Source organism: Pseudomonas sp. LBUM1645, assembly GCF_059716185.1.
In genome coordinates, this window is sequence record NZ_CP166811.1 from 5,577,246 (window position 1) to 5,634,082 (window position 56,837).

The 56,837-nt window shown below is 59.9% G+C and carries 53 protein-coding genes (2 of these 53 cut by a window edge); 19 read left to right on the forward strand and 34 right to left on the reverse strand.

Annotated features, from left to right (window positions below; all coding sequences use genetic code 11):
• Positions 1–461, reverse strand: partial view of a helix-turn-helix domain-containing protein gene (locus ACA079_RS25260; protein WP_497701352.1) — the 5' portion only. The gene continues 82 nt to the left of window position 1, outside the view; the window shows 461 of its 543 coding nt (coding positions 1–461); its start codon is at positions 459–461; the stop codon falls past the left edge of the window.
• Positions 462–620: 159 nt separating this feature from the next.
• On the opposite strand from ACA079_RS25260, the gene ACA079_RS25265 reads away from it, so the two are divergent.
• Together ACA079_RS25265 and ACA079_RS25270 are read left to right on the forward strand one after the other, a co-directional pair.
• Positions 621–1,403: an aldolase gene (locus ACA079_RS25265; RefSeq protein ID WP_095127978.1), complete on the forward strand. Its 783-nt coding sequence runs from the start codon at positions 621–623 to the stop codon at positions 1,401–1,403.
• Between the two features lie 29 nt (positions 1,404–1,432).
• Positions 1,433–2,320 carry a dihydrodipicolinate synthase family protein gene (locus tag ACA079_RS25270; protein WP_497701353.1) on the forward strand — a complete coding sequence of 296 codons (888 nt, stop codon included), beginning with the start codon at positions 1,433–1,435 and terminating at the stop codon, positions 2,318–2,320.
• Positions 2,321–2,427: 107 nt separating this feature from the next.
• Here the strand turns inward: ACA079_RS25270 and ACA079_RS25275 are convergent, their stop codons facing one another.
• The 3 genes from ACA079_RS25275 to ACA079_RS25285 are packed head-to-tail and all read right to left on the reverse strand — an operon-like array spanning position 2,428 to position 3,731.
• On the reverse strand, positions 2,428–2,772 hold the full coding sequence (locus tag ACA079_RS25275; protein ID WP_497701354.1) for a YegP family protein: 345 nt from the start codon (positions 2,770–2,772) through the stop codon (positions 2,428–2,430).
• A gap of 57 nt (positions 2,773–2,829) precedes the next feature.
• The gene (locus ACA079_RS25280; protein WP_497701355.1) at positions 2,830–3,135 is read right to left on the reverse strand and encodes a ribbon-helix-helix domain-containing protein; all 306 of its coding nucleotides are present in this window, start codon (positions 3,133–3,135) and stop codon (positions 2,830–2,832) included.
• A 14-nt stretch (positions 3,136–3,149) separates the two neighbouring features.
• On the reverse strand, positions 3,150–3,731 hold the full coding sequence (locus tag ACA079_RS25285; RefSeq protein WP_008152949.1) for a DJ-1/PfpI family protein: 582 nt from the start codon (positions 3,729–3,731) through the stop codon (positions 3,150–3,152).
• A gap of 321 nt (positions 3,732–4,052) precedes the next feature.
• Here ACA079_RS25285 and ACA079_RS25290 point away from each other — a divergent pair, with 321 nt between their 5' ends.
• Positions 4,053–4,967 (forward strand): DMT family transporter, encoded by a 915-nt coding sequence (locus ACA079_RS25290; RefSeq protein WP_497701356.1) that lies wholly within the window; start codon positions 4,053–4,055, stop codon positions 4,965–4,967.
• Here ACA079_RS25290 and ACA079_RS25295 read toward each other — a convergent pair.
• From ACA079_RS25295 to ACA079_RS25310, 4 genes are all read right to left on the reverse strand, one after another.
• Positions 4,957–6,183, reverse strand: a complete 1,227-nt coding sequence (locus ACA079_RS25295; RefSeq protein WP_415770925.1) for a class I SAM-dependent methyltransferase — start codon at positions 6,181–6,183, stop codon at positions 4,957–4,959. The genes ACA079_RS25290 and ACA079_RS25295 overlap by 11 nt on opposite strands.
• A gap of 252 nt (positions 6,184–6,435) precedes the next feature.
• The gene (locus ACA079_RS25300; protein WP_008152943.1) at positions 6,436–7,053 is read right to left on the reverse strand and encodes a TPM domain-containing protein; all 618 of its coding nucleotides are present in this window, start codon (positions 7,051–7,053) and stop codon (positions 6,436–6,438) included.
• A 33-nt stretch (positions 7,054–7,086) separates the two neighbouring features.
• The gene (locus ACA079_RS25305; RefSeq protein WP_497701357.1) at positions 7,087–7,842 is read right to left on the reverse strand and encodes a TPM domain-containing protein; all 756 of its coding nucleotides are present in this window, start codon (positions 7,840–7,842) and stop codon (positions 7,087–7,089) included.
• Positions 7,843–7,885: 43 nt separating this feature from the next.
• The gene (locus tag ACA079_RS25310; RefSeq protein WP_497701358.1) at positions 7,886–8,497 is read right to left on the reverse strand and encodes a LemA family protein; all 612 of its coding nucleotides are present in this window, start codon (positions 8,495–8,497) and stop codon (positions 7,886–7,888) included.
• Positions 8,498–8,733: 236 nt separating this feature from the next.
• Here ACA079_RS25310 and bglX point away from each other — a divergent pair, with 236 nt between their 5' ends.
• Positions 8,734–11,025, forward strand: a complete 2,292-nt coding sequence (bglX, locus tag ACA079_RS25315; protein WP_497701359.1) for a beta-glucosidase BglX — start codon at positions 8,734–8,736, stop codon at positions 11,023–11,025.
• A gap of 104 nt (positions 11,026–11,129) precedes the next feature.
• On the opposite strand, the gene ACA079_RS25320 is transcribed toward bglX, so the two are convergent.
• The 9 genes from ACA079_RS25320 to ACA079_RS25360 all read right to left on the reverse strand — a co-directional run bounded on the left by ACA079_RS25320 (position 11,130) and on the right by ACA079_RS25360 (position 20,687).
• Positions 11,130–12,287 carry a phospholipase D-like domain-containing protein gene (locus ACA079_RS25320; RefSeq protein ID WP_497701360.1) on the reverse strand — a complete coding sequence of 386 codons (1,158 nt, stop codon included), beginning with the start codon at positions 12,285–12,287 and terminating at the stop codon, positions 11,130–11,132.
• Position 12,288: 1 nt separating this feature from the next.
• Positions 12,289–12,879, reverse strand: coding sequence for a YceI family protein (locus ACA079_RS25325; RefSeq protein WP_497701361.1), 591 nt, complete (start codon positions 12,877–12,879; stop codon positions 12,289–12,291).
• Positions 12,880–13,031: 152 nt separating this feature from the next.
• A complete protein-coding gene (locus ACA079_RS25330; RefSeq protein ID WP_497701362.1) occupies positions 13,032–13,802 on the reverse strand; it encodes an IclR family transcriptional regulator in 771 nt (256 codons plus the stop codon).
• 69 nt (positions 13,803–13,871) lie between these two features.
• Entirely contained in the window at positions 13,872–15,320 is a 1,449-nt protein-coding gene (locus tag ACA079_RS25335; protein ID WP_497701363.1) for an amidase, read from the reverse strand.
• On the reverse strand, positions 15,317–16,627 hold the full coding sequence (locus ACA079_RS25340; RefSeq protein ID WP_497701364.1) for a citrate-proton symporter: 1,311 nt from the start codon (positions 16,625–16,627) through the stop codon (positions 15,317–15,319). Before ACA079_RS25340 ends, ACA079_RS25335 begins: the two co-directional genes overlap by 4 nt.
• Before the next feature lie 81 nt (positions 16,628–16,708).
• Positions 16,709–17,884 carry a M20 aminoacylase family protein gene (locus tag ACA079_RS25345; protein WP_497701365.1) on the reverse strand — a complete coding sequence of 392 codons (1,176 nt, stop codon included), beginning with the start codon at positions 17,882–17,884 and terminating at the stop codon, positions 16,709–16,711.
• A gap of 334 nt (positions 17,885–18,218) precedes the next feature.
• A complete protein-coding gene (locus ACA079_RS25350; RefSeq protein ID WP_497701366.1) occupies positions 18,219–18,548 on the reverse strand; it encodes an amidase in 330 nt (109 codons plus the stop codon).
• Positions 18,545–19,639, reverse strand: a complete 1,095-nt coding sequence (locus ACA079_RS25355; protein WP_497701367.1) for a serine hydrolase domain-containing protein — start codon at positions 19,637–19,639, stop codon at positions 18,545–18,547. The genes ACA079_RS25350 and ACA079_RS25355 overlap by 4 nt, the downstream gene beginning before the upstream one ends.
• Positions 19,640–19,799: 160 nt before the next feature.
• Positions 19,800–20,687: an acyl-CoA dehydrogenase middle domain-containing protein gene (locus ACA079_RS25360; RefSeq protein WP_497701368.1), complete on the reverse strand. Its 888-nt coding sequence runs from the start codon at positions 20,685–20,687 to the stop codon at positions 19,800–19,802.
• A gap of 154 nt (positions 20,688–20,841) precedes the next feature.
• Between ACA079_RS25360 and olsB the strand changes: the two genes are divergently transcribed.
• Complete coding sequence (gene olsB, locus ACA079_RS25365; RefSeq protein ID WP_007903792.1) at positions 20,842–21,597, forward strand: L-ornithine N(alpha)-acyltransferase; 756 nt, start codon at positions 20,842–20,844, stop codon at positions 21,595–21,597.
• Positions 21,597–22,391: a lysophospholipid acyltransferase family protein gene (locus tag ACA079_RS25370; protein WP_497701369.1), complete on the forward strand. Its 795-nt coding sequence runs from the start codon at positions 21,597–21,599 to the stop codon at positions 22,389–22,391. The genes olsB and ACA079_RS25370 overlap by 1 nt, the downstream gene beginning before the upstream one ends.
• A 110-nt stretch (positions 22,392–22,501) precedes the next feature.
• Here ACA079_RS25370 and ACA079_RS25375 read toward each other — a convergent pair whose 3' ends face one another.
• Positions 22,502–23,071, reverse strand: a complete 570-nt coding sequence (locus ACA079_RS25375; RefSeq protein WP_497701370.1) for an acyl carrier protein phosphodiesterase — start codon at positions 23,069–23,071, stop codon at positions 22,502–22,504.
• Between the two features lie 155 nt (positions 23,072–23,226).
• Between ACA079_RS25375 and ACA079_RS25380 the strand changes: the two genes are divergently transcribed.
• The 4 genes from ACA079_RS25380 (at position 23,227) to ACA079_RS25395 (ending at position 26,662) form a co-directional block, all read left to right on the forward strand.
• Positions 23,227–23,547 carry an ArsR/SmtB family transcription factor gene (locus ACA079_RS25380; RefSeq protein ID WP_129441841.1) on the forward strand — a complete coding sequence of 107 codons (321 nt, stop codon included), beginning with the start codon at positions 23,227–23,229 and terminating at the stop codon, positions 23,545–23,547.
• 3 nt (positions 23,548–23,550) lie between these two features.
• Positions 23,551–24,717, forward strand: coding sequence for an MFS transporter (locus ACA079_RS25385; RefSeq protein ID WP_008152916.1), 1,167 nt, complete (start codon positions 23,551–23,553; stop codon positions 24,715–24,717).
• A 23-nt stretch (positions 24,718–24,740) separates the two neighbouring features.
• Complete coding sequence (locus ACA079_RS25390; RefSeq protein ID WP_497701371.1) at positions 24,741–25,790, forward strand: alkene reductase; 1,050 nt, start codon at positions 24,741–24,743, stop codon at positions 25,788–25,790.
• A gap of 242 nt (positions 25,791–26,032) precedes the next feature.
• On the forward strand, positions 26,033–26,662 hold the full coding sequence (locus ACA079_RS25395) for a hypothetical protein (protein WP_497701372.1): 630 nt from the start codon (positions 26,033–26,035) through the stop codon (positions 26,660–26,662).
• Between the two features lie 281 nt (positions 26,663–26,943).
• Here ACA079_RS25395 and emhR read toward each other — a convergent pair whose 3' ends face one another.
• A complete protein-coding gene (emhR, locus tag ACA079_RS25400; RefSeq protein WP_497701373.1) occupies positions 26,944–27,576 on the reverse strand; it encodes an efflux system transcriptional repressor EmhR in 633 nt (210 codons plus the stop codon).
• 265 nt (positions 27,577–27,841) lie between these two features.
• On the opposite strand from emhR, the gene ACA079_RS25405 reads away from it, so the two are divergent.
• From ACA079_RS25405 to ACA079_RS25420, 4 genes are all read left to right on the forward strand, one after another.
• Positions 27,842–28,999, forward strand: a complete 1,158-nt coding sequence (locus ACA079_RS25405; RefSeq protein WP_497701374.1) for an efflux RND transporter periplasmic adaptor subunit — start codon at positions 27,842–27,844, stop codon at positions 28,997–28,999.
• A 3-nt stretch (positions 29,000–29,002) separates the two neighbouring features.
• Positions 29,003–32,164 (forward strand): efflux RND transporter permease subunit EmhB, encoded by a 3,162-nt coding sequence (gene emhB, locus ACA079_RS25410; RefSeq protein WP_497701375.1) that lies wholly within the window; start codon positions 29,003–29,005, stop codon positions 32,162–32,164.
• Positions 32,164–33,624, forward strand: a complete 1,461-nt coding sequence (gene emhC / locus ACA079_RS25415) for an efflux RND transporter outer membrane subunit EmhC (protein WP_497701376.1) — start codon at positions 32,164–32,166, stop codon at positions 33,622–33,624. The genes emhB and emhC overlap by 1 nt, the downstream gene beginning before the upstream one ends.
• Positions 33,625–34,064: 440 nt before the next feature.
• Positions 34,065–35,324, forward strand: coding sequence for an OprD family porin (locus tag ACA079_RS25420; protein ID WP_497701377.1), 1,260 nt, complete (start codon positions 34,065–34,067; stop codon positions 35,322–35,324).
• A 152-nt stretch (positions 35,325–35,476) separates the two neighbouring features.
• On the opposite strand, the gene pcaC is transcribed toward ACA079_RS25420, so the two are convergent.
• The 11 genes from pcaC to pcaR all read right to left on the reverse strand — a co-directional run bounded on the left by pcaC (position 35,477) and on the right by pcaR (position 46,339).
• Positions 35,477–35,869, reverse strand: a complete 393-nt coding sequence (pcaC, locus tag ACA079_RS25425) for a 4-carboxymuconolactone decarboxylase (RefSeq protein WP_008147336.1) — start codon at positions 35,867–35,869, stop codon at positions 35,477–35,479.
• Between the two features lie 10 nt (positions 35,870–35,879).
• Positions 35,880–36,671 (reverse strand): 3-oxoadipate enol-lactonase, encoded by a 792-nt coding sequence (pcaD, locus tag ACA079_RS25430; protein WP_497701378.1) that lies wholly within the window; start codon positions 36,669–36,671, stop codon positions 35,880–35,882.
• Positions 36,672–36,682: 11 nt separating this feature from the next.
• Positions 36,683–38,047: a 3-carboxy-cis,cis-muconate cycloisomerase gene (locus tag ACA079_RS25435; protein WP_497701379.1), complete on the reverse strand. Its 1,365-nt coding sequence runs from the start codon at positions 38,045–38,047 to the stop codon at positions 36,683–36,685.
• A 45-nt stretch (positions 38,048–38,092) separates the two neighbouring features.
• Positions 38,093–39,397, reverse strand: coding sequence for an MFS family transporter (locus ACA079_RS25440; protein ID WP_497701380.1), 1,305 nt, complete (start codon positions 39,395–39,397; stop codon positions 38,093–38,095).
• Between the two features lie 192 nt (positions 39,398–39,589).
• Positions 39,590–40,156 carry a protocatechuate 3,4-dioxygenase subunit alpha gene (gene pcaG / locus ACA079_RS25445; protein WP_497701381.1) on the reverse strand — a complete coding sequence of 189 codons (567 nt, stop codon included), beginning with the start codon at positions 40,154–40,156 and terminating at the stop codon, positions 39,590–39,592.
• A gap of 1 nt (position 40,157) precedes the next feature.
• Entirely contained in the window at positions 40,158–40,862 is a 705-nt protein-coding gene (gene pcaH / locus ACA079_RS25450) for a protocatechuate 3,4-dioxygenase subunit beta (RefSeq protein ID WP_095128008.1), read from the reverse strand.
• Positions 40,863–40,898: 36 nt separating this feature from the next.
• On the reverse strand, positions 40,899–42,104 hold the full coding sequence (gene pcaF, locus ACA079_RS25455) for a 3-oxoadipyl-CoA thiolase (protein WP_497701382.1): 1,206 nt from the start codon (positions 42,102–42,104) through the stop codon (positions 40,899–40,901).
• On the reverse strand, positions 42,101–42,880 hold the full coding sequence (locus ACA079_RS25460; protein ID WP_497701383.1) for a CoA-transferase subunit beta: 780 nt from the start codon (positions 42,878–42,880) through the stop codon (positions 42,101–42,103). Before ACA079_RS25460 ends, pcaF begins: the two co-directional genes overlap by 4 nt.
• Entirely contained in the window at positions 42,880–43,737 is an 858-nt protein-coding gene (locus ACA079_RS25465) for a CoA transferase subunit A (protein ID WP_007947285.1), read from the reverse strand. The genes ACA079_RS25460 and ACA079_RS25465 overlap by 1 nt, the downstream gene beginning before the upstream one ends.
• A gap of 272 nt (positions 43,738–44,009) precedes the next feature.
• A complete protein-coding gene (gene pcaK / locus ACA079_RS25470; protein WP_497701384.1) occupies positions 44,010–45,356 on the reverse strand; it encodes a 4-hydroxybenzoate transporter PcaK in 1,347 nt (448 codons plus the stop codon).
• Positions 45,357–45,496: 140 nt separating this feature from the next.
• Positions 45,497–46,339 carry a pca regulon transcriptional regulator PcaR gene (gene pcaR, locus ACA079_RS25475; protein WP_008147316.1) on the reverse strand — a complete coding sequence of 281 codons (843 nt, stop codon included), beginning with the start codon at positions 46,337–46,339 and terminating at the stop codon, positions 45,497–45,499.
• A 503-nt stretch (positions 46,340–46,842) separates the two neighbouring features.
• On the opposite strand from pcaR, the gene ACA079_RS25480 reads away from it, so the two are divergent.
• The 3 genes from ACA079_RS25480 (at position 46,843) to ACA079_RS25490 (ending at position 49,071) form a co-directional block, all read left to right on the forward strand.
• Entirely contained in the window at positions 46,843–46,971 is a 129-nt protein-coding gene (locus tag ACA079_RS25480; RefSeq protein WP_415770969.1) for a hypothetical protein, read from the forward strand.
• Between the two features lie 47 nt (positions 46,972–47,018).
• Positions 47,019–47,219, forward strand: coding sequence for a hypothetical protein (locus ACA079_RS25485; RefSeq protein ID WP_007935837.1), 201 nt, complete (start codon positions 47,019–47,021; stop codon positions 47,217–47,219).
• Between the two features lie 376 nt (positions 47,220–47,595).
• Positions 47,596–49,071, forward strand: a complete 1,476-nt coding sequence (locus ACA079_RS25490; RefSeq protein ID WP_497701385.1) for an inorganic phosphate transporter — start codon at positions 47,596–47,598, stop codon at positions 49,069–49,071.
• 270 nt (positions 49,072–49,341) lie between these two features.
• Here the strand turns inward: ACA079_RS25490 and ccoM are convergent, their stop codons facing one another.
• The 3 genes from ccoM to ACA079_RS25505 form a co-directional block, all read right to left on the reverse strand.
• Positions 49,342–49,455, reverse strand: coding sequence for a cytochrome c oxidase subunit CcoM (gene ccoM, locus ACA079_RS25495; protein ID WP_318183103.1), 114 nt, complete (start codon positions 49,453–49,455; stop codon positions 49,342–49,344).
• A 144-nt stretch (positions 49,456–49,599) separates the two neighbouring features.
• Positions 49,600–49,761, reverse strand: coding sequence for a hypothetical protein (locus ACA079_RS25500; RefSeq protein WP_095128014.1), 162 nt, complete (start codon positions 49,759–49,761; stop codon positions 49,600–49,602).
• A gap of 72 nt (positions 49,762–49,833) precedes the next feature.
• Complete coding sequence (locus ACA079_RS25505; protein ID WP_095128015.1) at positions 49,834–50,175, reverse strand: aspartate-semialdehyde dehydrogenase; 342 nt, start codon at positions 50,173–50,175, stop codon at positions 49,834–49,836.
• A 252-nt stretch (positions 50,176–50,427) separates the two neighbouring features.
• Here ACA079_RS25505 and rapA point away from each other — a divergent pair, with 252 nt between their 5' ends.
• Positions 50,428–53,274, forward strand: coding sequence for an RNA polymerase-associated protein RapA (gene rapA, locus ACA079_RS25510; RefSeq protein ID WP_497701386.1), 2,847 nt, complete (start codon positions 50,428–50,430; stop codon positions 53,272–53,274).
• A 174-nt stretch (positions 53,275–53,448) separates the two neighbouring features.
• Here rapA and ACA079_RS25515 read toward each other — a convergent pair whose 3' ends face one another.
• Positions 53,449–54,798 (reverse strand): spinster family MFS transporter, encoded by a 1,350-nt coding sequence (locus ACA079_RS25515; RefSeq protein WP_497701387.1) that lies wholly within the window; start codon positions 54,796–54,798, stop codon positions 53,449–53,451.
• Positions 54,799–55,083: 285 nt separating this feature from the next.
• Between ACA079_RS25515 and ACA079_RS25520 the strand changes: the two genes are divergently transcribed.
• Positions 55,084–56,837, forward strand: the 5' portion of a protein-coding gene (locus ACA079_RS25520) for a putative bifunctional diguanylate cyclase/phosphodiesterase (RefSeq protein ID WP_497701388.1). Its footprint extends 529 nt past the window's final position; 1,754 of the gene's 2,283 nt are visible here — the first part of the coding sequence; it begins with the start codon at positions 55,084–55,086; the stop codon falls past the right edge of the window.

Here is a 56,837-nt window from a genome sequence, read left to right on the forward strand (position 1 = left end):
TTGAAATGCAGCGCATCCCCTCGATTGAGCAGCACCCGCTCGTTCATGAAGTCCACTTCCACCTGCCCCTCATGCACGAACAGAAACTCCTCGCCCAAATGTTCCTTGAAGGTTTTGTCGGCAAACTCGGTCGGCGGGTAAATCATGAACGGCAACAGGCTGCGCTCGCTGACCTGATGGGCCAGCACCGCGTAACCCGGGCTGTCATCATTGGCCGCCAGGGACTGGCGCTCATCGCTGCGCACTAGGCTGTAACTGTCGAGGCTGACGTTGTCTTCGGAGAACAACTCCTCGACCTTCACGTTCAGTGCCTTGGCCAGTTTCAACGCGGCAGCAATCGACGGGGTGTTCAACCCGCGTTCGACTTTCGACAGATAGCTCTTGGTCATGCCGGATTTTTCGGCCAAGGCCTCCAGCGTCACGCCGAGTTTTTTTCTCAGTAATTTCAAACGGATAGACATGTAGAGCGATTAATCCATCAAGGAAGCAACGATTTTTCCTTGCCTGTGACACAAAGTGTCATATAGCATCACTTGTGTCATTTGCATTCACCCATGACCTTGCGAGCAACGAGTGAACGGCAAATCCGACGTCCATTGAACCACCCAAAGGACACCGATATGGCCAAGACCTTAGCACTACCCAAAGAGCAACTGGTCAAGCAAGCGCTGACCCAGATGCAAAATACACTGGCGGATAATACGTGGACCGACCGGCAAAAGCTGGCCCTGACCTGCCGGATTCTGTTCGAGAATGGCCACGACTCCGGCCTGGCCGGGCAGATTACCGCCCGCGGCCCGCAACCTGGCACCTACTACACTCAACAACTGGGCCTGGGTTTCGACGAAATCACCGCCAGCAATCTGCTGCTGGTCAACGAAGACCTAGACGTGCTTGAAGGCCACGGCATGCCCAACCCGGCCAACCGTTTCCACAGCTGGGTGTACCGCGCGCGGCCGGACGTGAACTGCATCATTCACACGCACCCGACCCACGTTGCCGCGCTGTCGATGCTCGAAGTGCCGCTGCAGATTTCCCACATGGACCTCTGCCCGCTCTACGACGATTGCGCGTTTCTCGAAGGCTGGCCGGGCGTGCCGGTGGGCAACGAGGAAGGTGAACTGATTGCCGCGGCCCTGGGCGACAAACGGGCGATCCTGCTTTCGCACCACGGCCAATTGTCCACAGGCGCGACCATCGAAGAAGCCTGTGTCATTGCGCAACTGATTGAACGAGCGGCCAAGCTGCAATTGCTGGCCATGAGCGCCGGGACCATCAAGCCAATCCTGCCGGAGCTGGGCCGCGAAGCCCATGACTGGATCGCCAGGCCGAAACGTCACGCCGCCGCTTTCAACTACTACGCTCGGCAGAACCTGCGTCAACACGCCGATTGCCTGAACTGAAACCACTCATTTTCAAGAGGAGAGTCGCCATGTCGACCCCAAACATTCACGGCATCATCGGCTACACCATCACTCCGTTCACCGCCAACGGCGAGGGCGTTGATCTCGACGCGCTCGGGCGTTCCATCGATCGCCTGATCGACGACGGCGTCCATGCCATCGCACCGCTGGGCAGCACCGGCGAAGGCGCTTACCTGAGCGACGCGGAATGGGATCAGGTCAGCGAATTCAGCATCAAACACGTGGCCAAACGCGTGCCGACCATCGTCAGCGTGTCCGACCTGACCACCGCCAAAGCGGTGCGCCGCGCACGTTTCGCCGAAGCCCACGGCGCCGACGTGGTGATGGTGCTGCCGACGTCCTACTGGAAACTCAGCGAAGCGGAAATCCTCGCCCACTACCGCGCCATCGGCGAGAACATCGGCGTACCGATCATGCTCTACAACAACCCGGCCACCAGTGGCACCGACATGTCGGTGGACCTGATCCTGCGGATTTTCAATGCCGTGGACAACGTGACAATGGTCAAGGAAAGCACCGGCGACATCCAGCGCATGCACCAGCTGCAACGGCTGGGCGAAGGTCGGGTGCCGTTCTACAACGGCTGTAATCCATTGGCGCTGGAAGCCTTTGCGGCAGGCGCGAAAGGCTGGTGCACGGCAGCACCGAACCTGATCCCGCAGCTCAATCTTGATTTGTATGAAGCGATATTGGCCAACGACCTGGGCAAGGCGCGCGAACTGTTCTATCGCCAGTTGCCGCTGCTGGATTTCATTCTGAAAGGTGGTTTGCCGGCGACGATCAAGGCCGGTTTGCGCGCCACCGGGCTGGAAGCGGGCGATCCACGGTTGCCGGTGTTTCCACTCGGCGAGGCGGGTTGCAGCCAGCTGCAAGACCTGTTGAAAGCATTGCGTTAACGCAATCGCACCTTCTGTAGGAGCACAGCTTGCTGGCGATGGCGTACTGCAGATCGCCATCGCCGGCAAGCCGTGCTCCTACAGGAGCGCTGCGATCTTATGACTTTTTAAAGCACCGGCAAGGTCTTGTCCTTGATCACCGTGGTCGGCCCGTTGACCTTCACGCTGGCGATGCCTTTCTCCAGCGCGGCAGCAGAGGTGTAAGCCTCGCTGCTACCGATGATCTCGTGGTTACCAGCCTTGAGATTGAAGTAAGGATGGCCATCCTTGGTGGTTTTCTTCTCGTAGCGCTCATCCTTCGGGCTGCTGCTCTGAACCGACGCGATGCCTTTGTCAGCGGCAGCGCGGGTGGTGTACAGCTCGCTGGTCAGAATGGTTTCCGCGTTGGCGGCCTTCAGTACAAATTTGAACTGACCATTGCTGCTTTTGCTCACTTCATACCATCCAGACATGCTGTTTCTCCTTGGCAATTGAGAGGTTTCGCGCTTCAGAGTAAAGACCAACCTGCCCTACTTCACCACCGCACGCACCACTGATAACTCCGGTGTCTGCACCCGCCGCTGAGTCAAATACCGCGTACAGCTGACCCGCAAAAACGAGGCGAAATTCACCACCTCGCCGCGGTAGTCCATCACCTCTTCATACAGCTTGGCGATCAACTGGTTGGTGGTCATGCCGTCGACCTCGGCGATTTCGCTGAGGATGTCCCAGAACTGATTCTCCAGCCGCAGGGTGGTGACCACCCCGCAGATGCGCAGCGAGCGGGAGCGAGACTCGTAGAGAATCGGGTCGGCTTTGACGTAGAGCTCGCACATGGAAAGGTCCCTCGTTACAGCGTGATTTTGGTGCCCAGCAACCCGAGGAAACCGGCGAGCCAGCTCGGGTGCGCCGGCCAGGCTGGCGCAGTGGCCAGATTGCCTTGTACGTGACCTTCCGTCACCGGGATATCGATGAACGTACCACCGGCCAGGCGCACCTCCGGGGCACAGGCCGGGTAGGCGCTGCACTCGCGACCTTCGAGAATCCCCGCAGCCGCCAGCAATTGTGCGCCGTGACACACGGCGGCAATCGGTTTGCCGGCCTTGTCGAACGCTCGCACCAGTTCCAGGACTTTTTCGTTCAGGCGCAGGTACTCCGGCGCACGACCGCCCGGCACCAGCAGGGCGTCATAGTCCTCGGACTTGACCTTGGCGAAGTCGAAGTTCAGGGCAAACAGGTGACCGGGTTTTTCGCTGTAGGTCTGGTCGCCTTCGAAGTCATGGATCGCCGTGCGCACAGTCTGACCAGCGGTTTTGTCCGGGCAAACGGCGTGCACCGTGTGGCCAACCATCAGCAGCGCCTGAAACGGCACCATCACTTCGTAGTCTTCGACGTAATCGCCGACCAGCATCAGAATTTTTTTAGCCGCCATGGGGAGGACTCCTCTGGGAAATACGTGGGCCTGCAGGAGTATTCAAGGTAGTCCTTAATCAGCATGGCAGGTAATACCCGACTACTACGCAGATCACCTGTAGGAGCTGCCGAAGGCTGCGATCTTTTGATCTTGTTCTTGGAATGGACGAATCAGACTTGCGGCGAGACTGATGAAAAGATCGCAGCCTTCGGCAGCTCCTACGTTGCGAGCATTACTCGCAACTGTACGGATAACTCTGCGCCTAGCTGTAACAGAGCAACGCCCGCGGTTTATGGCTAGATGAAAGCATTCCCGCCACCCTTGATTCTGGTTGCCATCATGTCCTCGCGCGAAAACACCGGCATGGCCCTCGGCCTGCTCGGCGTTGTGATCTTCAGCCTCACCCTGCCCTTCACACGGATCGTCGTGCAGGAACTCCATCCGCTGCTCAACGGCCTGGGTCGTGCGCTGTTCGCGGCGGTTCCTGCGGCGATGTTGTTGCTGTGGCGCCGGGAGAAGTGGCCGACCTGGAAACAGGTCAAAGGCCTGACCCTGGTGATTGCCGGGGTGATCCTCGGCTTCCCGGTATTGTCGGCCTGGGCCATGCAAACCTTGCCGGCGTCCCACGGCGCACTGGTCAACGGCTTACAGCCGTTGTGCGTGGCGCTGTACGCCGCGTGGTTGTCCCACGAACGACCGTCGAAAGCCTTCTGGGCTTGCGCCGCGCTGGGCAGCGCGCTGGTGCTGGGTTATGCGTTGATCAGCGGGGCCGGCAGCATTCAGGCCGGTGATTTGCTGATGCTCGGGGCGATTGCCGTGGGCGGTTTGGGATACGCCGAGGGCGGCCGATTGGCCAAGGAGATGGGCGGTTGGCAGGTGATCTGCTGGGCGTTGGTGTTGTCGACGCCGTTGCTGATCGGGCCGGTGATGTACCTGGCGCTGCAACATCAGGGCGAGATTTCGGCCAAGACCTGGTGGGCCTTCGGTTACGTCTCGCTGTTCTCGCAGTTCATCGGCTTCTTCGCCTGGTACGCCGGGCTGGCGATGGGAGGCATTGCCCGGGTCAGTCAGATCCAGCTGTTGCAGATCTTCTTCACCATCGCCTTTTCGGCGTTGTTCTTCGGTGAACACATCGAGCCGATCACCTGGCTGTTTGCCGCCGGGGTGATCGTGACCGTGATGCTGGGACGCAAGACTGCCGTGCGCCCGGCGCAACCGGGCACGTTACCGGCAGGGATTCAGGTCAAGCCTTAGCAACCAGCAACCCATCAGCCCGCAGCAGGGTTTCGAGGCAATGTTCGCTGATGTGGTAGAAATCCTTCAGTTCCTGAATCTTCACCAACAGCTGGGCCGGATCAACCGGCTCGGCACGTTTGACCGCCAGGATCATCTTGTTCTTGTTGGTGTGGTCCAGTGAGATGAACTCAAAGACCTTGGTCTCGTAACCACAGGCTTCCAGGAACAACGCACGCAAACTATCGGTGACCATTTCTGCCTGCTGGCCCAAGTGCAGACCGTATTGCAACATCGGCTTGAGCAGCGCCGGGCTCTGGATTTGCAGGCGGATCTGCTTGTGGCAGCACGGCGAGCACATGATGATCGAGGCGCCGGAACGAATGCCGGTGTGAATCGCATAGTCAGTGGCGATGTCGCAGGCATGCAGCGCGATCATCACGTCCAGCTCGCTCGGCGCCACGCTGCGCACATCACCGCACTTGAACACCAGCCCCGGATGCTCAAGCTTTGCGGCCGCGGCGTTGCACAAATCCACCATCTCTTCGCGCAACTCGACGCCGGTCACCACGCCTTCGGCCTTCAAGGTGTTGCGCAGGTAGTCATGGATCGCGAACGTCAGGTAACCCTTGCCCGAACCGAAGTCCGCCACCTGAACCGGCTTGTCCAGCGCCAGCGGTGAGGTGGTCAGCGCATGGCTGAAGACCTCGATGAACTTGTTGATCTGCTTCCACTTGCGCGACATCGCCGGGATCAGCTCGTGCTTGCTGTTCGTCACACCAAGGTCGGCGAGGAACGGCCGGTTCAGGTCGAGAAAGCGGTTCTTCTCGCGGTTGTGCTCAGCGGACGGCACCTCACGCAATTGCTGAGGTTTGCTCTTGAACAGCGAAGACTTGCCCTTTTTGCTGTATTCCAGCTGAGCTTCATCCGTCAGCGACAGCAAATGCGCATTTTTGAACGATGCCGGCAAGAGTGCGGCGATGGTCGCTACGCCCTCGGCAATCGGCAAATTCTTGGTGATGTCGCGGGTTTTGTAGCGGTAGACGAAGGACAGGCAGGGCTGATCCTTGACCGTCAGCTGCTTGATGATCAGCCGCTGCAAATCCACTTCAGTGCCGACGTACTTGGCCAGCACCAGTTTGATGAAGGCGTTATCGTCGAGGCTGGTTTGCAGCAGGTCGATGAACTGGGCGTGGTGATCCGGCGCGAGGCTGGCGGGAGTGGCGGTGACAGACATGGGAAAAACGGCCTCGGGCGGTGCGGATCGGGGAATGGCGGGTATTTTAGGGGGGATGGGGGTTGAGGGCACGGGTAATTTCCCGAACGGTGCGACCTGTAGCAGCTGGCGAAGCCTGCGTTCGGCTGCGCAGCAGTCGTAAAACCAGCACACGCGGTGCATCAGGAAGACCGTGAATACCGGATTCACGACTGCTTCGCAGCCGAACGCAGGCTGCGCCAGCTGCTACAAGGAATGTGTCGCTGCCTAGACTCAGCCCAACACCACCAACCGATTCGGCAACTCATTCCTCACATGCGTCACCGGCACATGCACCTTGAGCAACTCGCCACACGCCTCCACACACGTCACAAACCCCTGCAACGTCTGCCCCTGCTTCACCTGCTGAGTAAACGCCGCAACAATTCCATCCCAATTCTTGTTGTCCAGCCGTTTCGAAATCCCTTCATCCACCAGAATTTCCACATAGCGTTCAGCCTCACAGACAAAAATCAGCATCCCGGTGCTGCCCACTGTGTGGTGCAGGTTCTGCTCCAGAAACTGCCGGCGCGCCAGGTTCGAGGCACGCCAGTGACGTACCGAGCGCGGGATCAGGTGCGTGGTGATTTTCGGAATACGGAACACCAGGCACAACACGATGAACGTGATCCATTGCACCAGCAGCAAGCTGTGCATGGTCAACCAGCCGGTCAGGTAATGCACGACACCCGGCACGACCAGCGCCAGCAGGCTGGCCCAGAGCAGCGGGATGTACGCGTAGTCGTCGGCGCGGGCCGCGAGCACGGTCACCAGTTCGGCGTCGGTGTCGCGCTCGACCCGGGCAATCGCCTCGGCAACTTTGCGTTGTTCGTGTTCGGTCAGTAATGCCATGTTTAAGAATGCCCACTCGCTATTGTTGTGTGATCACCAGCCGCCCGAGGAACCGCCTCCCCCGAAACTGCCCCCGCCGCCGCTGAAGCCCCCGCCGCCACCGCCGCCACCAAAACCTCCACCGCCGAACCCGCCGCTCGAACCGCCTCGGCCACCGCCGCCACTGGGCATGATCCCGAGCATCTGGCAGACGAAAATCGTCAGGATGAACAGCATCACCAGAAACACGAAGATCCCCGGATGCCGCGAGATGAAGTCGCTTTCCTGATTGCCGCCGGAGTCATACACCGTGGAAGGCTCATCCAGCGGATTGCCGCCCAATACAACGAGCATCGCCGCGACCCCGTCGCTGATGCCCTTGCTGAAGTTGCCGGTCTTGAACGCCGGGGTGATCACCTGATTGATGATCACCGAGCTCTGCGCATCGGTCAGCCGATCTTCCAGGCCATAACCGACTTCAATCCGCAGCTTGCGATCGTCACGCGCAACGATCAGCAGCGCGCCGTTGTTCTTGTCCTTCTGGCCGATGCCCCAGTAGCGCCCCAATTGATAACCGAAGTCCGCAATGTCGGTGCCCTGCAAATCCGGCAACGTGACCACCACCAACTGCTCACCGGTGGCTTTTTCATGGGCCTGAAGCTGTTGCGTCAGCTGCTCACGCACCGCAGGCTCGATCATCTGGGCGTTATCGACCACCCGCCCGGTCAGTTCCGGAAACTTCAATGCAGCCTGGGCCGTCAGGGCAAACACCCAGAGCAACAGCACCAGGCCAACTTTCAACACGCGCATTGGCAACCTCTTCCTTGGTGATGCTTCAAGCCCCTCGCGGCGCTTATTGGAACTTCACTTGAGGCGCTTTTTCCGCATCGGGGCTGGTCGCCTCGAAGGTTTCGCGGATCGGCAAATCGCTGTACATCACGCTATGCCACAGGCGACCGGGGAACGTACGCAGTTCCGTGTTGTATTTCTGCACGGCGAGAATGAAGTCCCGACGCGCTACGGCGATGCGGTTCTCGGTGCCTTCAAGTTGCGATTGCAACGCCAGGAAGTTCTGGTTGGCCTTGAGGTCCGGGTAACGCTCGGACACCACCATCAAACGGCTCAAGGCGCCGGTCAGCTGATCCTGGGCCTGCTGGAATTGCTTGAGCTTTTCTGGATTGTCCAGCGTGCTGGCGTCCACCTGTATGGACGTAGCCTTGGCCCGGGCTTCGATCACCGCGGTCAGGGTTTCCTGCTCATGCTGGGCGTAGCCCTTGACGGTTTCCACCAGGTTGGGAATCAGGTCGGCACGGCGCTGGTACTGGTTCTGCACCTGGCCCCAGGCGGCCTTGGCCTGTTCGTCGAGGGTCGGGATCGTGTTGATCCCGCAGCCAGCCAGCAATGTGGTCAGCAACATCAAGGCTGCAATCTGCAGGCTCGACCGATAGTGGTGTCGTACATTCATCTGGTTGACGCTCCCTTGCACATTCCGTTGAAAAACAACCTTCGAACTTTGAACCCGGCTCTTGGGGCATAATCTGCGGCCACCACTGGATTGCATCGAGCCAATGGGCTAAAAGATGCCCCAGCGCGAAAACACGCAGAAGTGTGCTGCATTTACCTGAACAACAATAGTCGCTCCCTAAATTTTGGCTGACCGGCGCGTATTCACTGCCGTTTAGGCTTTTGAGAAAACTATTCATGAAGAAGCTGTGTTTGCTGGGCCTGTTCGTCAGCCTGGCCAGTCATAACGTATTGGCCGCCACGACACCCGCACCTCTGGAAAACAAGGATGCGTTCATCAGCAACCTGATGAAGCAAATGACCCTCGATGAAAAAATCGGCCAGTTGCGCCTGATCAGCATCGGCCCGGAAATGCCGCGGGAGACGATCCGTAAGGAAATCGCCGCCGGCAACATCGGTGGCACGTTCAACTCGATCACCCGCCCGGAAAACCGTCCGATGCAGGACGCGGCCATGCGCAGCCGGCTGAAGATCCCGATGTTCTTCGCCTATGACGTGATCCACGGCCACCGCACCATTTTCCCGATTCCGCTGGCCCTGGCCTCGAGCTGGGACATGGACGCCATCGGCCTGTCCGGGCGCATCGCCGCCAAGGAAGCCGCGGCGGACAGCCTCGACATCACTTTCGCACCGATGGTCGACATCTCCCGCGACCCGCGCTGGGGCCGGACTTCCGAAGGCTTCGGCGAAGACACGTATCTGGTTTCGCGCATCGCTGGCGTCATGGTCAAAGCCTTCCAGGGCACAGGCGCGAACGCGGCCGACAGCATCATGTCCAGCGTCAAGCACTTTGCCCTGTACGGCGCGATCGAGGGCGGTCGCGACTACAACGTCGTCGACATGAGCCCGGTCAAGATGTTCCAGGACTACCTGCCACCGTACCGCGCCGCCATCGACGCCGGTGCTGGCGGGGTGATGGTCGCGCTGAACTCGATCAACGGCGTGCCCGCCACCGCCAACACCTGGCTGATGAACGACCTGTTGCGCAAGCAATGGGGCTTCAAAGGCCTGGCCGTCAGCGACCACGGGGCGATTTTCGAGCTAATTAAACACGGCGTCGCCCGTGACGGTCGCGAAGCCGCGAAGCTGGCGATCAAGGCCGGCATCGACATGAGCATGAACGACACCCTCTACGGCAAAGAGCTGCCGGGACTGTTGAAGGCGGGTGAGATCCAGCAAAGCGACATCGACAACGCGGTGCGTGAAGTGCTCGCCGCCAAGTACGACATGGGCCTGTTCAAGGACCCGTACCTGCGCATCGGCAAGGCTGAGGATGACCCGGCCGACACTTATGCCGAAAGCCGTCTGCACCGCACCGAGGCCCGTGACGTCGCGCGCCGCAGCATGGTGTTGCTGAAGAACCAGGGCGAAACCCTGCCGCTGAAGAAGACTGCAAAAATCGCCCTGGTCGGTCCGCTGGCCAAGGCGCCGATCGACATGATGGGCAGCTGGGCAGCCGCGGGTAAACCCACGCAATCGGTGACCCTGTTCGACGGTATGACCACTGCACTGGGCGCGCAATCGACGCTGATCTACGCTCGCGGCGCCAACATCACCAGCGACAAGAAGATCCTGGATTACCTGAACTTCCTCAACTTCGACGCACCGGAAGTGGTGGATGATCCGCGCTCGGCCCAAGTGCTGATCGACGAAGCGGTGAAAGCCGCCAAGGATGCCGATGTGGTGGTGGCAGCAGTGGGCGAATCCCGTGGCATGTCCCACGAATCGTCGAGCCGCACCGACCTGAACATCCCGGCCAACCAGCGCGATTTGATCAAGGCCCTGAAGGCCACCGGCAAACCGCTGGTGCTGGTGTTGATGAACGGCCGTCCGCTGTCGATTCTCGAAGAGAAGGAACAGGCCGACGCGATTCTGGAAACCTGGTTCAGCGGCACCGAAGGCGGCAACGCCATCGCCGACGTACTGTTCGGCGACTACAACCCGTCGGGCAAATTGCCGATCACCTTCCCGCGTTCGGTAGGCCAGATTCCGACCTACTACAACCACCTGAGCATTGGCCGGCCGTTCACGCCGGGCAAACCGGGCAACTACACCTCGCAGTATTTCGATGACACCACAGGTCCCCTGTTCCCATTCGGTTTCGGCCTGAGCTACACCAATTTCAGTCTGAGCGACATGGCGCTGTCGTCGACCACGCTGAACAAAACCGGCAAGCTCGACGCCAGCGTCATGGTGAAAAACACCGGCAAGCGTGACGGCGAAACCGTGGTGCAGTTGTACATCCAGGACGTGACCGGCTCGATGATCCGTCCGATCAAGGAACTGAAGAACTTCCAGAAAATCACGCTGAAGGCCGGCGAACAGAAAGTCGTGCACTTCACCATCACCGAGGATGACCTGAAGTTCTTCAATACACAGCTCAAGTACGCGGCAGAACCGGGCAAGTTCAATGTGGAGATCGGCCTGGATTCCCAGGACGTGACGCAGCAGAGCTTTGAACTGCTCTAACCTTTGAAAGCAAAAGATCGCAGCCTTCGGCAGCTCCTACAGGGTGTACACCATCCCAATGTAGGAGCTGCCGCAGGCTGCGATCTTTTGATCTTGCTCTGCCCCTATCCCCTTCGATCCAGCAGATTCACCACCAGCCGATCCACCCATCCCCAAATCCTTTGCTTCACTCGCCGCCACAGCGGCCGGCGTTGCCATGCTTCCAGGCTGACTTCCTGGCTCTGCGCAAAGTCCCTCTCGAAACTCGCCGCCACCGCCCGCGTCAGCCCTGGGTCCAGTGCCTCAAGGTTGGCTTCCAGGTTGAAGCGCAAATTCCAGTGATCGAAATTGCACGAGCCGATGCTCACCCAGTCGTCGATCAGGACCATTTTCAAATGCAGGAAACACGGCTGGTACTCGAAGATCGCCACCCCGGCCTTGAGCAATCGCGGGTAGTAGCGATGCCCGGCGTAGCGCACCGACGGGTGATCGGTGCGTGGCCCGGTCAGCAGCAGGCGCACATCGACACCTCGGGCGGCTGCCCGGCGCAGTGAGCGGCGGACTTTCCAGGTCGGCAGGAAATACGGCGTCGCCAGCCAGATCCGCCGCTGGCCGCTGTTCAGCGCGCGAATCAATGATTGCAGGATGTCCCGGTGCTGGCGGGCGTCGGCGTACGCCACCCGGCCCATGCCCTCGCCCGTGGACGGCACGCGCGGTAGACGCGGCAAGCCAAAATGCGAGGCGGGTTTCCAGGCGCGCCGATGCCGGTTGGCGATCCATTGGCGGTCGAACAGCAACTGCCAGTCGATAACCAAGGGACCGGTGATTTCCACCATCACCTCGTGCCATTCGCTGGTGTCTTCGCCCGGCGTCCAGAATTCATCGGTCACCCCGGTGCCACCCACCACGGCCATGCTCTGATCGACCAGCAACAGCTTGCGGTGATCGCGGTAGAAGTTGCCCACCCAACGCCGCCAGCTCAGGCGATTGTAGAAACGCAGCTCCACGCCCGCAGCCATCAAACGCTGACGCAAAGTCAGGGTGAACGCGAGGCTGCCGTAATCATCGAACAGGCAGCGCACGCGCACGCCACGTTCGGCAGCCTGGACCAACGCCTGAACCATCGCTTCGGCACAGGCACCCGCCTCCACCAGGTACAGCTCCAGCTCGACCTGCTCTTCGGCGCGGGCAATCGCCACCAACATCCGTGGGAAAAACTGCGGACCGTCGATCAACAGTTCAAAACGGTTGCCTTCACGCCAGGGGAAAATTGCGCCGGCCATGTCAGCGCGCCGTGAAAATCAGTACCGCACCCACCGGCACCGACAGACTGATGGCCGACAAACCGGCGACCTTGCGCAAACTTTCCAGGCCGGGGGCCAGGTCGAAATCCGCGGCATTGATGATCAGCGGTTCGAGGGTCACCACCTGGAAGCGTCGGTCATCGAGACGGGTTGCCAGCAGTTCGGCGTTGTATTCGTGTTGTTTGCCATGGAGGTTGACGGTCAGCGGCAGGCGCAATTCAAGTTGCGCACCGGGCGCGAGGTCGTTGATCGGCCGCAGATCGATCTGCGCGGTGATCAGTGCTTCGGGGAAAGTCTGGATTTCAAACAGGTCCTTGCGCATGCGTTCATCGCGCAGCGGGATGCCACTGTTGACCGAGTCCATCTCGACTTCCACCTCGGCCTGGCCTTTGGGATCGACCTTGCCGTGCAGCACCAGAAAGCGCTGCACTTCGGAAATGTTGGCGTTTTTGGTGCTGATGAACGACAGCCGCGAGGACTCGCCGTCCAGATACCAATCGGCGTGGGCCGACAGCGTGGCGCCGGCCAACAGCAGGAAGGCGAGGGTTTTGCAGAGGAAGCGGTTGAACATAGAGACTCGTGGGGCAGATAAACCTGCACGAACCTTAACCGCCCGTGAGCGCATTGCAAACCGCGAAGATCAAAAGATCGCAGCCTGCGGCAGCTCCTACAGGGGAATGCGTTCACATGTAGGAGCTGCCGCAGGCTGCGATCTTTTAAGAGTCAGGCCAACGCGTGCTGCACATCGCCGATGGTAGCGGCCAGGCTGTTCAGGTGCAGGCTCAACACCCGTTCCACCGGCGCCTGATCCATCGGCCAGTGCAGCGCCATGCTGCCGACCAAGCGGCCGTCGGCATGAAGCGGCAAGGCCACTGCCCGAATCAGGAACGGCAACCGCACCGGGTATTCCCAGTAACCTTCGGTGCGCTGGCCGAAACCCTGATGCAACGCCTGTTCGTTGGCGCTGAAGAGGCTCTCATCCGTCAGTCGTTCACGACCGGCCAGCCGCTCCACTTCTTGAGTATCCAGTTCGCCCAGGCATGCCCGGCCCATGGCCGAATGAAACAGACTGGCGTGCTGGCCGACGATCTGGCAGTTGTTCGGGTAACGCTTGCGCAGCACAGTGGGGATCGCGCTTTCCATGACTTCGACCCGCTCGCCGTCGAAACTCGACAGGTCCGCCACCAGCCCGGTGCGCTCGCTCAACTCCAGCAACATCGGCGCGGCGCTTTCCACCAGTCGCCGTTTGAAACGCTGCTGACTGTCGCCGAACAGACGCTTGGCGCACAGCCGATAACGCCGGTCGCTCAAACCGCGATAAATCCAGCCTTGCTCCTGCAAGGTCAGCAACATCCGCGACACCGTGGCCTTGGGCAGGGTCGTCAGATAGTGCAACTCTTCCAGCCCCAACGCCTGATGCTCACCCAGCAGTTCGACGATGGCCAGCGCCCGTTCGACGGAACGCACGCTGCCGGTATCTGCCTTGCTGTCCATGGATTCGATCTCCCTTAGCCCGGATGGATGATCGCTTTTTGCAGCAAGATGCGGGCCCGCTCGGTGAACTCAGGCGTCTTGCAGACAACCCGGTGGCCGACGTTTGACCCATTGCGTCAGTTGCTCATGAGCGTAAGCCAGTTGCAGCACCGCCCGATCGGCCTGGGCCGGGCCGATGATTTGCAGGCCCATCGGCAACCCGGCCGGGCTGAACCCCACCGGCACATTCATGCTCGGCAAACCGGCCAGGGTCGGCCCGATCACCACTTCCATCCAGCGGTGATAGGTGTCCATGCTCTGCCCGCCGACGACGCGCGGCCAAGGGGTTTGTGCATCAAAAGGGAACACTTGCGCGGTGGGCAACAGCAGAAAATCGTAACATTCGAACAACTCGCTCAAGGCCCGATACCAATCACTGCGACTGACCGACGCCTGGTAAACATCCGCCGCCGTCAGGCGCAGGCCACCTTCGATTTCCCATTGAGCCTCGGGTTTGAGCAGGTCACGTTTCTGCGGGTCGGCATATAGCGCGCCGAGGCTGCCCTGCACCAACCAGTGTCGGTGCACCAGCCAGGTTTGCCACAGGCGCTCCATAGAAAAGTCCGGCTGGCAGGCCTGGACCCGGCAACCCAGCGCCTCGAAATCCCCGAGTGCCGATTCGCACAGGCTCAACACGCCGTCGTCCATCGGCAGATAGCCGTTGTAGTCCCCCAGCCAACCCAGCCTCACATCACTGAAATCCTGTATCAGCGTGTCGGCAAAAATATCCAGACTCTGCGTGAGCGACAGCGGCGCGCGCGGGTCATATCCGGCCTGAGTGCCGAGTAAGCGAGCGACATCGGTCACGCTGCGGCCCATCGGTCCTTCGGTGGCCAGTTGCTGAACGAACACCTCCGGCGCCGGGCCGTGAGGCACGCGGCCTTGCGAGGGACGAAAGCCAAATACGTTGTTGAACGCCGCCGGGTTACGCAGCGAGCCCATCATGTCGCTGCCGTCGGCCACCGGCAACATGCGCAACGCCAGCGCCACCGCCGCCCCGCCGCTGCTGCCGCCAGCGACCAACGTCGGGTCGTAGGCATTGGTGGTGGTGCCGAACACGCTGTTATAGGTCTGCGAGCCGAGTCCGAATTCCGGGACGTTGGTCTTGCCGATGATGATCGCCCCACAATCGCGAACCCGCGCCACGCTGATCGCGTCGTGTTGCGGGATCTGCTCGGCGAACAGCGGCGAGCCCATGGTCGTGCGCAAACCGGCAGTCGCCGCGAGATCCTTGATGGCTTGCGGCATGCCGTGCATCCAGCCGCGGGACTGGCCCTGATCCAACTGCCGGTCGCAGGCGTCGGCCTCCGCCAACAACTCATCGGCCGAGCGCAGCGAGACCAGCGCGTTAACCTGCGGATTGAAGCGTTCGATCTGCGCCAGATAGGCCTGCATCACTTCACGGCAGGAAACCTGGCGAGCATGAATCGCTCGGGACAACGCATCGGCGTCCATTTCAACAATCGGATTGATGCTCAAGGCTTCACCTCAAGATTAAGTGCTTCGGATTTTTTAGCGCGTGGCGCTTCGTGCATGCAGTAGGTGCCCATCAGCGTCAGCACGCAAGCGAACAGGACATAGAAGGCCGGCGCCACGGGTGTCGCCAGCGCCTTGCTGAGCCAAGTGACGATCAGCGGTGCGAAACCGCCGAAGACCATGACCGCAACGTTGTACGCCACCGACACCCCGGTGGAGCGCACTTCGATCGGAAACTGTTCGGCCAGCGCAGTCGGGGCCGGGCCGAAGAACCCACCAATAGCGCTACATAACAACAGTTGCATCACCAACAGACGCTCCACCGATGGCGCCGCCGCGACCCACACGTACAGCGGATACACCATCAGGAAAAACGCCAAAGTGAACGCCATCAAAACCGGGCGCCGCCCGAGCCGGTCCGACAGCGCGCCGGACAGCGGAATGATCACGGTCATCACGGCGACGGCGAGCATCTGCACCAGCAAGACCTTGTCCAGCGGCAGGCCGAGGTTCTTGTGGGCGAAGGTCGGCATGTTCACCAGCACCACGTAAAACGATACCGTCGCGCCGCACGCCAGGCCCATCGACACCAGAATGCTGCGCCGATGTTCGCGGATCACTTGCAGCAGGCTCGGGCTCGCGCCTTTAGCCTGTTTGCGTGCCTCGAGAAATTCTTCCGGTTCCTCCATGTGTTTGCGAATCCACAGCCCGACCGGGCCGATCAACAAACCGATCATGAACGGAATCCGCCAGCCCCAGCTATCCAGCGCCTCGGGGGAAAGCAGATGAGTGAACAACGCCACCATCCCGGCCCCGGAGAACACCGCCAGGCATTGCCCGACCAATTGCCAGGAACCGTACAAACCCTTTTTGTGCGCGGGTGCACTTTCCACCAGAAACGCCGTGGCGCTGGCGTATTCGCCGCCCGTGGCGAAGCCCTGGAGCATCCGCGCGACCACGATCAACAACGGCGCGCCCATGCCGATGGCGGCGTAGTTCGGCGCGAACGCGATCAGCGCGATGGACACCGTCATCAGGCGGATGATCATCTGCATCGCGGCCTTGCGCCCTTTGCGGTCGGAGTACATGCCCAACAGAATGCCGCCCACCGGGCGCATGAAAAACCCGACGCCAAAGGTCGCCAGCGCCATCAGCAGTGACGCGTATTCGTCCTCGGACGGAAAGAATTGCCGGGCGATGATGCTCGCCAGAAAGCCGTAAACAATGAAGTCATACCATTCCAGCGCATTGCCGATAACGGCGGCGACCACCTGCCGGGTGCGCGAAACGCCTGTGCTTGAAGTCTGCATGGGGAACTCTCCAGAAACCTGTTGGGCGATAACGGACGCGACGAAGCGCGCCCGATCCAGCGGCAGTAGAAAGTGAGGTCGTCAGGCGGGCTTCAGCCAGCTCTCGGTCAGCGCACCCCAATACGCCGCGCCGGTCAGCAGGATGTCGTCGTTGAAGTCGTAAGCAGGGTTGTGGACCATCGGCCGCGAAACGCCATTGCCGATAAACAGGTAGGCGCCGGGGCAGCGTTGCAGCATCCAGGCGAAGTCTTCGCTGCCCATGAGCTTGGGCGTGTTGCCGTCCACCGCGTCGGCACCGAGCAGCTCGACGCCGACCTGCCGGGCGAATTCGGTTTCGGCGGCGTGGTTGACCAGCACCGGGTAAGCCGGGCGATGTTCGATTTTCGAACTGCAACCGAAGCTGCGGGCTTGGGACTCGATGATCGCGCGCACGCGGTCGAGGGTTTTCTCCCGGACTTCGGCGTTCAGCGCACGCAGGCTCAGGCGCAAGATGGCTTGTTGCGGAATGACGTTGGCGGCCTCGCCGGCCTGCAAGGCACCAACGGTCACCACGGCGGCCTGCTGCGCGTCGATGTTGCGCGCAACCACGGTTTGCAGGGCCATGACCACACTGGCCGCCGCCACCAGCGGATCCACCGCCAAATGCGGCATCGAGCCGTGTCCACCCACGCCTTCGATGACCACCGTGAGCAAATCCTGGGACGCCATCATCGGCCCTTCACGGAAGCCCAGATGCCCCGCCGGCAAGCCCGGCATGTTGTGCATGCCGAACAGCGCGTCACAGGGAAACCGTTCCAGCAGGCCATCGGCGAGCATCGCTTCGGCACCGCCCTGCCCCTCTTCGGCGGGCTGGAAAATCAGGGTCAGGGTGCCATCGAACTGACGGGTCGCGGCGAGGTAGCGCGCGGCGCCTAACAACATCGTGGTGTGGCCGTCATGACCACAGGCGTGCATGCAGCCCTGATGCCGACTGCTGTAAGCCGCGCCGGTATTCTCGAGGATCGGCAAGGCGTCCATATCCGCCCGCAGCCCAAGTTTGCGTGAACTGCTGCCGTTGCGCAGGACGCCGACCACGCCGGTCTTGCCGATCCCGGTGTGAACTTCATAACCCCACTCTTCGAGGGATTTGGCCACCAGCGCCGAGGTACGGTTTTCCTCGAAGCCAAGTTCCGGGTGGGCGTGGATGTCCTGGCGTGTGGCGTGCAGGTCGCTGGCCACGTCGTTGAGCCAGGCAAGAATGTGCTGATGTCGGGTCATGACGATTGTCCTCGGGCCGGGTGAATTCCCGTTCTTTTTGTTCGCAGTGATTTCGCGACACATCAAGGCAGGTCGCGCTCATCGCCAGATAACCGCGAGTTCGGCGCGAGGACAATCGAATGTGGTTCCACCACGTGGAACCTGAGAATTACGGGTCGATGCAAATCCCTGTGGTGAGGGGCTTTTGTGGCGAGGGAGCTTGCTCCCGCTGGAGGGCGAAGCACTCCCAAAACCGGCAAATGGATTTCTTCAGGTAGAACTCATACGCAGTGTTTACGACTGCTGCGCAGCCGAGCGGGAGCAAGCTCCCTCGCCACAAAAAGCATCTACGCCGTCATGGTGATAGGCGGCAGCCTTGGCGTTCGCCGACCCATTGCGCGCTGTTGCTGCGGCCCATGCCGCTGACGGTGACGCGCTTGCTGGCGGGTTCATCGGTAAAGCCACTGGTAGGCAACCACTGCTTCACATAGCTGTGGCAATACTCGGCCGGGTTGTTCATCACGTAACGGCACGAACAATATTCCTTGGCGGTGTAGGCACTGATGATGTCCGGGAATGCCCACAGCGCTACGCGCTCCTGCCAGATCCAGCCGAGCAAGGCGACCAGCAGGATCAACAACAGCGCGCTGAACGGTCGGCGACGAACAAAGCTGCGACGGTTCATGGCTGCACCTTCGCGGCAAATGCCTTGAGCGCGAGCTTGAGCAAATCGTTGTGCCGGTAGCTGCCGTCGCGGTCATCGCCATAGCGCACGATCACCAGGTTTTCGCTGGGAATCACGTACATCGCCTGACCCCAATGACCCAGCGCGGCGAAGGTATCGTCGGGTGCATCGGGCCAGGGTTTTGCCGCGCCACCCGCTGCTCGATTGAGCCACCAATGGCCGCCGGGCACGGCGTCGTCCTGATTGGCTTGATAGTGGGCGAAAGGTTGGCGGTTGAAGGCGACCCAGTCTTTGGGCAGCAATTGTCGCTCGCCCCAACGACCGTCGCGGGCCATCAACAGACCGACTCGCGCGAGGTCCCGGGCGGTGAGATAGACGTAGGACGAAGCGACGAAGGTTCCCGTTGCATCGCTCTCCCAGACGGCGTGGCGAATGCCCAAAGGCTCGAACAGCGCAGTCCATGGATAGTCCGGATACCGGTTCGGGCCGACGATGTTTTTCAACGCGGCGGACAACAGATTGCTGTCACCGCTGGAGTAACGGAATGCCTCACCGGGTTTGGCGTATTCAGCGTGATCGGCGGTGAACGCGGCCATGTCCTGGTGACCGCGGGTGTAGAGCAGCGCGACCACCGAGGATTTCAACGGCGCGTATTCATAGTCTTCCTGCCAGTCCAGGCCCGAGGCCCAATGCAGCAGGTCGGCCATGGTCATCGTCGGGTGCTTTTCCAGCGGTGGATAAAACTTCAGCACTGAATCCGTGAGCTTGAACAGACCTTCGCCATAGGCCACGCCGAGGACCGTGGCCATCAGGCTTTTGCTGATGGACCAGGTCAGGTGTGGGGTGTCGGCGGTGGTCGGGCCGGCGTAGCGTTCGTAGATCAGTTGACCGTCGCGGATCACCAGCAAGGCGTCGGTGCGGATGCCTTTTCGGGTGGCCTCATCACGGGGTGGAAAGGCGTAAGTCTCCAGCGCTTGAAGCGCCGGCCCGGTGACTGTCGGGCCGGTCGACCATTGCTCGGCAGGCCAGTATTCGGCGTGGGCCGTGAGGCTGAGCAACAGCCCGAAAATCAGGGACAAGCCTTTGAACATGGTGGGGGCTCGGAGGGATGAACCTGCTGAGCCTAGTCGAGATAAATGACAGTTCGAAAACTACGTCGTCATTGAGGCCGCCATCGCGAGCAAGCTCGCTCCCACAGGGTGTGTACAACGCAGATCCAATGTGGGAGCGAGCTTGCTCGCGATGAGGCCCTCAACCCACTGAAGATCCCGCGAGTGCCTTGGCCAACCGCTTCCCCCGCGCACCCGCCGCCAAATCCATCACACCCTGATCGCGTTGCCACATCGCCGCCCAATGCTGCGGGCCATCGGCCAGTGCCTGAGCCACCTCGGTCTTGAGCCCATCGAACTGCGCAAACAAGCCTGCGAGTAACACATGCCCGGACGGATTATTCGGCGCCTGCCGGCTGACTTCCGCACACCCGGCCAGCAGCGCCAGCAAACGCAGTTGCAAGGCTTGCGGCCAGTCGCTGTCCTGACCGATGCCGTACAGCCAGGCGGTCATGGCGCTCAGCACATAGATGTCTTCAAGGGTGCGAAACGGTTTGATGTAAGCATCCCAGCCATCCCCCGCCAACAGTTCGCATTGAGCGTTATCCAGAATAAGTCGGCCATGGCTGATGTCTGGCATCAACGGGATCGCCGGTAGTTTCTCCAGACGCACGCCCGGTTCATCGGGATAAACCACCGCCAGACTCAGACGCGGTTTTTCGTCAGGGGCTTCACTGCGAGCAGCGATCAGCAGCCAATCGGCGGCATCGCCTGCGGTGACAAAATCCTTGCGCCCGCTCAGACGCAAATCGTGCAGACGGGTCTGCATGTCCGCCACCCGCAGGCTGCGCTGTTCGGTCGCGCACAAGGCGCCGAGGCTCAGCGGTGCGCTCGGCCAGAGCATGCGCAATGCCGCCTGATACCCCACTAGAAACGCCAGCCCCGGCGTCGACATCAAACGTCCGCCGGCCACCGCCAATTCGAACGGCGTGACGTTGCCCAACTGGTGCAACAAGGTCGCGAACCCCTCGCCCAGGTCCGGGTTGGCGGGCAGACGATCGCGGCGGCGCAGCAGGTTTTGCCAGGGCATAAGAGGCTCCTCGTGGGCTGTCATATAAGCATCACCAAAGCTTCATGGCGATGACACCGGGGCTACATAGCCTGACTTTGCACAACACGGCTGCATAAAGAAAGTCGATCGGCTGTAACCCAAGACGGGTGACCGGCCCGTATGGAGATTCGCAATGACTCAGATCGCCCGCATCAGCGACACCGGCAATGAACGCCGCCTGCAAGCCGAACGCCTGGTGGGCGCCGAGGCCTTGCAGGAAGCCCAGGCCCTGCGCTTCAACGTGTTCAGCGGCGAATTCAACGCCAAACTGAAAGGCGCGGAGCTGGGTCTGGACATGGATGACTATGATGTTCACTGCGCCCACATCGGCGTGCGTGACTTGAACACCGGGCGTCTGGTGGCGACCACCCGTTTGCTCGACCACACGGCCGCCAGCAGCCTGGGCAAGTTTTACAGCGAAGAAGAATTCAGCCTGCATGGCCTGGTCCACCTCAAAGGCCCGATCCTGGAAATCGGCCGCACTTGCGTCGACCCGGCCTACCGCAACGGCGGCACCATCGCCGTACTCTGGGGCGAACTGGCCGAAGTGCTGAACCAGGGCGGCTACAGCTATTTGATGGGTTGCGCGAGCATCCCGATGCAGGACGGCGGCATTCAGGCCCACGCGATCATGCAGCGACTGCGCGAACGCTACCTGTGCACTGAACACCTGCGGGCCGAGCCGAAAAAACCGCTGCCAACGCTGGATATTCCATCTAACGTGATCGCCGAAATGCCTCCGCTGCTCAAGGCCTACATGCGTCTTGGCGCGAAGATCTGCGGCGAGCCGTGCTGGGACGAAGACTTCCAGGTCGCCGACGTGTTCATCCTGCTCAAGCGCGACGAACTCTGCCCGCGTTATGCCAAGCACTTCAAGGCGGCCGTATGATGAGTCGGTTACGGGTGTACGCGCGGATTGCGCGAGTGTTGGTGGTGGTGGCGCTGGGTTTGAGCATGGCTGGAGTGTTTGGGCTATTCGAGCGTTTGGGGATTGCTCATTCGATGGTTCGTCGCCAACGCTGGTCGCGATTTTTCATGGCGCGCCTGAGCAATGCCCTGCCCTTTCGCGTGACCATGCACGGTGAACTGCCAAAGGCGCCGATGCTCTGGGTCAGCAACCATGTGTCCTGGACCGACATTCCGCTGCTGGGCATGCTCACGCCGCTGTCGTTCCTGTCCAAGGCCGAAGTGCGCACCTGGCCGGTGGCGGGCTGGCTGGCGGCCAAGGCCGGCAGTTTGTTCATTCGCCGGGGGTCGGGCGACAGCCAGTTGATTCGCAAACAGATGACCCGTCATCTGGAGCAGGAACATCCGCTGCTGATGTTCCCGGAAGGCACCACCACCGATGGCCGTTCGTTGCGCACTTTCCACGGTCGATTGCTGTCTGCGGCGATCGACTCCGAAGTGAAATTGCAGCCGGTGGCGATTCGTTATCTGCGCGACGGTGAGCTCGATTCGCTGGCGCCGTTCATTGGCGATGATGATTTGCTCTCGCACTTGATGCGCTTGTTTGCCCATGATCGGGGTGAGGTGGAGATTCATCTGCTCAAACCGATTGCTTGTGAAGGTCGGGAGCGTGCGGCACTGGCGTTCGAGGCACAGCAGGCGGTGCAGAAGGCGTTGTTTGGGGAAGTGGCGAAACCTGCAGAACCGCGACGTGCTGGCGAACTCATCGCCGCATAACCCCGCTTTTCTGTAGGAGCAAAGCTTGCTCGCGATAGGATCACCGCGGTTTAACGGATGACCGCGTTATCGTTTATCGCGAGCGAGCTTTGCTCCTACAGGGATGGGTGTCAGCGGTTTTTGGCGAAATCCTGAAGCTGCGGATAGAACAACCGAAAGTCATCGCTCAACGGTTCATACAACACCCGCAATTCCTGCATCGCTGCGGCCAGCTCCTCCGGTCGCGTCAGCCGCCGTGAAATCCCGCGCAGCACCTGCTCAAGCACCGCAAATTCCCGATAGGAACCCAACCAGTCATTGGCCACCATGTGCGGCGCGATCTGCGCCAGCCGTTCCGGCAATTGCGCTTCGGCGGACAGCACCCGGTACACACCCGAAGTGAACTGCTCCAGTGGCAGATCCGAGTACAGCGTCCAGTCACGCGCCAGGCAATGGTCAAAAAACACGTCGAGCACTATCCCGGCGTAACGTCGGCGGGTCAGGGAAAACCGTGACAACGAAACGTCCACCAACGGATGGCGGTCGGTAAAGACATCGATGCTGCGATGCAACTGGATGGCCGCTTCGATCTCCGGATCGAACTGCCCTTGCAGCCGCCCTTTGACGAAATCGCCATACAGACTGCCGAGCAATTGACCGGGGCGCTGGCCACCGAGGTGAAGATGTGCGAGATAGTTCATGCCGCGCAGCTTAGCACTGCGCCATACATATCGTTATAACTCGATATACCGATTTGCACGGTCGTCAGACCAAAATCATATTGGTATATCGCGAAGTACCGATTTAAAGTTCGCCTCATCGCGATATAGCGTTTTACTCATCACGAGCCCAAACCATGACCATCGACCTCGACGAAATAATAAAAGCCCTGGCACACCCAGTACGCCGAGACATCCTCATCTGGCTGAAAGATCCCAAAGCCCAGTTCCCGGAACAGATCCACAACCACGAGTACGGCATTTGCGCCGGACAGATCGATCAACGCTGCGGCCTGTCGCAGTCGACCGTGTCCGCCCATTTGGCGAACTTGCAACGTGCGGGACTGATCAGCAGCCAGAAAGCCGGTCAATGGCACTTCTTCAAACGCAACGAGGACGTGATTCAGGCGTTCCTCGACGCCATCGTCAAGGAGCTCAGCGCTCCGACCAGGAATTAAACAATGCCCCTCTCGCTACTCATTCTGGCCTTGAGCGCCTTCGCCATCGGCACCACCGAGTTCGTCATCATGGGCTTGCTGCCCGATGTGGCGGCAGACCTCGGTGTGTCGATCCCCGGCGCCGGTTGGCTGGTGACCGGTTACGCCCTCGGCGTGGCCATCGGTGCGCCGTTCATGGCACTGGCCACCTCTCGATTGCCGCGCAAGGCCGCACTGGTAGCGTTGATGGGCATCTTCATCGTCGGCAACCTGCTCTGCGCAATGGCCACCGACTACAACGTGCTGATGTTTGCCCGTGTGGTTACCGCCCTCTGCCACGGTGCGTTCTTCGGCATTGGTTCGGTGGTGGCGGCAGGTCTGGTGCCTGCGAACAAGCGCGCTTCGGCCGTGGCCCTGATGTTCACCGGCCTGACCCTGGCCAACGTGCTCGGCGTTCCGCTGGGCACCGCGCTCGGTCAGGAAGCCGGCTGGCGTTCGACCTTCTGGGCGGTGACCGTAATTGGTGTCATCGCGTTGATCGGCCTGATCCGTTTCCTGCCGGCCAAGCGTGATGAAGAGAAACTCGACATGCGCGCCGAACTGCGCGCCCTCAAAGGGGCCGGGATCTGGCTGTCGTTGAGCATGACCGCGTTGTTCGCTGCGTCGGTATTCACCCTGTTCACCTATGTCGCCCCGCTGCTCGGCGATGTCACCGGCGTCTCGCCCAAAGGCGTGACCTGGACCCTGATGCTCATCGGCCTGGGCCTGACGGTCGGCAACATTATCGGCGGCAAGCTGGCTGACAAAGGCATGGCCGCAACGTTGATCGGCGTCTTTATCTCGATGGCCGTGATCTCCACCGTACTGACCTGGACCAGCGTTGCGCTGATTCCTACCGAAATCACCCTGTTCCTCTGGGCCACCGCGTGCTTTGCCGCCGTGCCCGCCCTGCAAGTGAACGTCGTGACCTACGGCAAGGCCGCACCGAACCTGGTGTCGACCTTGAACATTGGCGCTTTCAACATCGGCAACGCACTGGGTGCCTGGGTCGGTGGCAGCGTCATCGCCCACGGTTTCGGCCTGACCAGCGTTCCACTCGCGGCAGCAGCATTGGCGGTACTCGCCCTGCTGGTGACCCTGATTACTTTCCGTCAGAGCGGTAATCCCGAACTGGCTCCTGCGACTAACTGATACCTCACGAGGGTTGTACTGAAATGACGACTATTTTCGATCCGATCAAACTGGGCGACCTCGAGTTGGCCAACCGCATCATCATGGCGCCGCTGACCCGCTGCCGCGCCGACGAAGGCCGCGTGCCAAACGCGCTGATGGCCGAGTACTACGTACAACGCGCCTCGGCCGGCCTGATCCTCAGCGAGGCCACTTCGGTCACGCCGATGGGCGTCGGCTACCCGGACACCCCGGGTATCTGGTCCAACGATCAAGTGCGTGGCTGGGCCAACGTGACCAAGGCGATCCACGGCGCGGGCGGCAAGATTTTCCTGCAACTGTGGCACGTTGGTCGGGTTTCCCACGCTTTGTACCTGAACGGCGAAGCGCCGGTCGCACCGAGCGCCATCCAGCAAAAAGGTCACGTCAGTCTGGTTCGCCCACTGGCCGACTACCCTACCCCGCGCGCCCTGGAAACCGCTGAAATCGCCGACATCGTCGACGCTTACCGCGTCGGGGCCGAGAACGCCAAGGCGGCCGGTTTCGACGGTGTGGAAATCCACGGCGCCAACGGTTACCTGCTCGACCAGTTCCTGCAAACCAGCACCAACCAGCGCACCGACAACTACGGCGGTTCCGTGGAAAATCGTGCGCGTCTGTTGCTGGAAGTGACCGATGCCGCGATCGAAGTCTGGGGCGCGGGCCGCGTGGGTGTCCACCTGTCACCCCGTGCCGACCTCCATGACATGGGCGACGACAACCTGTCCGAGACCTTCACTTACGTCGCTCGCGAACTGGGCAAACGTGGCATCGCCTTCATCTGCTCCCGCGAGAAAGAAGATGGCGACAGCCTGGGTCCACAATTGAAAGAAGCATTCGGCGGCCCGTACATCGTCAACGAACGCTTCACCAAGGACAGCGCCAACGCCTGGCTGGCGAGCGGCAAGGCTGATGCGGTGGCCTTCGGTGTGCCGTTCATTGCCAACCCGGACCTGCCGGCACGTTTGAAGGCCGATGCGCCGCTGAACGAAGCGCGTCCGGAACTGTTCTATGCCAAAGGGCCGGTCGGTTATATCGACTACCCGGTGATGTAAGCTTCAACATTGAAATGAAAAACCCCCGATTCGAAAGAGTCGGGGGTTTTTATTATTCATAACTACCACACCCAAACCAACTTATCGCAACCTTATTTACAGCAACCCTTCCAACCCAACAATAACAATTAGAAAAAATATTAACTATCAAACAAACCCACCAACATCGATACTCAACCCGCCGCAACTACCCCCTGACAAAGATAATCAACAACACATACATCTCATCAAAAGGAATTGATATGAGTAACGACCGCACTGGATCTTCTGAGCAGTACCACGAGAATGGACGATCACCAGAAAGCTATAGGTGGGAGCACGAGCGAAAAGAAGCAGAACGTAAAGAAAGGGAGATCAACGACGAGAATGAACGTCTAGACAATGAACAAAAGGAAATTAACGCTGAAATTGAAAAGCGTAAAAATGCGCACTGGAAACAATTTAGCCAAAGCAATAATGAAATAAGGTTATTGACCTTCGTCCATAACAATACTGATGAAACGATCCAGCTGATTGATACAGACTTCGAAGTCGAGGATATGTCCGAATGTGACATTCCGCCCTACTCAATCGCCACGATGGATACAAAGAAGAACTTTAACTCCAACAGACTTTCAGCTGTTACTGGCCGTGACCAAACGTTTATCAAGAAGTTTTTCACTTATGGCGCAGGCGACATGAAATGTCGTTTTGATACAAGCATGGTAGTGAAGGTTTCGTTCGGTATTATTGCGACCACATTGACACCGACCTGGAACCATCAGACACGCTCCATAGGCCGCAAGAAACTGGTATGCACATCCCGATTGAGAGCGAACGCACCCAAAACGCCATACAGCTACTGCCTGGATATCCATATCGGAGAAGAGTAGTCGCCCATCCAGTAACGCTGCCTGCCTCGTACATCGAGTAGAACCTGAACAACCTTCAAAAAACAGGATGCCGTTGGTTGGCCGCACGGCACCCTCGAAAACGGGGTCGTTCACACTCATTCACACACTCGACACAAAAACCCTACAAAATACGTAGCTCGCTACCTATCAACCGGGCGAACGTACGTATATAAAAGCACCCCATTACAGAAAGGCGAGCGAAGCAGGGATATTCCCCGCTTCAAGTCTTGACACAAACGGATCCAACTACGCATTTTGTTTCATTTGCGCAGGCTTGGGCTCAAGCGCAGCATATCCAACCCTGTATCGGCCAAACGCTCGGCGTCGATGTGCAGTTCAAAGCTGTCGGGCGCCAACAGCCACTGATACAGGATGCCGTCGATGTACGCATGCAGGCTGATGGCTGCGCGGGCCGTATCGAGGTTTTCCGGTAACTGCCCCCGATTGACCGCATTACTCAGCGCCAGGGCGATTCGCACATTGCAATCAAGGCTTACCTCTCGACGCTGCTGGCGCAGGTCGCACATTTCATCGGTGAATTCGCACTTATGAAACAGAATCTCATTGATGCGTCGGGTTTTCGGATCCAGGGCAACTTGATGAAACAAATGAATCAGCAGCTTGCGCATGCAGCCGAGGGGATCGAGTTCATCTTCGCTTTCACTGGCCTTGGCCATTTCATCCAGCGGCTCTTGCAAGGTATCAAGCATGGCCTGCACCAGATCCGCCTTGTTGCTGAAATGCCAGTAGATGGCCCCGCGCGTGACCCCGGCCAGGGTAGCGATATCCGCCAGTGTCGTACGCGCCACGCCCCTTTCGTAAAAGGCTTTTTCTGCCGCTTCCAGTATCTGGCTGCGGGTTTCTTGAGCTTCCTCTTTGGTGCGACGGACCATGGCAGTACAACCTCAATCAGGATGCTTCAGCGATGTCTGAACATCCGCTGAATAAAAGTGGGGCGAGCGTTCTTGGGCGTCGTCCCCGGCCTACAATTCGAACCCTTGAACGGCTTTTGTAACGGTGTGGATACGCGGCCAAGGTATTTACAAACAACCATGAACGTAAGTATATTCCTTAGCAAGCTACTTATCCACTCAGCGCACATTTTTTACCTTTCCACATTTCTAGTGCGCAATTTGCGCGCCTGACCCGAGGATTTTCATGCAATTCAAGCCAGCTGTTACCGCTCTGGTCACCGCCCTCGCCTTGGCATCGCTGCTCAGCGGATGCAAAAAGGAAGAGGCGGCACCTGCCGCACCACCCCCTCAGGTCGGCGTCGTTACTCTGCAACCTCAAGCCTTCACCCTGACCTCCGAGCTTCCGGGCCGTACCAGCTCGTACCGCATCGCCGAAGTTCGCCCTCAGGTCAACGGCATCATTCTCAAGCGCCTGTTCAAGGAAGGCGGCGACGTCAAGGCCGGCCAGCAGCTGTATCAGATCGATCCGGCGGTTTATGAAGCCACCCTGAAAAGCGCCGAAGCCAACCTGCAACAGACCAAATCGATCTCCGACCGCTACAAGCAGTTGGTCAGCGAACAGGCTGTGAGCCGTCAGGAATACGACACGGCCCTGGCCAACCGGTTGCAATCGGAAGCCGCCCTGCAAAGCGCCCAGATCAATGTGCGCTACACCAAGGTTTACGCGCCACTCTCCGGCCGCATCGGCCGCTCGACCGTGACCGAAGGCGCGCTGGTCACCAGCGGCCAGGTCGACGCGATGGCGGTGATTCACCAACTGGACCCAATCTACGTCGACGTGACCCAGTCTTCGGTAGAGCTGCTGGAACTGCGCCGCGAACTGGAAAGCGGTCGTCTGCAAAAATCCGGCGACAACGCGGCCAAGGTCAAGCTGACCCTCGAAGACGGCAGCCAGTACAAACAGGAAGGCAAGCTCGAGTTCTCGGAAGTCTCGGTGGACCAGACCACCGGTTCCGTGACCTTGCGTGCGGTATTCCCGAACCCTGACCACACCCTGCTGCCAGGCATGTTCGTACACGCCCAATTGCAGGCCGGTGTGAACAGCGCAGCGATCCTCGCGCCGCAACAAGGCGTGACCCGTGATCTCAAAGGCACCCCGACCGCGCTGGTCGTCGGACCGGACAACAAGGTCGAACTGCGTCAGCTCAAGGCCAGCCGCACTGTCGGTAGCCAGTGGCTGATCGAAGACGGTCTGAAGGCCGGTGATCGACTGATCACCGAAGGGCTGCAATACGTCAAACCTGGCGTTGAAGTAAAAGCCACTGAAGCGACTAACGTTGGCGCAAAGAACCCTGCCCCCGCAAAAGTAGCTGACAAGGCTTCCAGCGGCAAAGGGGAGTAAACCATGTCCAGATTTTTTATCGACCGTCCGATTTTCGCCTGGGTAATTGCCCTGGTGATCATGCTGGTCGGGGCACTATCGATCCTCAAACTCCCGATCAACCAATACCCGAGCATTGCGCCTCCGGCCATCGCGATCCAGGTGACCTACCCGGGCGCGTCCGCACAAACCGTGCAGGACACCGTAGTACAGGTGATCGAGCAACAGCTCAACGGTATCGATAACCTGCGTTATGTCTCGTCGGAAAGTAACTCCGACGGCAGCATGACCATTACCGCGACCTTCGAGCAGGGCACCAACTCCGATACCGCGCAGGTTCAGGTCCAGAACAAACTGAACCTGGCCACCCCGCTGCTGCCGCAAGAAGTGCAGCAACAGGGTATCCGCGTGACCAAGGCAGTGAAAAACTTCCTGATGGTGATCGGCGTGGTGTCGCGCGACGGCAGCATGACCAAGGACGACCTGTCCAACTACATCGTGTCGAACATGCAGGACCCGATCTCGCGGACCGCCGGTGTCGGTGACTTCCAGGTCTTCGGTGCGCAGTACGCAATGCGGATCTGGCTCGACCCGGCCAAGTTGAATAACTTCAACCTGACCCCGGTGGACGTGAAAACCGCCATCGCGGCGCAGAACGTCCAGGTATCGTCCGGCCAACTCGGTGGTTTGCCTGCTGTCGCCGGCCAACAGCTGAACGCGACGATCATCGGCAAGACCCGCCTGCAGACCGCTGAGCAATTCAAGGCGATCCTGCTCAAGGTCAACAAGGACGGCTCGCAAGTGCGTGTCGGCGACGTGGCGGATGTCGGTCTGGGCGGTGAAAACTACTCGATCAGCGCCCAGTTCAACGGCAGCCCGGCCTCCGGTCTGGCGGTAAAACTGGCCAACGGTGCCAACGCCCTCGACACTGCAAAAGCCCTGCGCAAGACCATCGAAACCCTCAAGCCGTTCTTCCCGGAAGGGATGGAAGTGGTGTTCCCGTACGACACCACGCCAGTGGTGACCGAGTCGATCAAGGGCGTGGTTGAAACCCTGGTCGAAGCGATCGTGCTGGTGTTCCTGGTGATGTTCCTGTTCCTGCAAAACTTCCGCGCCACCGTCATCACCACGATGACCGTGCCAGTCGTATTGCTGGGTACCTTCGGGATCCTCGCGGCGTTCGGTTTCAGCATCAACACCCTGACCATGTTCGGCATGGTGTTGGCCATCGGCTTGCTGGTGGACGACGCCATCGTCGTGGTGGAAAACGTCGAACGGGTCATGAGCGAAGAAGGCCTGTCACCCAAGGAGGCCACCAAGAAATCCATGGGGCAGATCCAGGGTGCACTGGTCGGTATCGCCCTGGTGCTGTCGGCGGTACTGCTGCCGATGGCGTTCTTCAGCGGTTCCACCGGTGTGATCTACAAGCAGTTCTCGATCACCATCGTCTCGGCCATGGCCCTGTCGGTACTGGTCGCTCTGATCTTCACCCCGGCGCTCTGCGCAACCATGCTCAAGGCGATTCCGAAAGGCGAGCACGGCGTGCCGAAACGCGGCTTCTTCGGCTGGTTCAACCGCAATTTCGACCGTGGCGTCAAAAGCTACGAGCGTGGCGTGGGCAACATGCTCGCGAACAAGGCCCCGTACTTGCTGGCCTACCTCGTCATCCTGGTCGGCATGATCTGGCTGTTCACCCGCATCCCGACTGCGTTCCTGCCGGAAGAAGACCAGGGCGTGTTGTTTGCCCAGGTGCAGACCCCGGCCGGTTCCAGTGCCCAGCGCACGCAAGTGGTCGTGGATGAAATGCGTGAATTCCTTCTGCGTCCGAGCAAGGACGGTGGTGAAGGCGATGCGGTGGCCTCGGTGTTTACCGTGACCGGCTTCAACTTCGCCGGCCGTGGCCAAAGCTCGGGTATGGCGTTCATCATGCTCAAACCGTGGGACCAACGTAACGCCGAAAACAGCGTTTTCAAACTCGCGGCCCGAGCCCAGCAGCACTTCTTCACCTTCCGTGACGCCATGGTGTTTGCTTTCGCACCGCCGGCGGTACTGGAACTGGGTAACGCCACCGGTTTCGACGTGTTCCTGCAGGACCGCGCCGGTATCGGTCACGACAAGCTGATGGAAGCGCGTAACCAGTTCCTCGGCATGGCGGCGCAGAGCAAGGTGCTGTCGCAAGTCCGCCCGAACGGTCTGAACGACGAACCGCAATACCAACTGGAAATCGATGACGAGAAGGCCAGTGCCCTGGGCATCACCCTCACCGACATCAACAACACCCTGTCGATTGCCTTGGGCAGTAGCTACGTCAACGACTTCATCGACCGCGGTCGGGTGAAGAAGGTGTACGTGCAAGGCGAGCCGGGCGCGCGCATGAGTCCTGAAGACGTCAAGAAATGGTATGTGCGCAACAGCGCCGGCACCATGGTTCCGTTCTCGGCGTTCGCCAAGGGTGAGTGGATCTACGGCGCACCGAAGCTGTCGCGTTACAACGGCGTCGAAGCGATGGAAATCCTCGGAGCCCCGGCGCCCGGTTATTCCACCGGTGAAGCCATGCTCGAAGTCGAAGCCCTGGCCAAGAAACTGCCGGCCGGTGTCGGTATTTCCTGGACCGGTCTGTCCTACGAGGAACGGTTGTCCGGTTCGCAAGCGCCAGCGTTGTACGCCCTGTCGCTGCTGATGGTGTTCCTGTGTCTGGCAGCGCTGTACGAAAGCTGGTCGATCCCGATCGCGGTGATGTTGGTGGTGCCGCTGGGGATCATCGGTGCGCTGATGGCGACCAGCCTGCGCGGCCTGTCCAACGACGTGTATTTCCAGGTGGGCCTGTTAACGACCATTGGTCTGGCGGCGAAAAACGCCATTTTGATTGTCGAATTTGCCAAGGAACTGCATGAACAAGGGCGTAGCCTGCGCGATGCCGCGGTTGAAGCCTGCCGGATGCGTTTGCGACCGATCATCATGACGTCGCTCGCTTTCGTCCTCGGTGTGGTACCACTGGCAATTTCCACGGGTGCAGGTTCGGGTAGCCAGCATGCGATCGGTACCGGGGTGATTGGCGGTATGCTCACGGCCACGATCCTGGCGATCTTCTGGGTCCCACTGTTTTTCGTCACCGTGTCGGCCATGGGGCAGCGCAAAACCGCTGACCAGGACGACGCTATTGAACCTTCTAAAGAGGCTGGCTAATGAGCAAGTCGCTACTCTCCCTGGCTGTTGCCGCTTTCGTGCTCGGCGGCTGCTCGCTGATTCCCGATTATCAGCAGCCTGAAGCACCGGTGGCGGGCCAGTACCCGCAAGGTCCGGCGTATTCGTCGGCCCAGGCGCCTGCCCAGACTGCCGCCGAACAGGGCTGGAAGCAGTTTTTCCATGACCCGGCGCTGCAACAGCTGATCCAGGTCGCCCTGGAAAACAACCGTGACCTGCGTGTCGCGGCGCTGAACATCGACGCTTTTGCGGCTCAATACCGCATCCAGCGTGCCGATCTGTTCCCGGCCGTGTCGGCCAACGGCACCGGCAGCCGTCAGCGGGTCCCGGCTCGGGCCTCGCAGACCGGCGAAGCGGGTATCACCAGTTCCTACTCGGCCACGGTCGGCATCAGCGCCTATGAACTCGACCTGTTCGGTCGGGTTCGCAGCCTGAGCGAAGAAGCGCTGCAGAAGTACTTCGCCACTGAAGAAGCGCGCCGCACCACCCAGATCAGCCTGGTGGCCAGCGTGGCCAATGCCTACCTGACCTGGCAGGCCGACAAGGAACTGCTGAAACTGACCCAGGACACCCTGGGTGCGTTCGAGGAGAGCTACAAGCTCACCGCCCGCAGCAACGAAGTGGGTGTCGCCTCGGCGCTGGACCTGGCCCAGTCGCGTACCTCGGTGGAAAACGCCCGCGCGCAAATGGCCAAGTACACCCGTCAAGTCGCCCAGGATGAAAACAGCCTGGTGCTGCTGCTCGGCACTGGCGTCCCGGCCAATCTGCAAGCGGCCAAGCCATTGGCTGACGACCTGCTGAGCGAAGTGCCAGCCGGTCTGCCATCGGACTTGCTGCAACGCCGTCCGGACATCCTTCAGGCCGAATACAACCTGAAAGCCGCCAACGCCAACATCGGCGCGGCACGGGCTGCGTTCTTCCCGAGCATCAGCCTGACGGCCAATGCCGGGTCCCTGAGCCCGGACCTGTCCGGCCTGTTCAAGGGCGGTTCGGGCACTTGGTTGTTCCAGCCGCAGATCAACCTGCCGATCTTCAACGCCGGCAGCCTGCGAGCCAGCCTGGATTATTCAAAAATCCAGAAAGACATCGGCGTGGCGAACTACGAGAAGTCCATTCAAACGGCCTTCCAGGAAGTCGCCGATGGCCTGGCCGCCCGCCAGACCTACACCGATCAGTTGCAGGCCCAGCGTGATTTCGTCACCGCGAACCAGGACTACTACCGTCTGGCCGAGCGTCGCTATCGCATTGGTGTCGACAGCAACCTGACCTTCCTCGATGCCCAGCGCCAGCTGTTCAGTGCCCAACAAGTGCTGATCACTGACCGCCTGGCGCAACTGGTCAGTGCCGTCAATCTGTACAAGGCACTGGGCGGTGGCTGGAACGAGCAGACCGCGAAGAACGAGCCGTTGAAAGAAGAAGCGCCGAAGCTGAAGTTGTTCTGATAGCGCTGTAAAACAAGAAGCCCACCGATTGGTGGGCTTTTTGTTGTCTGCAGGAAAATTGTGGCGCCAGGACTGGCCTCATCGCGAGCAAGCTCGCTCCCACAGGGGATCTAGGGTGAATACAATATTGATGACCAGCAGAGATCAACTGTGGGAGCGAGCTTGCTCGCGATGAGGCCCGAACAGACAACACAAATTCCGAGCCAATCTTACGTTCGATAATCGCCCAAAACCCGCTTTCCCCAATTGAATCGCCCCGCCCATCCCCCGCACCATTCGTCGCACAAGACCAATAACAACAGGTTCGACACCATGCCCCCGCGCCCTGCCCTGTCCGGCTGATCCCGTTCGTTTTTGCCCTGATTTCAGATTTTTGTCTGCAACCCCCACGTTGCGGCAGCGCCCCGTTTCACGCCTAAAAACTAGAGAGACCCGAGCACATGACACCTTCCAGCACGCAATACTTGTTCCCCAGCCTCGTCGCCGTTGCACTGGCCAGTACGGCTCTGCCTGCCATGGCCGAGGAGTCAGGCTTTGTCGAAGGTGCCAAGGTCAACCTGAACCTGCGCAACTTCTACATCAACCGCAACTTCACCAATCCGACCAAAGCTCAGGGCAAGGCAGAAGAGTGGACACAAAGCTTCATCCTCGACGCCAAGTCCGGGTTCACTCAGGGCACCGTCGGGTTCGGCATGGATGTGCTGGGCCTGTACTCGGTGAAACTCGACGGCGGTAAAGGCACGGGCGGTACGCAATTGTTGCCGCTGGATCACGACGGTCGCCCTGCGGACAACTTCGGTCGCACCAACGTGGCGTTCAAGGCCAAGCTGTCGCAGACCGAAGTGAAGGTGGGCGAATGGATGCCGGTGCTGCCGATCCTGCGTTCGGACGACGGTCGTTCCCTGCCGCAAACGTTTCGTGGTGGCCAGATCACCTCGAAGGAAATCAACGGACTAACGCTCTACGGCGGCCAGTTCCGCGCCAACAGCCCGCGCGACGACAGCAGCATGAGCGACATGTCGATGACCGGAAAACCAGCGTTCACCTCCGACCGTTTCAACTTCCAGGGCGGCGAATACGCCTTCAACGAAAAGCGCACCCAGATTGGTTTGTGGAATGCCGAACTCAAGGACATCTACAGCCAGCAGTACGTGAATCTGATCCACAGCCAGCCCATCGGCGACTGGACCCTGGGTGCCAACCTCGGATTCTTCTACGGCAAGGATGACGGCAGCGCCCGAGCCGGCGAGCTGGACAACAAGACCTGGTCAGGCCTGTTCTCGGCCAAATACGGCGGCAACACCTTTTATGTCGGCCTGCAAAAACTCACCGGCGACAACGCCTGGATGCGGGTCAACGGCACCAGCGGCGGCACCCTGGCCAACGACAGTTACAACGCCAGTTATGACAATGCGAAAGAAAAATCCTGGCAGGTACGGCATGACTACAACTTCGTCGCCCTCGGCATTCCCGGCCTGACCCTGATGAACCGCTACATCAGCGGCGACAACGTCCACACCGGCACCATCACCGACGGCAAGGAATGGGGCCGCGAAAGCGAATTGGGCTACACCGTGCAGAGCGGCGCGCTCAAAGACCTCAACGTCAAATGGCGCAACTCGACCATTCGCCGTGACTTCAGCAACAACGAGTTCGATGAGAACCGGTTGATTGTCAGCTATCCGATCAGTTTGTTGTAAACCTCACCACCGCCATCGCGAGCAAGCTCGCTCCCACAGTGATCCGGTTAGAACACAAATCCTGTGTTCACAGAAAATCCCCTGTGGGAGCGAGCTTGGTCTGGGCGGCATTCCGACGATGGCGTCAGATCAAACACTGTAAATCCCGAAGATCACTCCCGCGATTCAACCCCCAACTCATCCCACACCGACTCCGCCAGGTGGAACGTCGCGTTCGCAGCCGGTATGCCGCAGTAGATCGCGCTCTGCATGATCACTTCCTTGATCTCGCCGCGGGTCACACCGTTGTTGGCGGCGGCGCGCAGGTGCAGTTTGAGTTCTTCGTTGCGGTTCATGCCGATCAGCATGGCAATCGTGATCAGGCTGCGGGTATGACGCGGCAGCCCCGGACGGGTCCAGATGTCGCCCCAGGCGTGGCGGGTGATCATTTCCTGAAACTCCGAGTTGAACTCGGTCAGCGCGTTCAGACTACGATCGACATGGGCATCGCCGAGTACGGCACGGCGGACTTTCAGGCCCTCGTCGTAACGTTGTTTCTCGTCCACAACAATCCCCTTAATGAGCTGACAAAAACGTCACTACCCGGTCACTGAACGCAGCACCGGCCTGAACGTTGGACAGGTGCGCAGCATAGAACTCGGCGTACTCGGCGCCCTGCACGTGTTCCTGAATGAAGTGCCCGCCGGACGGCGGCGTGACCGCGTCTTCGGTGCCGGCGATGACGAGCAGCGGCACCTTGATCGAGGACAACTGTTCGCGGAAATCGGCATCGCGCACGGCGGCACAGTTCGCGGCATAACCTTCAGGCGAGGTAGCGGCGAGCATGTCAGTTATCTTCTTCGCGGCAGCAGGATTGGCTTCAGCAAAATCCGCGGTGAACCAGCGCGCAATCGACGCATCACGCAAAGCGACCATGGCGGCCGGACCGTCACGCAGCACGGTTTCAATGCGCGGGTTCCATACCGACGGATCACCGATTTTTGCCGCGGTGTTGCACACCACCAGTTTGTTCAGACGATCGCCAGCGTTGATCCCCAGCCACTGGCCAATCAGCCCACCCATGGACAGACCGCAGAAATGCGCGCGTTCGATGTGCAACGCATCCAGCAGCGCCAGCACGTCATGGCCCAGTAGCTCGATGCTGTATGGCCCCGGCGTGACCAGCGATTTGCCATGGCCACGGGTGTCGAAACGCAGCACGCGGAAATGCTCGGTGAACGCCGCAATCTGCGCGTCCCACATGTGCAGATCAGTGCCCAGCGAGTTGGACAGCACCAGTACCGGCGCATCCGCCGGGCCGTCAAGTTGGTAGTGCAGTTCGCCCTCGGCGAGTTGTACGAAAGCCACAGCAATCTCCTTCAGGCAGTCAACGCAGAATGTTCAGCCACCGCTCGCTCGACCCAGGTATGGGCCTGACCGAGGTAATGGGCGGGGTCCAGCAGACGATCGAGTTCAGCATCCGACAGTTCGGCGGTCACTTGCGGCTCGTCGCCGAGTACCGCTCGCAAATGACGTTGTTCAGTCACTGCGCGCTTGCAGCATTGCTCCAGCAAATGGTGCGCAGTGTCGCGCCCCACTCGTTGAGCGAGGACGATGCTCACTGCTTCGGCGAGCACCAGCCCTTGAGTCAGATCGAGGTTGCGGGCCATGCGCTCGGCGTCCACTTCCAGTCCGTCCGCCACCAGCAACGCTTGTTTCAGGCTGCCGGACACCAGGCAGCAAATCTCCGGCAGGGTTTCCCACTCGGCATGCCACAGGCCCAGGCTGCGCTCGTGTTCTTGAGGCATGGCGCTGAACAGGGTCGAGAGCAAACCGGGTACGCGAGTCGCAGCGCCGATCAGCACCGCCGCGCCCACCGGGTTGCGTTTGTGCGGCATGGTCGAGGAACCGCCCTTGCCCGGCGCTGAAGGCTCGAACACTTCAGCGGCTTCGGTCTGCATCAACAGGCTGATGTCGCGGCCCAGTTTGCCGAGGCTGCCGGCAATCAATCCCAATACCGAGCCGAACTCCACCAAGCGATCTCGCTGGGTGTGCCAAGGTTGATCCGGCAGTGTCAGTTTCAATTCTTCAGCCAGCGCCTGGGCAATCGGCATCGCCTGCTCGCCGAGGGCCGCGAGGGTTCCGGAGGCGCCGCCGAATTGCAGCACCAGCAGTCGCGGCTTGAGTTCCCGCAGACGCTGACGGCTGCGAGTGACAGCGCCCAGCCAACCGGCGATTTTCATGCCGAGGGTGACAGGCGTCGCGTGCTGCAACCAGGTGCGCCCGGCCAGCGGTGTAGCGACGTAACGCTGGGCTTGGGTCGCCAGCGTTTCGCCCAGTTGCGCCAGATCGCTTTCGATCAGCTCCAGCGCGCCACGCAGTTGCAACACCAGACCGGTGTCCATCACGTCCTGGCTGGTAGCGCCCAGATGTACATAGCGCTCGGCTTCGGCGTTGCTGGCCGTGATCTGTTTACCCAGCGCCTTGACCAACGGAATTGCCGAATTGCCGGCCGTGGCAATCGCCTCGCCGAGAGCAGCGAAGTCGTAATGCCCGGCCTGACAGGCCGCTTCAATCGGCGCGACAGCCGTTTGCGGAATCATCCCGACTCGCGCCTCGGCCCGAGCCAGTGCCGCTTCGAAATCAAGCATCGCTTGAACCCGACCCTGATCGCAGAACACCTCACGCATGTCGCGGGCAGTGAAATAGGCATCGAACAATTGATTGCCCGGTCTCTCGTTCATAAACAGTCCCTGGAGGCGTGGGCCGGTCAGGCCCACGGGTAAAGATCAAAGGTCGTTTTCCAAATACTTCGCCTGTTTCGGCAAGCGCAGGCTGAACAGGAACGCCACCGCCATCATCACCGTCACGTACCAGTAGAAGGAGTTTTCCATGCCCCCGGCTTTGAGGCTCAGGGCCACGTATTCCGCCGAACCACCGAAGATTGCATTCGCCACCGCGTAAGCCAGGCCGACACCCAGCGCGCGCACTTCCGGCGGGAACATTTCGGCTTTTACCAGGCCACTGATGGAGGTGTAGAAACTGACGATCGCCAGCGCCACGGTAATCAGCACGAAGGCCAGGAACGGGCTGCTGACGCTTTTCAGGCTCAGCAGGATCGGCACGGTGAATAGCGTCCCGAGGGCGCCGAACCACAGCATCGAGTTACGTCGGCCGATTTTGTCCGCGAGCATGCCGAACAGCGGCTGCATGCACATATAAAGGAACAGCGCGCCGGTCATGATGTAGCTGGCGGTCTTGGCCTGCATGCCAGCGGTGTTCACCAGGTACTTCTGCATGTACGTGGTGAAGGTGTAGAAAATCAGCGAGCCACCGGCGGTATAACCGAGCACGGTAATGAACGCAGTCTTGTGGTCGCGGAACAGCGCACGGATGCTGCCGGCGTCCTTGTTTTCGCGCATTTCCTTGGTGGTGGTTTCCTTGAGCGAACGGCGCAGGAACAGTGAAATCAGCGCCGCGGCCGCACCGACGACAAACGGAATCCGCCAGCCATAGGCACGCAAATCATCCTCAGTGAGGAACTGTTGCAGGATCACCACCAATGACACCGCCAGCAGTTGCCCACCGATCAGCGTCACGTACTGGAACGAGGCGAAGAAACCGCGCTGGCCCTTGAGGGCGACTTCGCTCATGTAGGTCGCGGTGGTGCCGTACTCACCGCCCACCGACAGGCCCTGGATCAAGCGGGCGACCAACAGCATGATCGGCGCCCAGACGCCGATGTCCTTGTAGGTCGGCAGGCAGGCGATGAGCAACGAACCGAAGCACATCATCAGAATCGAGATCAACATCGAATTCTTGCGCCCGTGCTTGTCCGCCACCCGGCCGAAGATCCAGCCGCCGATGGGCCGCATCAGGAACCCGGCGGCGAATACGCCAGCCGTATTCACAAGCTGCACAGTCGGGTTATCGGACGGAAAAAAGGCAGGGGCGAAATAGATCGCGCAGAAGGCGTAGACGTAGAAGTCGAACCATTCGACGAGGTTGCCGGACGAGGCACCGACGATCGCGAAGATCCTTTTGCTGCGCTCTTCACCGGTGTAGTGCGCTGTAGTAGCGGTGTTAGTTGTCATTGTTTTTTACTCAATGGGGACTGTGAGAGTCTAGACACACTTTGCAACAGCCCCGTTCCACAGATAGATCAGCAACACGTACCCCCTGTGGGAGCGAGCTTGCTCGCGATGGCGTCATGTCAGTCGATATCAATGTGACTGATACACCGCTATCGCGAGCAAGCTCGCTCCCACAGGGGTTGCGGTGATCAATCAGTAATCGAAGAACACCGTCTCGGCATCGGTGCCTTGCAGAATCACATTCCACTGGTACACACCGGACGCATCCTTCTTCGCCAACAAGGTGCTGCGGCGTTCAGCCGGCACACACTCCAACAGCGGATCCGACACATTCGCCGGTTCTCCATCAAAATAAATCCGCGTCAGCAAATGCTTCACCAACCCGCGAGCAAACACCAGCACCACCAGATGCGGCGCCTGGGTCGTGCCTTTCAAGCCTTCCACCGTGCCCGGTTTGATCGTGGTGAAACGAAAGCGCCCTTCTGCATCCACCGGCACCCGGCCAAACCCTTCGAAGTTCGGGTCCAGGGGTTTGTCCTGATCGTCTTCGGGGTGGTCGTACTTGCCGGCGGCGTTGGCTTGCCAGACTTCCAGCATCGCGTCGTTGACGACGTCGCCGTTGCCATCGATGACTTGCCCGGTGATCGCCACGCGCTCGCCCAGGGTTTGTTCGACGGTCAGGTCTTCGCGGTTCAGCCAGGTCAAACCGATGTGGTAATACGGCCCGACGGTGTGGGACGTGGTCGCATTCAGCGTCATCTTATTTCTCCATCGGCGTGGCTTCGCGGCCGCGCAAGACGATGTCCCAGCGATAACCGAGGGCATAGGAAGGGATGGTTTTTTCCAGATCAAAACTGGCGATCAAACGCTCTTTGGCGCTGGTGTCCGGTACGCAGTTGTAGATCGGGTCATAGGCCAGCAGCGGATCGCCCGGGAAATACATCTGAGTGACCAGGCGCGTCAGAATGCTCGGCCCGAACAGTGAGAAATGGATGTGCGCCGGGCGCCACGCGTTGTGGTGGTTGCCCCACGGATAGGCGCCGGGCTTGATGGTCTGGAACTGGTACCAGCCATCGGCGTCGGTCACGGTGCGGCCGGTACCGGTGAAATTCGGGTCCAGCGGCGCGTCGTGCAGGTCACGATCATGGTTGTAACGACCGGCAGCGTTGGCTTGCCAGATCTCCACCAGAATGCCCGGCACCGGCAAACCATCTTCATCCAGCACGCGGCCGTGGATGATGATGCGCTCGCCCAATGGCTCGCCCTTGTGCTGGGCGGTCAGGTCGTTGTCCTTCTCCTGCACACGCTCGGCACCGATGGTCGGACCGGTAATTTCCGACAGCGAATGGGGCAAAAACACCAACGGCTTGGACGGCGAGCGACGGTTGGTGGATTGATAGGCCGGGTGCAGGTATTCCGGCTGGGTGCCCTCTTGCGGGCGGCGGTAACCAGGCTTGTCAGTCATGAAGCATTCCTCAGTTCTTATTAGTCACGCAGCGCGTCAGACCCGTTCGATCGCCAAGGCCAGACCCTGGCCCACGCCGACGCACATGGTCGCCAGACCTTTCTTGCCACCGGTCTTTTCCAGCTGATGCAGCGCGGTCAGTACCAGGCGGGCGCCGCTCATGCCCAACGGATGGCCCAAGGCAATGGCGCCACCGTTCGGGTTGACCTGGGCCGCGTCGTCCGCCAGCCCCAGTTCACGCAGCACCGCCAAGCCCTGGCTGGCGAACGCTTCGTTGAGTTCGATCACGTCGAAATCGCTGACGGCCAGACCGAGGCGCTCGGTCAATTTACGCACCGCCGGCACCGGCCCGATGCCCATCACCCGTGGTGCGACACCGGCGCTCGACATGCCCAGCACTTTGGCGCGGGCGGTCAGGCCGTGTTTTTTCACTGCTTCGGCCGACGCCAGAATCAACGCCGCGGCACCGTCGTTGACACCCGAGGAGTTGCCGGCGGTGACGGTCTTGTCCGGACCATTGACCGGTTTGAGTTTGGCCAGGACTTCCAGCGAGGTATCGCCGCGCGGATGCTCATCCTGGCTGACGACACTTTCACCCTTCTTGTGGGTAATCCGCACTTCGACGATTTCTTCAGCGAAAAAACCTGCGGCTTGTGCGGCGGCCGTGCGCTGCTGACTGCGCAGTGCGAAAGCGTCCTGATCCTCGCGGGAAATTTCGTAATCGTCAGCCACGTTATCGCCGGTCTGCGGCATCGCATCCACGCCGTATTGGGCTTTCATCAACGGGTTGATGAAGCGCCAGCCGATGGTGGTGTCTTCCAGCTTCATGTTGCGTGAGAACGCCGCATCGGCTTTGCCCATCACGAACGGTGCGCGGGACATCGACTCGACGCCGCCGGCAATCGCCAGCTCCATCTCGCCACTGGCGATCGCCCGAAATGCAGTGCCGATGGCATCCATACCCGAGGCGCAGAGGCGATTGAGGGTCACACCCGGAATGGTTTCCGGCAGGCCCGCCAGCAACAGCGCCATGCGCGCCACGTTGCGGTTGTCTTCGCCGGCCTGGTTGGCGCAACCGAGGAACACCTCGTCCACCGCGTTCCAGTCCACCGACGGGTTGCGCTCCATCAGCGCCTTGATCGGCACGGCGGCCAGGTCGTCGGCGCGAACCGCCGACAGACCACCGCCGAAACGGCCGATGGGGGTGCGAATCGCGTCGCAGATATATACGTCACGCATCACGCTTCTCCGGGTGCTTGGCCGTGGGCCGCGGCAGTGCGGGCTTCCAGATCCCTGAGTGCCGTCAGTTCGACATCCGTTGGCTCGGCTGTGTTTTCAACATTTTCTGCAAAACGAACTGCCCAACCGGTGGCGGCAATCACTTGCTCGCGAGTCACGCCTGGGTGCAGCGCGGTGACCACAAATTCGTGAGTGTCGGCTTCCGGTTCCATGATGCACAGGTCAGTGATGATGCCGACCGGACCGGCGCCCGGCAGGCCGAGACGCTTGCGTGAATCACCGCCCTCGCCATGGCCGACCGAGGTAATGAAATCGAGTTTGTCGACAAAGGAACGCGCCGACTGCTTGAGGATGATCAACACGCTTTTGGCCGAGCCAGCAATCTCCGGCGCACCACCGGCGCCCGGCAGGCGGACTTTCGGCTGATGGTAGTCGCCCACCACGGTGGTGTTGATATTGCCGAAGCGGTCGACTTGCGCGGCGCCGAGGAAACCGACGTCGATGCGCCCGCCCTGCAACCAATAGCGAAAAATCTCACCGGTCGGGACGACGGTGTCGGCGGTTTCCGCCAGTTCACCGTCACCGATCGACAGCGGCAGTACGCTCGGCTTGGCACCGATCGGACCCGATTCGTAGATCAGGACTACATCCGGCGAGGAAGTCAGACGCGCCAGGTTGGCGGCTTTCGACGGCAGGCCGATGCCGACGAAGCATACCGAACCGTTTTTCAGACGACGGGCAGCGGCGACGGTCATCATTTCATTGGTGGTGTAAGTCATTACTTGGCCTCCGAAGCAGCGGCCAGCTTGGCCTGGAACTCGCTGAAGTCAGCGCAGCCGTGGATGTATTCGTTGATCCACGCGGTGAAGGTTTCACGGTCGCGGGCAATCGGGTCCCAGGCCTGATAGAAACGGTTATCACGCTCGTTGTAGCCGTGAGCGTAGGACGGATGCGCGCCGCCAGGAACATGGCAGACCGCGCTCAACGCCCACGTTGGCAGAACGCAGGAGTTCATCGGTGCATTGAGGTCGTCGACGATTTCCTCGACGGTAACGATGCAACGCTTGGCGGCCAGTGCAGCTTCTTTCTGCACGCCGAGAATGCCCCACAACAACACGTTGCCTTTACGGTCGGCTTTCTGTGCGTGGATCACGGTGATGTCCGGGCGCACCGAAGGTACGGCCGCCAAAACTTCGCCGGTGAATGGGCAGGTGACGGTTTTGATCAGCGGGTTGACCTTCGGCAGGTCGGAGCCGGCGTAGGCACGCAGCACCGCGAACGGTAGGCCGGAAGCGCCAGCGACGTAGGCATTGGCCAGGTCGGCGTGGCTGTGCTCTTCGATTTCCAGCGCGTGCGGCCACTGCTTCTCGACAGCGTCACGCAGGCGATGCAGCGATCCGACTCCCGGGTTTCCGCCCCAGGAGAAAATCAGCTTGCGAGCACAACCGGCGCCGATCAACTGGTCGTAGATCAAGTCAGGTGTCATCCGCACCAGAGTCAGGTCTTTCTTGCCCTGGCGAATGATTTCGTGACCCGCCGCCGTAGGGATCAGGTGAGTGAAGCCTTCGAGCGCGACCGTATCGCCGTCGTTTACGAATTGCTTCACCGCGTCGTGCAGCGAAAGGATTTCAGCCATGGGGCAGGCTCCCGTTTTGTTATGAACCGACAGTGGAAGAAAAAGGCGCGATGCGCAGCGCCGGAATGCCTGAAGAGTAAGCCCCTGAAAAACGCCAAACAATCCGATAATCGACTAAGTGTTCGTTTATCGAACAGATTGTTGTCTGGCTATCGTTCTCTGTCGCCTGCAAAAGATCGCAGCCTTCGGCAGCTCCTACGGGTGTTCGCTTTCCTCTGTAGGAGCTGCCGCAGGCTGCGATCTTTTCTGCTACACCACTATCTCAAGCCGAATCAGGTCGCATCCGCATGGCTGACCATGCCCTTGATCACCACCGCCGTGGTCGCCAATGCCGCTGGAATCACCAGCGCTGTCAGCACCTGCTCGAAATTCCAGCCCAGGCCCAGTAGCGTTGCGCCCATCCACGCACCGAGAATCGCGCCAAAGCGGCCGATCCCGAGCATCCACGACACCCCGGTCGCCCGCCCCTGCGTCGGATAAAACCGTGCCGCCAGTGAAGGCATTGCCGATTGCGCGCCGTTGACGCACATCCCGGCCACCAACACCAACGTCGCCAATAGCGTGATGTTGCCCAGGCTCTGCCCTACCGCGTAGGCAAATACTCCGGCGAATAGATAGAAAATGCCGATAACCTTGTGCGGATTGAACCGGTCCATCGCCCAGCCCACGCCCACCGCGCTCAATACCCCGCCAAACTGGAACAACGCGCCGATGAATGCCGACTGCTCCATGCTCGCGCCGCTGTCACGCATCAGCGTCGGCAGCCAACTGGTCAACAGATAAACGATCACCAACCCCATGAAATAGGTCAGCCACAGCAACAAGGTGCCGGTGCTGTAGGTGCCGGAGAAGATCACCGCGAACACGTTGCGGGCCTTCACGGTTTTCTGTTCCGGCACGCTGAAGCTGGAAGCCTGGGCGACGACGATTGGATCGATGGGCGCCAGGGCCTTGCGCACTTTGTCAGTGCCGCGATTGCGGACGACGAGGTAGCGCGCCGATTCCGGCAGCCAGAACAGCAATACGACGGCGAGGATCAGCGGCAAAATCCCGCCGATCATCAGCAGACTGTGCCAACCAAAGGCCGGAATCAGTTTGGCGGAAATGAAACCGCCGCCCGCCATGCCGAGGTTGAAACCGCAGAACATGCTGGTCACCAGCAGGGATTTCTTGCGCTCCGGGGTGTATTCGGACAGCAGCGTCGTGGCGTTCGGCATGCCGGCGCCAAGGCCCAGGCCAGTGAGGAAACGCAGCACCAGCAACTGATCGACGTTGGTGCTGTAAGCCGAAGCCAGGCTGAACGCGCCGAACAACAGCACCGCGCCCACCAGTACGATTTTTCGCCCGAAGCGGTCAGCCAATGGGCCAGAACCCAGTGCGCCAAAGACCATACCGATCAACGCCGCGCTCATCACCGGGCCGAGACTGGCGCGGTCGATGCCCCAATCCTGAGACAGGGCGGGCGCGATGAAACCCATGGCCGCCGTGTCGAGGCCATCGAGGAAAACAATCAGGAAACACAGGATCACCACTCGCCATTGGTAGCGCGAAATGGGTTGAGCATTGATGAAGGACTGCACGTCGAGGCAGTTTCCTACAGCAGACTGAGGCTGGTTCATTATTTTTATTCCACGCAAGAACGCAGTCGGACAGGAACCAGCCAAGGCTGGCGCTGCCGCGACATTAGTGATCTTGGGGAAAGAGCGTCAATTCGATAAACGCGACTCTGTGCGTTTATCGAACAGCTTAGGCGAAAGGCTTACGCAAAGAGTTGTGCGCTGAGGTCGCGGCTCGCGCTCAGGAGGCCAGGCAGGAAACGTTGTTCCAGCTCGTTGCGGCTGACTCGGCCGGCGTGGGTGCTGACGTTTAGCGCCGCGACCACTTGGCCGGAAGCGTCATACACCGGAACGGCAATCGAGCGCAGGCCCTGCTCCAATTCCTGATCGACGATGCACCAGCCTTGCTGCCGCACCTCTTGCAGGCATTCGAGCAACGCCTCGGGGGTGTGCAGGGTTCGGCTGGTCTTGGCTTGCAGCTCTGCATGGTCGAGGTACTCGCGCAGTGACGTATCGTCCAGCGCCGCGAGAAGAATCCGACCCATCGAGGTGCAATAGGCCGGTAGACGTCCACCCACCGACAGGTCGACGGAAATCAGTCGCTGGGTGGTGGCCGAACGAGCGATGTACAAGATGTCATCGCCTTCCAGAGTGGCCATGTTGCAGGCTTCATGAAGTTGCTCGCTCATGCGGTCCAGGTAGGGCTGGGCGGAAACCGCCAGCGGCGTCGAGGACACATAGGCATGGCCGAGCGTCAGTACTTTAGGCAGCAGCGAATACGTGCGGCCGTCGGTGGTGGCGTAACCGAGTTTGATCAGCGTGTGCAGGCAACGTCGCACAGCGGCGCGGGGAATTTCCGTGCGGTGACTGATCTGGGCGATGGTGAGGTGACGTTTGCGCTCCTGGAACGCTTGCACCACGGCCAGGCCACGGGCCAGGGAGGTCATGAAATCCGGGTCGCCGGTCAGTGCCTGGATCCGCTTGGCAGGCGAGGCAACGATCGGCGGCGCCACTGAAGCGAAGGAATTGCGCATTTGATCGTTCATATAAGGTCCTTTTCCCACACGGTTCAGCGGCTATTACAAGCGGCAGCCGGTCCCTCACACAACCCCGGGCAGCCAAGAATGTGCGATTATCGAACCATCGACCGATAATCGCAATCGACTCCCACCCGGACCAGCCTATTATTGAACAGGCTTGCACCTGTTTTTACACTGGCTCTGACGCAGACTAGAAGTGGTCGATGTAATTGTCCTAACTTGTTCGACTTAATGGCGTCAGAAAGACATCACTGTAACGTCGTGCCGCCGAAGGACCTAGTTAGCCGTATAAAGTTGCGAGTAACAAAACAATCACACATCAAGACCTACTTTTAACTCTTTGGCGATAGTGTTCTTCGAATCGACCGCTATAATGAAATTCAGTGGTGACCGGTTTTTAATTCGATTCCGCCACCCGGTAGCGCGATGTTCCATCGCCGTTACCCGCAGCAAGCGCCTGACACTCATTTCATATGCTTAGCCAAGGTGTTCGCTGCAACAGGAAACTGATGCTGCGTCAGCTATTTATCTCTGGTGTCGTGGCCGCCTGCAACATGGAAGTAATTGATCGCAATGCCGTAAAAAATGATGCCTTTACGGGCCTTGTCCATTCGGCGAGCGTGGTCAAATACATTTGATGCAGCGCGTTTCACCAGAATTTATCTCAACTCAATCAGGTAGCACTGTGACGAAAGACGAACTGCGCGCGGAACTTGAGCGCCAGGAACAACGTTACAAGGAAGTTTACGGCGGGGAAGTCACCACCTACGCCGCACAGCCCGAACCGGAACGCAAACCCTGGCGTAAACGCGCCACCGTTCAGGATCAGGCTTTCACTCAAGAATTGCAGAAAATGGAAAAGGAACTCAAAGCCGAAGAGCCATAAGCCCTCGGCCTGAATTCTTTCAAGGGTCTGCGTCTGCATCCGTTAAAAGCGGGATGTATCGATGATGCCTTTCGCGCCCGCTACCAGCGGGCAGCGGCCACCTCACCCCCCGGATGAGGCAAATGGCTCATGTCTGGCCCTCTTTTCAGATATTTCACACAAGCGTCAAAACCTCTTGCTCCTACGAGAGAACGCCTTGTGGCTGCGGCCTTTTCAAAGTAATTCAATGACTTGCAAAACCCAGTAAAAACCTGGGGCTTGGGCTGCTGCCGAAAATTAATTCGTTGAAGAATGTTACCGATGAGCACCTAGTGCATCGATTAGCAGTCTTTTCTGGCATAATCGCGCCCCCTTACGACCGGGTCAGAAAACCTTCATGATCGATTTATTCAGCGGACTAGATGCTTGGGTGCTTGTGAGCCTCTTGCTCGCCCTGGCCTTTGTCCTCGCCTTCGAGTTCATCAACGGCTTTCATGACACCGCTAACGCGGTGGCCACTGTTATCTACACCAAAGCCATGCCGCCCCATCTGGCGGTGTTCTTTTCCGGTGTGTTCAACTTTCTCGGCGTTCTGCTGGGCGGTGTCGGCGTGGCGTATGCCATCGTCCACCTGCTGCCGGTAGAGCTGTTGATCAATGTGAACACCGGTCACGGGCTGGCCATGGTGTTCTCGCTGCTCGCCGCCGCCATCACCTGGAACCTGGGCACCTGGTACTTCGGTATCCCGGCTTCCAGCTCCCATACGCTGATCGGGTCGATCCTCGGTGTCGGTCTTGCCAACGCCTTGATCAACGATATTCCGTTGGCTGATGGCGTTAACTGGCAGAAAGCGATCGATATCGGTGCGTCCCTGGTGTTCTCGCCAATGGCGGGCTTCCTGGTCGCCGCACTGATATTGATCGGCCTTAAATGGTGGCGTCCACTGTCGAAGATGCACAAGACACCGGAACAGCGCCGCAAGATCGATGACAAGAAACACCCGCCGTTCTGGAACCGCCTGGTGCTGGTCATTTCGGCCATGGCCGTGAGCTTCGTGCACGGTTCCAACGATGGCCAGAAAGGTATCGGCCTGATCATGCTGGTGCTGATCGGCATCGTTCCGGCGCAATTCGTACTCGACCTGGGCAGCACGACCTACCAGATCGAACGGACTCGCGACGCGACCCTGCACCTGAGCCAGTTCTATAAGCGCAATGCCGATACGCTGGGTGAATTCCTGGCCCTGGGCAAAAGCGTGGAAGGTGACCTGCCGGAGAAATTCCGTTGCAATCCGCAACAGACCGAACCGACCATCGCCGCACTGCTCGGCACCCTTAAAGGTGTAGCGGACTACCACTCGCTGCCGGCAGAAAGCCGCATCGAAGTGCGTCGCTACCTGCTCTGCCTGGACGACACGGCGAAGAAAGTCAGCAAGCTGCCTAGCCTGGCTGCCCGTGAAAAGGCTGACTTGGACAAGCTGCGCAAAGACCTGACCACTACCACTGAATACGCCCCGTTCTGGGTGATTCTGGCGGTAGCCCTGGCCCTCGGCCTGGGTACCATGGTGGGCTGGAAGCGCGTGGTTCTGACCATCGGCGAGAAGATCGGCAAGCAAGGCATGACCTACTCCCAAGGCATGTCGGCACAGATCACTACCGCGAGCCTGATCGGCATGGCCAACATCTTCAGCCTGCCGGTGTCCACCACCCACGTCCTGTCCTCGGGCGTGGCCGGCACCATGGTCGCCAATAAAAGCGGCCTGCAAGGTGGCACCGTCAAAACCATCCTGCTGGCCTGGGTCCTGACCCTGCCAGCCACAGTGGCCTTGTCGGCCGGCCTGTTCTGGCTGGCGTCGAAGGCACTGGGCAGCTGATACATCGCTGCTAAAAAAGGCGCGTTCCGTGAGGTTCGCGCCTTTTTATTGCCCGCCGAAAACTCGCAAAACGCCACATAACCTGTAGGAGCCGAGCTTGCTCGCGATAGCGGCCTTACAGGCAACATGGATGTTGAATGTCATGGCCCCATCGCGAGCAAGCTCGGCTCCTACAATAGGTCGGCGTATTCCGATAGATTTTCAGACACAAAAAAAAGGGCAACCGAAGTTGCCCAAAATGCCTTGCGTGCTCATTGCTTCCAGAAAGACCTACGGTTTGCGCTTATGCGAATCCTTCCAGATAAAAAATCCAAACCCTGCAAAAAACAGAACCATGAGGCCGACTGTCAGCACTCCGGCGATCACCACGTTGTCGAGAAACATGACTGGCCTCCTGCACTTGCCTTGTTGCGATGGGGCTAAGTTAACCAATCAGGCAGGAGAAGAAATTGACCGGGATCAATGTCGCCCGAGACTGGGCGTAAAGGAGGGGAAATAACTGACCTGCATCAACCGATGCAGGGTGTTTCAACGCTTTTTCGGTTTGTTCTTCGGCTTCTTCTTCGCTTTACCCAACGGCATGGCGTGCTCGAACGCCTGGCGCACTTCGTTCAGGCGCTTTTCATTAAGGTCATGAACCCGCTTGGCGCGTTCAGCGTTGAGGTCGATCAGCTTGTCGTCTTGGCTCATGGTGCTCAGTGCATCGCTTGGCAGGTTTGTAGCAATAATGAGGTCTGGCGGCAGCGCTGACCAGCCGCAACCTCAAATCTGGATATCGACCCACAAACCCTGTCGTGGCTGATCTTCCATCAATGGCGCCACTGGCACGGTATTGTCGGCGTTGAGCTCGTCACCGGGAATCGCCAGGTGTTCTTCAGGATCTTCATCGGCTTCGCGACGGCGCCTTTGCTGTTCCTGCTTGCGGCGCTGTTCCTCGCGCAGCTGAAACGCCGCCTCTTCCGGATCGCGCTGTTGCAGGTCGATGGTGCTTTCGTTGGAGCTTTCCTGCACCGGCACCACGGGCGGAATATCCGGCCGCTGGCGAATCGGATCCTGCTGTGAGGTGATTGGCACGGCACTCAAGGGGAGCATCGGTGGCAGCATAATTATTAGTCTCCTGTCAGCAGGCTGTCGGCTGAGGGGATGGCGACTTGAGCCATCGGTCGCAAACTGTGACCCGTTTGGCACTTGTAGGAGCTGCCGCAGGCTGCGATCTTTATCGGACAACATAGAACTCAAGCGTTCCCCAAGATCAAAAGATCGCAGCCTTCGGCAGCTCCTACGCCGTAAACCTTTTGGTCTGGAGGGCCGATTCCGTTAAGATAGCCCGCTTTTTCAAGGTGGGAGTCAGGCAGCATGGCGCAGCAGTATCAACCGGGGCAACGCTGGATCAGTGACAGCGAAGCCGAGCTGGGTTTAGGCACCGTTCTGGCACAGGACGGCCGCTTGTTGACCGTGCTCTACCCGGCCACTGGCGAGACTCGCCAGTACGCGCTACGGAATGCGCCCCTCACCCGCGTGCGGTTTTCGCCGGGTGACTCGATCACTCACTTCGAAGGCTGGAAACTGACCGTTCAAGAAGTCGACGACGTCGACGGCCTGCTGGTTTACCACGGCCTCAACGGGCATAACGAAGTGGTTACCCTGCCGGAAACCCAACTGTCGAACTTTATTCAGTTCCGTCTGGCCAGCGATCGTTTGTTCGCCGGGCAGATCGACCCGCTGGCCTGGTTCTCCCTGCGATACAACACCCTGGAACACACCAGCCGCCAGTTGCAGTCCGCGCTTTGGGGCCTCGGCGGCGTGCGTGCGCAACCGATCGCGCACCAGCTGCACATCGCCCGTGAAGTCGCCGACCGCATTGCGCCGCGGGTTTTGCTGGCAGACGAAGTGGGCCTGGGTAAAACCATCGAAGCCGGTCTGGTGATCCATCGCCAACTGCTCTCGGGCCGCGCCAACCGCGTGCTGATCCTGGTTCCGGAGAACCTGCAGCACCAGTGGCTGGTGGAGATGCGCCGCCGCTTCAACCTGCAAGTTGCGCTGTTCGACGAAGAACGCTTTATCGAAAGCGATGCCGCCAACCCGTTCGAAGACACCCAGCTCGCGCTGGTTGCACTCGAGTGGCTGGTGGAAGACGAGAAGGCCCAGGACGCACTGTTCGCCGCCGGTTGGGACCTGATGGTCGTCGACGAAGCGCACCACCTGGTGTGGCACGAAGAGAAGGCCAGCCCTGAGTATTCGCTGGTTGAACAACTGGCCGAAGTCATTCCCGGCGTCCTGCTGCTGACCGCGACCCCGGAACAACTGGGTCAGGACAGCCACTTTGCGCGTCTGCGCCTGCTCGACCCGAACCGTTTCCACGACCTGCACGCCTTCCGCGCCGAGAGCGAAAACTATCGCCCGGTGGCCGAAGCCGTTCAGGAGTTGCTGGACAAGGGACGCCTGTCCCCTGAAGCGCACAAGACCATTCACGGTTTCCTCGGCAATGAAGGGGAAGCCTTGCTGGCGGCGGTTAACGATGGCGATATCGAAGCCAGCGCCCGTCTGGTCCGCGAACTGTTGGACCGCCACGGCACCGGCCGTGTGCTGTTCCGCAACACCCGCGCCGCCGTGGCGGGTTTCCCGGAGCGCAAGCTGCACCCGTACCCGCTGCCGTGCCCCGACGAATACCTCGAACTGCCGCTGGGCGATCACGCCGAGCTGTACCCGGAAGTCAGCTTCCAGGCCCAGCCGGATGCCAATGAAGAAGAACGCTGGTGGAAATTCGACCCGCGCGTCGAGTGGCTGATCGACACGCTGAAGATGCTCAAGCGCACCAAAGTGCTGGTGATCTGCGCTCACGCTGAAACCGCCATGGACCTGGAAGACGCCCTGCGCGTGCGTTCCGGCATCCCGGCCACGGTTTTCCACGAAGGCATGAACATCCTCGAGCGTGACCGCGCCGCCGCTTACTTCGCCGACGAAGAATTTGGCGCGCAGGTGCTGATCTGCTCGGAAATCGGCAGTGAAGGTCGTAACTTCCAGTTCTCGCACCACTTGGTGCTGTTCGATCTGCCATCGCACCCGGACCTGCTGGAGCAGCGTATCGGTCGCCTGGACCGGATCGGCCAGAAGCACATCATCGAACTGCACGTGCCGTACCTGGAAACCAGCCCGCAAGAGCGCCTGTTCCAGTGGTACCACGAAGCGCTGAACGCGTTCCTCAACACCTGCCCGACCGGCAACGCCCTGCAGCATCAGTTCGGCTCGCGCCTGCTGCCGCTGCTGGAAAACGCCGATGACGGCGAGTGGCAAGCGCTGATCGACGAAGCCCGCGCCGAGCGCGTACGCCTGGAAGCCGAGTTGCACACCGGCCGTGACCGCTTGCTGGAACTCAACTCCGGTGGCGCTGGCGAAGGTGATGCATTGGTCGAGGACATCCTCGAGCAAGACGACCAGTTCGCCCTGCCGATCTACATGGAAACCCTGTTCGACGCGTTCGGCATCGACAGCGAAGACCACTCGGAAAACGCGCTGATCCTCAAGCCGAGCGAAAAAATGCTCGACGCCAGCTTCCCGCTGGGCGACGACGAAGGCGTGACCATCACTTACGACCGCAACCAGGCACTGTCTCGCGAAGACATGCAGTTCATTACCTGGGAACACCCGATGGTTCAGGGCGGCATGGACCTGGTCTTGTCCGGTTCCATGGGCAACACCGCCGTGGCGCTGATCAAGAACAAGGCTCTGAAACCTGGTACCGTGTTGCTGGAACTGCTCTACGTCAGCGAAGTGGTTGCCCCGCGCTCGCTGCAACTGGGCCGTTACCTGCCACCGGCCGCCCTGCGCTGCCTGCTCGACGCCAACGGTAATGACCTGTCGGCCCGGGTGTCGTTCGAAACCCTTAACGATCAGCTGGAAAGCGTGCCGCGTGCCAGCGCCAACAAGTTCATCCAGGCCCAGCGCGATCAGCTGACGCCACGGATCAACGCCGGTGAAGAGAAGATCTTCCCACGTCACGCCGAGCGCGTGGCTGAGGCGCAGCGTCGTCTGGCCGCCGACACCGACGAAGAGCTGGCGCGCCTGACCGCGTTGCAAGCGGTCAACCCGACCGTGCGTGACAGCGAACTGGTTGCCCTGCGCAAGCAACGCGAGCAAGGCCTGGCCATGCTCGACAAGGCTGCGCTGCGACTGGAAGCGATTCGGGTGTTGGTGGCGGGTTAACTCCCCTGCTCCACCGCTAAAACAAAAAGGCCCGCAGCGATGCGGGCCTTTTTTTGTCTGCTTGATTGTTAAGGTGTTGCTGATGACCTCATCGCGAGCAAGCTCGCTCCCACAGGGGAATGCATTCCAAATGTGGGAGCGAGCTTGGTCTGGGCGGCATTCCGACGATGGCGATTAGGCAGTCGCCGCAGAACCCAAAGGTTCAACCACGGCAACCAACCCTTCCTTCATCCGCTTGGCATCGCGCACAAAACACCGCGAAGCCAGGAACAGAAACACCATGGTGAAAAACAGCGCCACCGGGATCAAATACATCGCGTCATGCAAGCCGACAGCCTTGAACGCCTCGGTCATCTGTTCAGCACCGGCCGAGAGCATCGCCGTATGCGCAAAGTGGTCGGACAATGCGCCCACCACCACCGGTCCCAAACCACCACCCAGCAAATACAACCCGGCAAAGAACAGCGCCATGGCCGTAGCCCGCAAGCGCGGCTCGACTACGTCCTGAATGGCGGTGTAAACGCAGGTGTAGAAGTTGTAGGCAAACAACCAGCCCACACTGAACACCGCCACAAATACCCCGATCTCGATCCGCCCGGAATGCAGCGCCCAAGCGGTGCACACCGTCGAGATGATCAAGCTGAACGCGGCAAACAACAGTCGCCCATTAGCCACCCGCTGGTGAATCTTGTCCGCGACCCAGCCGCCCAGTGTCAGGCCGAACAACCCGGTAACACCGACAATCACCCCGGTCGCCACCGCCGCTTCCTGCAACGGCATCAGGAAATAGCGCTGCAGCATCGGCACCAGAAACGAGTTGCAGGCATACGTGGCGAAGTTGAAACACAGCCCCGCCATCACCAGCCACAGGAAAGTCGGCACCGCCAGAACCCGACGGATCGGCCGGTCTACGCGTTCTTGCGAGACTTGCACACTCTCTGCGGCGCCGCGTTTCGGTTCTTTGATGTAGAACATGAAGATCGCCAGGATCAGCCCCGGCACTGCCGCGATAAAGAACGGCGCGCGCCAGCTGTCGAACGCCTTGACCATCGCGCCGATGGTGAAGAACGCCAACAGCAACCCCAACGGCAAGCCGAGCATGAAAATGCCCATCGCCCGCGCCCGACGGTGGGCTGGGAACAGGTCGCCGATCAGCGAGTTGGCGGCCGGTGCGTAACTGGCTTCACCGATGCCGATGCCCATGCGCACGATCAGGAAAGCCCAGAAACTCCCCACCAGTCCGTTGACTGCTGTCAGCCCGCTCCACGCCGCCAGGCCCCAACCCATCAATTTACTGCGCGAACCGGTATCGGCCATCCGTCCCAGAGGCAGGCCGGCAATGGCATAAACGAGGGTGAATGCGGTACCGATGATCCCCAGCTGAAAGTCGCTGAGGTGCCATTCCATGCGGATCGGTTCGATGATGATGGCCGGAATGGTGCGGTCGAAGAAGTTGAACAGGTTGGCCAGGAACAGCAGGAACAGAATGCGCCAGGCATTCGCCGCTTGGGTCGAGTTCTGCATGGGTCCGTCTCTTTTATTGTTATTGGGGCTTCACTGCCAACGCATCCGAGCCCGGAGCCTGCAATCTAGTCAGGCCCGCCGGAGCTGTCTGTAATTATTCGTAAAGCTGATAGCACCCCATGAGGCGCCGCCCATGCACATTTTATTTCTAAGCACTCAGCGGGTCATTCCAAAATCATTAAAAGCAATGTGCCACCAACGCTTGCACTCTCTGCATGACACCTATACTCCAATGCATTCGCCAGGTTCACGGTGTCGGCCAGAATGATAAACGCGGGGCGTACGATGGAGTGGCCTGCTTTATATTTCACTACTCAGCTGCCAGAAAGCGGGCAGGTCATACTCAATTGCGCCCATAACCCCTTTCTGGTGTTACTGGCCTATGTGGTCGCCTGTGTGGCCGGCTTCGCCACGCTGGACATAACCGAACGGGTTGGCCATGCAGAAAAATCTGCGTCCCAACGGCTCTGGCGCTGGGTCGGTGCCGGGTGTCTGGCGGGTGGTATCTGGGCCATGCACTTCATCAGCATGCTGGCGTTCCAGGCGCCGATTGAAATCCATTACCAGCTGCCCATCACCTTGATCTCGCTGTTGTTCGCGCTGACGGCCTCGTGGCTGGCGATGCACACCCTCAGCCATCCTCATCTGAATTTCTGGCAATACTTGCGGGCCGCGGTGTGGATCGGCCTGGGCATCGCGACCATGCACTACGTGGGCATGGCCGCCATGCGTTCGAATGCGACAGCCTATTACCAACCCGTCCTGTTCGGACTCTCCATCGTGATCGCGATTGGCGCCAGCCTGGCCGCACTGTTGATTTCCAGTTACCTGCGCGAAGGTAGCGGTGTTTTACATCAACTGCTCAAATACACCGCCAGCCTGGTGCTCGGGGCCGGCATCGTCAGCATGCACTTCACCGGCATGGCGGCGCTCAGTCTGGTGCTGCCCGACAACAGCCTCCAGCCGCTGCCCGGCGAGAATAACCACCTGCAACTGGGGCTGACGGTGGCGGTGATAACGTTACTGATCATCGGCAGCAGCATCAGCGCAGCTCTCGCCGACAAGAAGCTGCAACACAAGGAGAGCGACCTGCAGCGGGTCAACACCCTGCTCGGTCAACTGGACCAGGCGCGTATGTCATTGCAACTGGTTGCGCACTACGACGCGTTGACCAACCTGATCAACCGTCGCGGCTTCAACCAGATCTTCGCCGAGAAGCTGATCGAGAAAGCCAACGAAGGCGGCATGCTGGCGGTGATGTTCCTCGACATCGATCACTTCAAGCGGATCAACGACAGCCTGGGTCACGACGCCGGCGACGAATTGCTCAAAGTCCTGGCCAGCCACATCAACAACTCGGTGCGCAGCCCCGATGATGTGGTGGCGCGCTTCGGTGGAGACGAGTTCTGCATCCTCATCAGCCTGCATGACCGTGAAGAAGCGCGGCTCATGGCCCAGCGCATCATGCTGAAAATGAAAGATCCTATCGAGCTGGCCGGACGAAGCATGGTCATGACCACCAGCATCGGCATCAGCCTGTTCCCGCAAGACGGCGATACCTGCGAAGAGCTGCTGAAAAACGCCGACCTCGCGCTATACCAGTCCAAGGACAACGGTCGCAACGGCCTGCATTTTTTCAGTCCACATATGAAAGCCCGCGCCACACTGGAGTTGCAACTGGAAGAAGAATTGCGTCACGCCTTGCGCGAAGACGACGGGTTAATACTGTATTACCAACCCATCTATGACCTGAAAACCAGCCAAGTCACCAAACTTGAAGCACTGATTCGCTGGCAACACCCGGTTCATGGGTTGCTGGCACCCGATCGATTCATTGCCATTGCCGAGGCCAACGGACTGATCGCCGATCTGGATAACTGGGTGTTGCGCAAGGTCTGCGAAGATCTTGGCGAGCTGTCCCGCCAGGGTTGCGAAGAACTCAAGATCGCCGTGAACTGCTCGCCCCTCAACCTTGCGCGCGAAGAGCTGGTCGATGAAATCGAACACGCCCTGCGCGCCGCCGGGGTGGCGCCACAGCG

What these genes read in the sequence shown, in the direction of transcription:
- ACA079_RS25265 (WP_095127978.1), top strand. Translation starts at nt 621, where the DNA reads ATGGCCAAGACCTTAGCACTACCCAAAGAGCAACTGGTCAAGCAAGCG.
- ACA079_RS25270 (WP_497701353.1), top strand. Translation starts at nt 1,433, where the DNA reads ATGTCGACCCCAAACATTCACGGCATCATCGGCTACACCATCACTCCG.
- ACA079_RS25275 (WP_497701354.1), bottom strand. Translation starts at nt 2,772, where the DNA reads ATGTCTGGATGGTATGAAGTGAGCAAAAGCAGCAATGGTCAGTTCAAA.
- ACA079_RS25280 (WP_497701355.1), bottom strand. Translation starts at nt 3,135, where the DNA reads ATGTGCGAGCTCTACGTCAAAGCCGACCCGATTCTCTACGAGTCTCGC.
- ACA079_RS25285 (WP_008152949.1), bottom strand. Translation starts at nt 3,731, where the DNA reads ATGGCGGCTAAAAAAATTCTGATGCTGGTCGGCGATTACGTCGAAGAC.
- ACA079_RS25290 (WP_497701356.1), top strand. Translation starts at nt 4,053, where the DNA reads ATGTCCTCGCGCGAAAACACCGGCATGGCCCTCGGCCTGCTCGGCGTT.
- ACA079_RS25295 (WP_415770925.1), bottom strand. Translation starts at nt 6,183, where the DNA reads ATGTCTGTCACCGCCACTCCCGCCAGCCTCGCGCCGGATCACCACGCC.
- ACA079_RS25300 (WP_008152943.1), bottom strand. Translation starts at nt 7,053, where the DNA reads ATGGCATTACTGACCGAACACGAACAACGCAAAGTTGCCGAGGCGATT.
- ACA079_RS25305 (WP_497701357.1), bottom strand. Translation starts at nt 7,842, where the DNA reads ATGCGCGTGTTGAAAGTTGGCCTGGTGCTGTTGCTCTGGGTGTTTGCC.
- ACA079_RS25310 (WP_497701358.1), bottom strand. Translation starts at nt 8,497, where the DNA reads ATGAATGTACGACACCACTATCGGTCGAGCCTGCAGATTGCAGCCTTG.
- bglX (WP_497701359.1), top strand. Translation starts at nt 8,734, where the DNA reads ATGAAGAAGCTGTGTTTGCTGGGCCTGTTCGTCAGCCTGGCCAGTCAT.
- ACA079_RS25320 (WP_497701360.1), bottom strand. Translation starts at nt 12,287, where the DNA reads ATGGCCGGCGCAATTTTCCCCTGGCGTGAAGGCAACCGTTTTGAACTG.
- ACA079_RS25325 (WP_497701361.1), bottom strand. Translation starts at nt 12,879, where the DNA reads ATGTTCAACCGCTTCCTCTGCAAAACCCTCGCCTTCCTGCTGTTGGCC.
- ACA079_RS25330 (WP_497701362.1), bottom strand. Translation starts at nt 13,802, where the DNA reads ATGGACAGCAAGGCAGATACCGGCAGCGTGCGTTCCGTCGAACGGGCG.
- ACA079_RS25340 (WP_497701364.1), bottom strand. Translation starts at nt 16,627, where the DNA reads ATGCAGACTTCAAGCACAGGCGTTTCGCGCACCCGGCAGGTGGTCGCC.
- ACA079_RS25345 (WP_497701365.1), bottom strand. Translation starts at nt 17,884, where the DNA reads ATGACCCGACATCAGCACATTCTTGCCTGGCTCAACGACGTGGCCAGC.
- ACA079_RS25350 (WP_497701366.1), bottom strand. Translation starts at nt 18,548, where the DNA reads ATGAACCGTCGCAGCTTTGTTCGTCGCCGACCGTTCAGCGCGCTGTTG.
- ACA079_RS25355 (WP_497701367.1), bottom strand. Translation starts at nt 19,639, where the DNA reads ATGTTCAAAGGCTTGTCCCTGATTTTCGGGCTGTTGCTCAGCCTCACG.
- ACA079_RS25360 (WP_497701368.1), bottom strand. Translation starts at nt 20,687, where the DNA reads ATGCCCTGGCAAAACCTGCTGCGCCGCCGCGATCGTCTGCCCGCCAAC.
- olsB (WP_007903792.1), top strand. Translation starts at nt 20,842, where the DNA reads ATGACTCAGATCGCCCGCATCAGCGACACCGGCAATGAACGCCGCCTG.
- ACA079_RS25370 (WP_497701369.1), top strand. Translation starts at nt 21,597, where the DNA reads ATGAGTCGGTTACGGGTGTACGCGCGGATTGCGCGAGTGTTGGTGGTG.
- ACA079_RS25375 (WP_497701370.1), bottom strand. Translation starts at nt 23,071, where the DNA reads ATGAACTATCTCGCACATCTTCACCTCGGTGGCCAGCGCCCCGGTCAA.
- ACA079_RS25380 (WP_129441841.1), top strand. Translation starts at nt 23,227, where the DNA reads ATGACCATCGACCTCGACGAAATAATAAAAGCCCTGGCACACCCAGTA.
- ACA079_RS25385 (WP_008152916.1), top strand. Translation starts at nt 23,551, where the DNA reads ATGCCCCTCTCGCTACTCATTCTGGCCTTGAGCGCCTTCGCCATCGGC.
- ACA079_RS25390 (WP_497701371.1), top strand. Translation starts at nt 24,741, where the DNA reads ATGACGACTATTTTCGATCCGATCAAACTGGGCGACCTCGAGTTGGCC.
- ACA079_RS25395 (WP_497701372.1), top strand. Translation starts at nt 26,033, where the DNA reads ATGAGTAACGACCGCACTGGATCTTCTGAGCAGTACCACGAGAATGGA.
- emhR (WP_497701373.1), bottom strand. Translation starts at nt 27,576, where the DNA reads ATGGTCCGTCGCACCAAAGAGGAAGCTCAAGAAACCCGCAGCCAGATA.
- ACA079_RS25405 (WP_497701374.1), top strand. Translation starts at nt 27,842, where the DNA reads ATGCAATTCAAGCCAGCTGTTACCGCTCTGGTCACCGCCCTCGCCTTG.
- emhB (WP_497701375.1), top strand. Translation starts at nt 29,003, where the DNA reads ATGTCCAGATTTTTTATCGACCGTCCGATTTTCGCCTGGGTAATTGCC.
- emhC (WP_497701376.1), top strand. Translation starts at nt 32,164, where the DNA reads ATGAGCAAGTCGCTACTCTCCCTGGCTGTTGCCGCTTTCGTGCTCGGC.
- ACA079_RS25420 (WP_497701377.1), top strand. Translation starts at nt 34,065, where the DNA reads ATGACACCTTCCAGCACGCAATACTTGTTCCCCAGCCTCGTCGCCGTT.
- ACA079_RS25435 (WP_497701379.1), bottom strand. Translation starts at nt 38,047, where the DNA reads ATGAACGAGAGACCGGGCAATCAATTGTTCGATGCCTATTTCACTGCC.
- ACA079_RS25440 (WP_497701380.1), bottom strand. Translation starts at nt 39,397, where the DNA reads ATGACAACTAACACCGCTACTACAGCGCACTACACCGGTGAAGAGCGC.
- pcaG (WP_497701381.1), bottom strand. Translation starts at nt 40,156, where the DNA reads ATGACGCTGAATGCGACCACGTCCCACACCGTCGGGCCGTATTACCAC.
- pcaH (WP_095128008.1), bottom strand. Translation starts at nt 40,862, where the DNA reads ATGACTGACAAGCCTGGTTACCGCCGCCCGCAAGAGGGCACCCAGCCG.
- ACA079_RS25460 (WP_497701383.1), bottom strand. Translation starts at nt 42,880, where the DNA reads ATGACTTACACCACCAATGAAATGATGACCGTCGCCGCTGCCCGTCGT.
- ACA079_RS25465 (WP_007947285.1), bottom strand. Translation starts at nt 43,737, where the DNA reads ATGGCTGAAATCCTTTCGCTGCACGACGCGGTGAAGCAATTCGTAAAC.
- pcaK (WP_497701384.1), bottom strand. Translation starts at nt 45,356, where the DNA reads ATGAACCAGCCTCAGTCTGCTGTAGGAAACTGCCTCGACGTGCAGTCC.
- pcaR (WP_008147316.1), bottom strand. Translation starts at nt 46,339, where the DNA reads ATGAACGATCAAATGCGCAATTCCTTCGCTTCAGTGGCGCCGCCGATC.
- ACA079_RS25480 (WP_415770969.1), top strand. Translation starts at nt 46,843, where the DNA reads ATGCTGCGTCAGCTATTTATCTCTGGTGTCGTGGCCGCCTGCAACATG.
- ACA079_RS25490 (WP_497701385.1), top strand. Translation starts at nt 47,596, where the DNA reads ATGATCGATTTATTCAGCGGACTAGATGCTTGGGTGCTTGTGAGCCTC.
- ccoM (WP_318183103.1), bottom strand. Translation starts at nt 49,455, where the DNA reads ATGTTTCTCGACAACGTGGTGATCGCCGGAGTGCTGACAGTCGGCCTC.
- ACA079_RS25500 (WP_095128014.1), bottom strand. Translation starts at nt 49,761, where the DNA reads ATGAGCCAAGACGACAAGCTGATCGACCTCAACGCTGAACGCGCCAAG.
- ACA079_RS25505 (WP_095128015.1), bottom strand. Translation starts at nt 50,175, where the DNA reads ATGCTGCCACCGATGCTCCCCTTGAGTGCCGTGCCAATCACCTCACAG.
- rapA (WP_497701386.1), top strand. Translation starts at nt 50,428, where the DNA reads ATGGCGCAGCAGTATCAACCGGGGCAACGCTGGATCAGTGACAGCGAA.
- ACA079_RS25515 (WP_497701387.1), bottom strand. Translation starts at nt 54,798, where the DNA reads ATGCAGAACTCGACCCAAGCGGCGAATGCCTGGCGCATTCTGTTCCTG.